The 57671-nt window shown below is 55.0% G+C and carries 46 protein-coding genes, 1 rRNA gene and 1 pseudogene; 33 read left to right on the forward strand and 15 right to left on the reverse strand.

Annotated elements, in window-relative coordinates:
- A 5S ribosomal RNA gene (rrf, locus tag OGW17_RS21620) occupies window positions 1–73 on the forward strand; the annotation flags it as partial.
- A gap of 82 nt (window positions 74–155) precedes the next feature.
- Here the strand turns inward: rrf and OGW17_RS03370 are convergent.
- A complete protein-coding gene (locus OGW17_RS03370; protein WP_049010140.1) occupies window positions 156–602 on the reverse strand; it encodes an acetyltransferase in 447 nt (148 codons plus the stop codon).
- A 156-nt stretch (window positions 603–758) separates the two neighbouring features.
- Between OGW17_RS03370 and metA the strand changes: the two genes are divergently transcribed.
- From metA to aceK, 4 genes are all read left to right on the forward strand, one after another.
- A complete protein-coding gene (gene metA, locus OGW17_RS03375) occupies window positions 759–1688 on the forward strand; it encodes a homoserine O-acetyltransferase MetA (RefSeq protein WP_012134677.1) in 930 nt (309 codons plus the stop codon).
- A gap of 268 nt (window positions 1689–1956) precedes the next feature.
- Window positions 1957–3558 (forward strand): malate synthase A, encoded by a 1602-nt coding sequence (aceB, locus tag OGW17_RS03380; protein ID WP_071257646.1) that lies wholly within the window; start codon window positions 1957–1959, stop codon window positions 3556–3558.
- A gap of 31 nt (window positions 3559–3589) precedes the next feature.
- Complete coding sequence (gene aceA / locus OGW17_RS03385; RefSeq protein ID WP_024130843.1) at window positions 3590–4894, forward strand: isocitrate lyase; 1305 nt, start codon at window positions 3590–3592, stop codon at window positions 4892–4894.
- Window positions 4895–4991: 97 nt separating this feature from the next.
- Complete coding sequence (aceK, locus tag OGW17_RS03390) at window positions 4992–6719, forward strand: bifunctional isocitrate dehydrogenase kinase/phosphatase (protein WP_071257648.1); 1728 nt, start codon at window positions 4992–4994, stop codon at window positions 6717–6719.
- Window positions 6720–6802: 83 nt separating this feature from the next.
- Here the strand turns inward: aceK and iclR are convergent, their stop codons facing one another.
- Window positions 6803–7627 carry a glyoxylate bypass operon transcriptional repressor IclR gene (iclR, locus tag OGW17_RS03395; protein ID WP_058668403.1) on the reverse strand — a complete coding sequence of 275 codons (825 nt, stop codon included), beginning with the start codon at window positions 7625–7627 and terminating at the stop codon, window positions 6803–6805.
- A gap of 197 nt (window positions 7628–7824) precedes the next feature.
- Here iclR and metH point away from each other — a divergent pair, with 197 nt between their 5' ends.
- Together metH and OGW17_RS03405 are read left to right on the forward strand one after the other, a co-directional pair.
- On the forward strand, window positions 7825–11508 hold the full coding sequence (gene metH / locus OGW17_RS03400) for a methionine synthase (protein ID WP_071257651.1): 3684 nt from the start codon (window positions 7825–7827) through the stop codon (window positions 11506–11508).
- A gap of 226 nt (window positions 11509–11734) precedes the next feature.
- Window positions 11735–13366: a Na/Pi cotransporter family protein gene (locus OGW17_RS03405; RefSeq protein WP_024130841.1), complete on the forward strand. Its 1632-nt coding sequence runs from the start codon at window positions 11735–11737 to the stop codon at window positions 13364–13366.
- 116 nt (window positions 13367–13482) lie between these two features.
- Here OGW17_RS03405 and pepE read toward each other — a convergent pair whose 3' ends face one another.
- Window positions 13483–14172 carry a dipeptidase PepE gene (gene pepE / locus OGW17_RS03410; protein ID WP_071257653.1) on the reverse strand — a complete coding sequence of 230 codons (690 nt, stop codon included), beginning with the start codon at window positions 14170–14172 and terminating at the stop codon, window positions 13483–13485.
- 227 nt (window positions 14173–14399) lie between these two features.
- Here pepE and rluF point away from each other — a divergent pair, with 227 nt between their 5' ends.
- Window positions 14400–15275 (forward strand): 23S rRNA pseudouridine(2604) synthase RluF, encoded by an 876-nt coding sequence (gene rluF, locus OGW17_RS03415; protein ID WP_012134668.1) that lies wholly within the window; start codon window positions 14400–14402, stop codon window positions 15273–15275.
- On the opposite strand, the gene OGW17_RS03420 is transcribed toward rluF, so the two are convergent.
- The 3 genes from OGW17_RS03420 to lysC all read right to left on the reverse strand — a co-directional run bounded on the left by OGW17_RS03420 (window position 15272) and on the right by lysC (window position 18067).
- Window positions 15272–15544 (reverse strand): YjbD family protein, encoded by a 273-nt coding sequence (locus OGW17_RS03420; protein ID WP_071257654.1) that lies wholly within the window; start codon window positions 15542–15544, stop codon window positions 15272–15274. The genes rluF and OGW17_RS03420 overlap by 4 nt on opposite strands.
- A 130-nt stretch (window positions 15545–15674) precedes the next feature.
- Window positions 15675–16613 (reverse strand): ketopantoate/pantoate/pantothenate transporter PanS, encoded by a 939-nt coding sequence (gene panS / locus OGW17_RS03425; RefSeq protein ID WP_047459702.1) that lies wholly within the window; start codon window positions 16611–16613, stop codon window positions 15675–15677.
- A gap of 92 nt (window positions 16614–16705) precedes the next feature.
- On the reverse strand, window positions 16706–18067 hold the full coding sequence (lysC, locus tag OGW17_RS03430; protein WP_012134664.1) for a lysine-sensitive aspartokinase 3: 1362 nt from the start codon (window positions 18065–18067) through the stop codon (window positions 16706–16708).
- A 305-nt stretch (window positions 18068–18372) separates the two neighbouring features.
- On the opposite strand from lysC, the gene pgi reads away from it, so the two are divergent.
- The 6 genes and pseudogenes from pgi to OGW17_RS03460 form a co-directional block, all read left to right on the forward strand.
- A complete protein-coding gene (gene pgi / locus OGW17_RS03435) occupies window positions 18373–20022 on the forward strand; it encodes a glucose-6-phosphate isomerase (protein WP_071257656.1) in 1650 nt (549 codons plus the stop codon).
- Window positions 20023–20480: 458 nt separating this feature from the next.
- Window positions 20481–20723: an exopolysaccharide production protein YjbE gene (gene yjbE / locus OGW17_RS03440; protein WP_012134661.1), complete on the forward strand. Its 243-nt coding sequence runs from the start codon at window positions 20481–20483 to the stop codon at window positions 20721–20723.
- A gap of 107 nt (window positions 20724–20830) precedes the next feature.
- On the forward strand, window positions 20831–21469 hold the full coding sequence (locus OGW17_RS03445; protein ID WP_071257658.1) for a YjbF family lipoprotein: 639 nt from the start codon (window positions 20831–20833) through the stop codon (window positions 21467–21469).
- Window positions 21466–22203: a capsule biosynthesis GfcC family protein gene (locus tag OGW17_RS03450; RefSeq protein ID WP_071257659.1), complete on the forward strand. Its 738-nt coding sequence runs from the start codon at window positions 21466–21468 to the stop codon at window positions 22201–22203. The genes OGW17_RS03445 and OGW17_RS03450 overlap by 4 nt, the downstream gene beginning before the upstream one ends.
- Complete coding sequence (locus OGW17_RS03455) at window positions 22203–24299, forward strand: YjbH domain-containing protein (protein WP_071257660.1); 2097 nt, start codon at window positions 22203–22205, stop codon at window positions 24297–24299. Before OGW17_RS03450 ends, OGW17_RS03455 begins: the two co-directional genes overlap by 1 nt.
- Before the next feature lie 16 nt (window positions 24300–24315).
- Window positions 24316–24414, forward strand: a pseudogene (locus OGW17_RS03460) (hypothetical protein); the annotation flags it as partial.
- Here OGW17_RS03460 and OGW17_RS03465 read toward each other — a convergent pair.
- Window positions 24397–24849 (reverse strand): acyltransferase, encoded by a 453-nt coding sequence (locus OGW17_RS03465; RefSeq protein WP_024130839.1) that lies wholly within the window; start codon window positions 24847–24849, stop codon window positions 24397–24399. The pseudogene OGW17_RS03460 and the gene OGW17_RS03465 overlap by 18 nt on opposite strands.
- Window positions 24850–24990: 141 nt before the next feature.
- On the opposite strand from OGW17_RS03465, the gene psiE reads away from it, so the two are divergent.
- Window positions 24991–25401, forward strand: a complete 411-nt coding sequence (gene psiE, locus OGW17_RS03470) for a phosphate-starvation-inducible protein PsiE (RefSeq protein ID WP_012907714.1) — start codon at window positions 24991–24993, stop codon at window positions 25399–25401.
- Window positions 25402–25506: 105 nt separating this feature from the next.
- Here the strand turns inward: psiE and malG are convergent, their stop codons facing one another.
- The 3 genes from malG to malE all read right to left on the reverse strand — a co-directional run bounded on the left by malG (window position 25507) and on the right by malE (window position 29275).
- Window positions 25507–26397, reverse strand: a complete 891-nt coding sequence (gene malG / locus OGW17_RS03475) for a maltose ABC transporter permease MalG (RefSeq protein WP_012134654.1) — start codon at window positions 26395–26397, stop codon at window positions 25507–25509.
- Between the two features lie 14 nt (window positions 26398–26411).
- Window positions 26412–27956 (reverse strand): maltose ABC transporter permease MalF, encoded by a 1545-nt coding sequence (gene malF / locus OGW17_RS03480; protein WP_071257663.1) that lies wholly within the window; start codon window positions 27954–27956, stop codon window positions 26412–26414.
- Between the two features lie 128 nt (window positions 27957–28084).
- A complete protein-coding gene (gene malE, locus OGW17_RS03485; RefSeq protein WP_024130838.1) occupies window positions 28085–29275 on the reverse strand; it encodes a maltose/maltodextrin ABC transporter substrate-binding protein MalE in 1191 nt (396 codons plus the stop codon).
- A gap of 371 nt (window positions 29276–29646) precedes the next feature.
- Here malE and malK point away from each other — a divergent pair, with 371 nt between their 5' ends.
- From malK to ubiA, 5 genes are all read left to right on the forward strand, one after another.
- The gene (gene malK, locus OGW17_RS03490) at window positions 29647–30756 is read left to right on the forward strand and encodes a maltose/maltodextrin ABC transporter ATP-binding protein MalK (RefSeq protein WP_012134650.1); all 1110 of its coding nucleotides are present in this window, start codon (window positions 29647–29649) and stop codon (window positions 30754–30756) included.
- 132 nt (window positions 30757–30888) lie between these two features.
- On the forward strand, window positions 30889–32241 hold the full coding sequence (locus OGW17_RS03495; RefSeq protein ID WP_024130837.1) for a maltoporin: 1353 nt from the start codon (window positions 30889–30891) through the stop codon (window positions 32239–32241).
- A gap of 154 nt (window positions 32242–32395) precedes the next feature.
- Window positions 32396–33337, forward strand: coding sequence for a maltose operon protein MalM (gene malM, locus OGW17_RS03500; RefSeq protein ID WP_071257666.1), 942 nt, complete (start codon window positions 32396–32398; stop codon window positions 33335–33337).
- 181 nt (window positions 33338–33518) lie between these two features.
- A complete protein-coding gene (ubiC, locus tag OGW17_RS03505; RefSeq protein WP_012134646.1) occupies window positions 33519–34016 on the forward strand; it encodes a chorismate lyase in 498 nt (165 codons plus the stop codon).
- Between the two features lie 12 nt (window positions 34017–34028).
- A complete protein-coding gene (ubiA, locus tag OGW17_RS03510; protein WP_012134645.1) occupies window positions 34029–34898 on the forward strand; it encodes a 4-hydroxybenzoate octaprenyltransferase in 870 nt (289 codons plus the stop codon).
- Window positions 34899–34990: 92 nt separating this feature from the next.
- On the opposite strand, the gene plsB is transcribed toward ubiA, so the two are convergent.
- Window positions 34991–37411, reverse strand: coding sequence for a glycerol-3-phosphate 1-O-acyltransferase PlsB (gene plsB, locus OGW17_RS03515; protein ID WP_049011993.1), 2421 nt, complete (start codon window positions 37409–37411; stop codon window positions 34991–34993).
- A 170-nt stretch (window positions 37412–37581) separates the two neighbouring features.
- On the opposite strand from plsB, the gene OGW17_RS03520 reads away from it, so the two are divergent.
- The 4 genes from OGW17_RS03520 to OGW17_RS03535 all read left to right on the forward strand — a co-directional run bounded on the left by OGW17_RS03520 (window position 37582) and on the right by OGW17_RS03535 (window position 40644).
- Entirely contained in the window at window positions 37582–37950 is a 369-nt protein-coding gene (locus OGW17_RS03520) for a diacylglycerol kinase (protein WP_012134643.1), read from the forward strand.
- Between the two features lie 123 nt (window positions 37951–38073).
- Window positions 38074–38682: a transcriptional repressor LexA gene (lexA, locus tag OGW17_RS03525; RefSeq protein ID WP_012134642.1), complete on the forward strand. Its 609-nt coding sequence runs from the start codon at window positions 38074–38076 to the stop codon at window positions 38680–38682.
- A gap of 295 nt (window positions 38683–38977) precedes the next feature.
- Window positions 38978–40297 (forward strand): MATE family efflux transporter DinF, encoded by a 1320-nt coding sequence (gene dinF / locus OGW17_RS03530; protein ID WP_071257668.1) that lies wholly within the window; start codon window positions 38978–38980, stop codon window positions 40295–40297.
- A gap of 137 nt (window positions 40298–40434) precedes the next feature.
- Window positions 40435–40644, forward strand: coding sequence for a CsbD family protein (locus OGW17_RS03535; RefSeq protein WP_024130835.1), 210 nt, complete (start codon window positions 40435–40437; stop codon window positions 40642–40644).
- Window positions 40645–40737: 93 nt separating this feature from the next.
- Here the strand turns inward: OGW17_RS03535 and zur are convergent, their stop codons facing one another.
- On the reverse strand, window positions 40738–41253 hold the full coding sequence (zur, locus tag OGW17_RS03540) for a zinc uptake transcriptional repressor Zur (RefSeq protein ID WP_012134638.1): 516 nt from the start codon (window positions 41251–41253) through the stop codon (window positions 40738–40740).
- Between the two features lie 155 nt (window positions 41254–41408).
- On the opposite strand from zur, the gene dusA reads away from it, so the two are divergent.
- Window positions 41409–42404, forward strand: coding sequence for a tRNA dihydrouridine(20/20a) synthase DusA (dusA, locus tag OGW17_RS03545; protein ID WP_047459672.1), 996 nt, complete (start codon window positions 41409–41411; stop codon window positions 42402–42404).
- 162 nt (window positions 42405–42566) lie between these two features.
- Window positions 42567–42809 (forward strand): envelope stress response protein PspG, encoded by a 243-nt coding sequence (pspG, locus tag OGW17_RS03550; protein WP_012134631.1) that lies wholly within the window; start codon window positions 42567–42569, stop codon window positions 42807–42809.
- 176 nt (window positions 42810–42985) lie between these two features.
- Here pspG and OGW17_RS03555 read toward each other — a convergent pair whose 3' ends face one another.
- Window positions 42986–43969 (reverse strand): quinone oxidoreductase, encoded by a 984-nt coding sequence (locus OGW17_RS03555; protein ID WP_012134630.1) that lies wholly within the window; start codon window positions 43967–43969, stop codon window positions 42986–42988.
- 81 nt (window positions 43970–44050) lie between these two features.
- Here OGW17_RS03555 and dnaB point away from each other — a divergent pair, with 81 nt between their 5' ends.
- The 5 genes from dnaB to OGW17_RS03580 all read left to right on the forward strand — a co-directional run bounded on the left by dnaB (window position 44051) and on the right by OGW17_RS03580 (window position 49585).
- Window positions 44051–45466 carry a replicative DNA helicase gene (gene dnaB, locus OGW17_RS03560; protein WP_012134629.1) on the forward strand — a complete coding sequence of 472 codons (1416 nt, stop codon included), beginning with the start codon at window positions 44051–44053 and terminating at the stop codon, window positions 45464–45466.
- 118 nt (window positions 45467–45584) lie between these two features.
- Entirely contained in the window at window positions 45585–46664 is a 1080-nt protein-coding gene (gene alr, locus OGW17_RS03565) for an alanine racemase (RefSeq protein ID WP_071257671.1), read from the forward strand.
- A gap of 148 nt (window positions 46665–46812) precedes the next feature.
- Window positions 46813–48006: an aromatic amino acid transaminase gene (tyrB, locus tag OGW17_RS03570; protein ID WP_071257673.1), complete on the forward strand. Its 1194-nt coding sequence runs from the start codon at window positions 46813–46815 to the stop codon at window positions 48004–48006.
- A 306-nt stretch (window positions 48007–48312) separates the two neighbouring features.
- Window positions 48313–49026 carry an acid phosphatase AphA gene (gene aphA, locus OGW17_RS03575; protein ID WP_012134616.1) on the forward strand — a complete coding sequence of 238 codons (714 nt, stop codon included), beginning with the start codon at window positions 48313–48315 and terminating at the stop codon, window positions 49024–49026.
- A gap of 202 nt (window positions 49027–49228) precedes the next feature.
- Window positions 49229–49585, forward strand: coding sequence for an MmcQ/YjbR family DNA-binding protein (locus OGW17_RS03580; protein ID WP_012134615.1), 357 nt, complete (start codon window positions 49229–49231; stop codon window positions 49583–49585).
- Between the two features lie 95 nt (window positions 49586–49680).
- Here the strand turns inward: OGW17_RS03580 and uvrA are convergent, their stop codons facing one another.
- Window positions 49681–52503 carry an excinuclease ABC subunit UvrA gene (uvrA, locus tag OGW17_RS03585; protein WP_012134614.1) on the reverse strand — a complete coding sequence of 941 codons (2823 nt, stop codon included), beginning with the start codon at window positions 52501–52503 and terminating at the stop codon, window positions 49681–49683.
- A 250-nt stretch (window positions 52504–52753) separates the two neighbouring features.
- Between uvrA and ssb1 the strand changes: the two genes are divergently transcribed.
- On the forward strand, window positions 52754–53290 hold the full coding sequence (gene ssb1 / locus OGW17_RS03590; protein WP_047459655.1) for a single-stranded DNA-binding protein SSB1: 537 nt from the start codon (window positions 52754–52756) through the stop codon (window positions 53288–53290).
- 261 nt (window positions 53291–53551) lie between these two features.
- Window positions 53552–53983, forward strand: a complete 432-nt coding sequence (locus tag OGW17_RS03595; RefSeq protein WP_012134612.1) for a universal stress protein — start codon at window positions 53552–53554, stop codon at window positions 53981–53983.
- Window positions 53984–54676: 693 nt separating this feature from the next.
- Here the strand turns inward: OGW17_RS03595 and OGW17_RS03600 are convergent.
- Entirely contained in the window at window positions 54677–57385 is a 2709-nt protein-coding gene (locus OGW17_RS03600; protein WP_071257677.1) for a cation-transporting P-type ATPase, read from the reverse strand.
- Window positions 57386–57671 lie beyond the last annotated feature (286 nt).

Raw genomic sequence — 57671 nt, forward strand, 5'->3', positions numbered from 1 at the left:
ACTCAGAAGTGAAACGCCGTAGCGCCGATGGTAGTGTGGGGTCTCCCCATGCGAGAGTAGGGAACTGCCAGGCATCAAATAAAGCAAAAGGCTCAGTCGAAAGACTGAGCCTTTTTGCGTTCATGCGCCCGGGTGCAGCCGGATGACGCTGCGCCTTATCCGGCCAACGTATGAACCAGATTCAATAACGGATACGGTCTGCCAAGATCGTCTACCTCTGAACGTCCCGTCACTTTAAATCCCATCTTTTTGTAGAACCCAACCGCTTGTTCATTCTGTTCGTTAACGTTGGTTGTTAACTCGGGGGCCAGCGTAAACGCATGCTCAACCAGCAATTTCCCTACGCCGCAGCCACGAACGTCGGGATCGACAAACAGGGCATCCATGTGCTGCCCGGTCAGCAGCATAAACGCGATGGGCTCATCCTGCTCTGTCACTGCCACCCATAACGGCGCTTCTGGTAAAAAAGAACGCACCAGCTCTTCCAGCTCGCTCCGATAGGATGCAGACAGAAAATGGTGCGTAGCATCAACAGAACGACACCAGATAGCAATCAGTTTTTCCCCTTCATCCTGCCGCGATCGGCGAATGCTAATAACCATATTATCTCCTTTTCTTTGTGCTTATATTCTATCGTAAACACCGCCGTGAAACTTTCTCACCTTCAACATGCAGGCTCGACATTAGAAGAATTTCTGGGTATCTTCAGCTATCTGGATGTCTAAACGTTTAAACGTATGTAGTGAGGTTATCAGGTTATGCCGATTCGCGTGCTGGACGAGCTACCCGCCGTCAATTTCTTACGTGAGGAAAACGTCTTTGTTATGACGACATCCCGCGCTTCTGGCCAGGAAATTCGTCCGCTGAAGGTGCTTATCCTCAACCTGATGCCGAAGAAGATCGAAACGGAAAACCAGTTCCTGCGCCTGCTGTCAAACTCACCGCTTCAGGTCGATGTTCAGCTCTTGCGGATTGATGCTCGTGAATCGCGTAATACACCAGCAGAGCATCTGAACAACTTCTACTGTAACTTCGAGGATATCTGCGATCAGAATTTCGATGGGCTGATTGTCACCGGCGCGCCTCTGGGCCTGGTGGAGTTTAATGATGTTGCGTATTGGCCGCAGATTAAGCAGGTGCTGGAGTGGGCGAAAGATCACGTCACCTCAACGCTGTTTGTCTGTTGGGCGGTACAGGCCGCGCTTAATATTCTCTATGGCATTCCGAAGCAAACCCGCACAGATAAACTTTCCGGCGTCTACGAACATCACATCCTTCATCCTCATGCTTTACTGACTCGTGGTTTTGATGATTCATTCCTTGCTCCGCACTCACGCTATGCCGACTTCCCGGCGGCGCTGATTCGGGACTATACCGACCTTGAGATCCTCGCAGAAACTGAAGATGGAGATGCCTACCTGTTTGCCAGCAAAGATAAACGAATCGCGTTTGTAACCGGTCACCCGGAGTACGATGCCCATACGCTGGCCAGTGAATATTTCCGGGATGTTGAAGCAGGTTTAAGTCCGAATGTACCGTACAACTATTTCCCGAAAAACGATCCGCAAAACAAACCTCGCGCGACCTGGCGCAGCCACGGTAATTTGCTGTTTACCAACTGGCTCAACTATTACGTCTACCAGATCACGCCATATGATCTGCGTCACATGAATCCAACGCTGGATTAATCTTCTGTAGCGCACGATCCTAAAGCGTTTCAGCATGTTGAAACAGGCACCTTCGGGTGCCTTTTTTATTTCTGAAATGCCGCTCATCTTGTAATTAAACTTTATTTTTATTGTTATCAATAAGTTAATTAATAATTAACTTAAAAATGGAAATTGTTTTTGATTTTGGAATTTAATTGAGTAGTCTTAGTTGTGCTGAACGAAAACCACACAACGATCCTTCGTTCGCATTGGGGATGTATTCGGATCAATGACGAGGAGCTGCATAATGAATCAACAGGCAACGACAACCGATGAACTGACCTTTACCAGGCCGTATGGTGAGCAGGAGAAGCAAATTCTGACCGCTGAAGCGGTAGAGTTTCTGACCGAACTGGTGACGCGTTTTACGCCAAAGCGTAACAAACTCCTCGCTGCTCGTATTCAGCAACAGCAGGATATTGATGACGGTAAGTTGCCTGATTTTATTTCGGAAACCGTTTCCATTCGTGAGGGTGACTGGAAAATTCGCGGTATTCCTGACGATTTACAGGATCGTCGCGTGGAAATCACCGGCCCGGTAGAACGTAAAATGGTGATTAACGCGCTGAATGCTAACGTGAAAGTGTTCATGGCTGACTTTGAGGATTCACTGGCGCCGGAGTGGAGCAAAGTGATTGATGGCCAGATCAACCTACGTGATGCGGTGAACGGCACCATCAGCTACACCAACGAAGCCGGGAAAATCTATCAACTCAAGCCGGACCCGGCGTTACTGATTTGTCGCGTACGCGGTTTACACCTGCCGGAAAAACATGTGACCTGGCGTGGTGAAGCCATTCCTGGCAGCCTGTTTGATTTCGCTCTCTACTTTTTCCACAACTATAAAGCGTTGCTGGCAAAAGGCAGCGGCCCGTATTTCTACCTGCCGAAAACTCAGGCCTGGCAGGAGGCCGCCTGGTGGAGCGAAGTCTTCAGCTATGCCGAAGACCGTTTTAATCTGCCGCGCGGCACCATCAAAGCCACCTTGCTGATTGAAACGCTGCCTGCCGTCTTCCAGATGGATGAGATCCTGCACGCGCTGCGTGACCATATTGTTGGTCTTAACTGCGGCCGCTGGGATTACATTTTCAGCTATATCAAAACACTGAAAAATCACCCGGATCGCGTCCTGCCGGACCGTCAGGTGGTGACGATGGATAAACCGTTCCTCAGCGCCTATTCACGGCTGTTGATCAAAACCTGCCACAAGCGCGGCGCATTTGCGATGGGCGGCATGGCGGCGTTTATCCCGAGCAAAGACGCCGAGCGCAACAATCAAGTGCTCAACAAAGTGAAAGCGGACAAAGCGCTGGAAGCCAATAACGGTCATGACGGCACCTGGATCGCGCACCCGGGGCTGGCGGACACCGCGATGACGGTCTTTAACGAGGCGCTGGGCGAAAACCAGAACCAGCTGTTTGTTACCCGTGATGAAGATGCGCCCATTACTGCCGAACAGCTGCTGGCGCCCTGCGAGGGCGATCGTACCGAAGAGGGAATGCGTGCCAATATTCGCGTGGCGGTGCAGTACATTGAAGCATGGATTTCCGGCAATGGCTGCGTACCGATTTATGGCCTGATGGAAGATGCGGCAACGGCTGAAATCTCCCGTACCTCTATCTGGCAATGGATTCATCACGAGAAAACCCTGAGCAACGGCAAACCCGTCACGAAAGCGCTATTCCGCCAGATGCTGGCCGAAGAGATGCTGGTGATCCAGGACGAGCTGGGAGAGCACCGCTTCAGCAGCGGGCGCTTTGATGAAGCCGCGCGCCTGATGGAGCAGATCACTACCTCTGATGAACTGATCGATTTCTTGACCCTGCCAGGCTACCGCCTGCTGGCTTAACTCACCACATAACAATATGGAGCATCTGCACATGAAAACCCGTACCCAACAAATCGAAGAGTTACAGAAAGAATGGACGCAACCGCGCTGGGAAGGCATCCGTCGCCCGTATAGCGCGGAGGAAGTGGTGAAATTACGCGGCTCGGTCAACCCGGAATGTACGCTGGCGCAGCTTGGCGCGGCCAAAATGTGGCGTCTGCTGCATGGCGACGCGAAAAAAGGCTACATCAACAGCCTCGGCGCACTGACCGGCGGCCAGGCGCTGCAACAGGCGAAAGCGGGCATTGAGGCGGTCTATCTGTCCGGCTGGCAGGTGGCGGCGGACGCTAACCTGGCCTCCAGCATGTACCCGGATCAATCGCTGTACCCGGCAAACTCTGTTCCGGCGGTCGTGGATCGGATCAACAACACTTTCCGTCGTGCGGATCAGATCCAGTGGGCATCCGGCATTGAGCCTGGCGATCCGCGCTTTGTCGATTACTTCCTGCCGATCGTTGCCGATGCGGAGGCCGGTTTTGGCGGCGTACTGAACGCGTTTGAACTGATGAAATCGATGATCGAAGCCGGTGCAGCGGCTGTTCACTTCGAAGATCAGCTTGCGTCGGTGAAGAAGTGCGGTCATATGGGCGGCAAAGTTCTGGTGCCGACGCAGGAAGCCATTCAGAAACTGGTGGCTGCGCGTCTGGCGGCTGACGTGATGGGCGTACCGACGTTGCTGATTGCCCGTACCGATGCGGATGCGGCAGATCTGATAACCTCCGACTGCGACGCGTACGACAGTGAATTTATTACCGGCGAACGCACCAGCGAAGGCTTCTTCCGCACACGTGCCGGTATTGAACAGGCGATCAGCCGTGGGCTGGCGTATGCGCCTTACGCAGACCTGGTGTGGTGCGAAACCTCCACGCCGGACCTTGAACTGGCGAAGCGCTTTGCCGATGCCATCCACGCGAAATACCCGGGTAAACTGCTGGCCTACAACTGCTCGCCGTCGTTTAACTGGCAGAAGAACCTGGACGATAAAACCATCGCCAGCTTCCAGCAGCAGCTGTCGGACATGGGCTACAAGTACCAGTTCATCACCCTGGCGGGCATCCACAGCATGTGGTTCAACATGTTCGACCTGGCACATTCCTATGCGCAGGGTGAAGGCATGCGCCACTATGTTGAGAAGGTTCAGCAGCCAGAATTTGCGGCGGCCAAAGACGGTTACACCTTCGTGTCCCATCAGCAGGAAGTGGGGACAGGCTACTTCGACAAAGTGACCACCATCATTCAGGGCGGCACCTCCTCAGTGACGGCATTAACGGGTTCCACTGAAGAATCGCAGTTCTGATCCATGCCGGATGGCGCTTACGCTTATCCGGCCTACCCCGAACCGTAGGCCGGATAAGGCGCTTGCTCCGCCATCCGGCAACCGATGAGGACAAACTATGTCGCGTGGCCTGGAATTACTGATTGCTCAGACCATCCTGCAAGGCTTTGACGCGCAGTATGGTCGATTTCTGGAAGTGACTTCCGGCGCGCAGCAGCGCTTTGAACAGGCCGACTGGCATGCCGTGCAGCAGGCGATGAAAAACCGTATCCACCTCTACGATCATCACGTTGGTCTGGTGGTGGAACAGTTGCGCTGCATTACTGACGGCAAAAGCACCGATGCGGCCTTTTTACTGCGTGTCAAAGAGCATTACACCCGGCTGTTGCCGGATTACCCGCGCTTCGAGATTGCGGAGAGCTTTTTTAACTCCGTCTACTGTCGGTTATTTGACCACCGCTCGCTCACTCCCGAGCGGCTTTTTATCTTTAGCTCCCAGCCTGAACGCCGGTTTCGCACGATCCCGCGCCCGCTGGCGAAAGATTTCTTCCCCGATCACGGCTGGGAACCGCTGTTGACGCGTATTCTCAGCGATCTACCGCTGCGTTTGCCCTGGCAAAACAAAAGCCGTGATATTCATTACATCATTGCTCACCTGACGGAAACGTTCGGAGCGGAGGCTTTGCACCGCAGCCATTTGCAGGTGGCGAATGAGCTGTTTTATCGCAATAAAGCCGCCTGGCTGGTGGGGAAGTTGCTGACCCCAGCCGGCACGTTGCCATTTTTGCTGCCGATTCATCACACCGATGAAGGCGAACTGTTTGTCGATACCTGCCTGACCACCACGGCTGAGGCCAGTATCGTGTTTGGTTTTGCCCGTTCCTACTTCATGGTGTACGCGCCGTTGCCTGCCGCGCTGGTTGAGTGGCTGCGTGAGATCCTGCCAGGTAAAACCACCGCCGAGCTGTACATGGCGATTGGCTGTCAGAAGCATGCGAAAACCGAGAGCTATCGCGAGTATTTACTGTATCTGGCGAACAGCGATGAGCAGTTTATTGAAGCGCCCGGTATTCGCGGCATGGTGATGCTGGTGTTTACGCTGCCGGGCTTTGACCGGGTGTTTAAGATCATCAAGGATAGGTTTGCCCCACAAAAAGAGATGTCGGCCGCCCATGTGCGCGCTTGCTATCAACTCGTTAAAGAACACGATCGCGTCGGGCGGATGGCCGATACGCAGGAGTTCGAGAACTTTGTGCTGGAGAAGCGGCGAATCGCGCCAGCGCTGATGACGCTGTTGCGCCAGGAGGCGCCGGAGAAAATCATCGACCTTGGCGATCAGATAGTGATTCGCCATCTCTACATTGAGCGTCGTATGGTGCCGCTGAATATCTGGCTGGAGCAGGTGGAGGGCCAGCAACTGCGTGACGCGATTGAAGAGTACGGCAATGCGATTCGCCAGCTTGCCGCCGCTAACATCTTCCCCGGCGACATGCTGTTTAAAAACTTTGGCGTCACCCGCCACGGGCGCGTGGTGTTCTACGATTACGATGAAATTTGCTACATGACGGAAGTGAATTTCCGCGATATTCCGCAAGCGCGCTACCCGGAAGATGAGCTGGCCAGCGAACCCTGGTACAGCGTTTCGCCAGGGGATGTTTTCCCGGAAGAGTTTCGCCACTGGCTGTGCGCTGACCCAAGAATTGGGCCGTTATTTGAGGAGATGCACGCCGACCTGTTCCGCGCCGACTACTGGCGGGCGTTACAGACGCGTATTCGCGAAGGGCACGTGGAAGATGTTTACGCCTATCGGCGCAAACAGCGGTTTTGCTTCAGATTTGCGGCTTGACGCCCGGTGGCGCTGCGCTTACCGGGCCTACACGTGACTGTAGGCTGGATAAGGCGCTTGCGCCGCCATCCGGCAAGCCTTGCTTATCTAAACCCGCCGTATGCCAGCGTGACTTCTTTCGCCGCTTTAATCACCATCGCGCCAAACTCGGTGACGCGATCGTCAGTGATGCGGGAAATCGGCCCGGAAATTGAGATCGCGGCAAACGGTTCGCGGTGCTCGTCGTAAATGCACGACGCAACACAACGCAGGCCAAGCGCGTGCTCTTCATCATCAAAGGAATAACCGCGTTTGCGCGTCTGGGCGAGGTCGTCTTTCAGATGTACCGGCGACACCAGCGTGGCGTGGGTATAGGCATGCAGCCCTTTACGGTGCAGCAGGCCAGTCACCTGCTCTTCGCTGAGTTGCGCCAGAAACGCTTTCCCGGCGCCGGAAGCGTGCATTGGCAGTTTGCCGCCGATGGGCGCAGACATGCGCATCAGCTGTGTGCACTGTACCTGGTCGATAATAATCGCCTGGTGATCGCTCTGATCCAGTACCGCCAGATTGACCGTCTCACCGGAGTCTTCCATCAGTTTGCGCAGGATAGGGTGGACAATCGCCAGCAGGTTACGGCTCTGCAAAAAACTGCTGCCGACGATAAACGCATGGGCGCCCACGGCCCAGTGGCCCAGATCTCCCACCTGCCGCACAAAGCCCTGCTGCTGCATGGTGGTCAACAAACGGTGAGTCGTGGAGTTCGGCAGGCCCGCCTGCTGCGCCAGTTCGGTCAGCGCGACGCTGCCGTTGGATTCGGCAATCCACTCCAGCAGCTTCAGGCCACGGGTCAGCGACTGAACCTGCCCGGTTGCGGGCGCAGTGGCAGCGGCGGGTTTTCTACCGCGTTTCGCGGGGACAGGGGCAACCATGGCGGACTCCTTTTCTGTATCGTGGAAATCATTTTCGTTTTATTAAAATATAATGCAAGAATTCCTGCACTGATCGGAGGAGTGAAGCTGAACATGTCTCATGTTGCCCGTTGTTCTCTTTTCCGCCTGTCGTGTTTATGCCAGTATGGTTTGTTGGCCTTTTTTCGGTCCAGGTTGAGTGTTGTCGGGAGCAAGTCGTGAGCAGCAAAGTTGAACAACTGCGTGCGCAGTTAGATGAACGTATTCTGGTTCTGGATGGTGGCATGGGGACAATGATCCAGAGCTATCGCCTGAGTGAAGAGGATTTTCGCGGCGAGCGTTTTGCTGACTGGCCCTGCGATTTGAAAGGCAACAACGACCTGCTGGTACTCAGCAAGCCGGAGGTGATTACCGCGATTCATCACGCTTACTTTGAGGCGGGTGCGGATATCATCGAAACCAACACGTTTAACTCCACAACGATTGCGATGGCGGATTACCAGATGGAATCCCTGTCGGCGGAAATCAACTTTACCGCTGCGAAACTGGCCCGCGCCTGCGCCGATGAATGGACGGCGCGCACGCCGGAAAAACCGCGCTACGTTGCGGGCGTGCTTGGCCCAACCAACCGCACCGCATCCATCTCGCCGGACGTGAACGACCCGGCGTTTCGTAATATCTCCTTCGATCAGCTGGTCGCGGCCTATCGCGAATCCACCAAAGCGCTGGTGGAAGGTGGGTCAGACCTGATTCTGATTGAAACCGTCTTTGACACGCTGAATGCGAAAGCCGCCGTTTTTGCGGTGAAAGAAGAATTTGAAGCACTGGGCGTCGAGCTGCCGATTATGATCTCCGGCACGATTACCGATGCGTCCGGGCGCACGCTCTCCGGCCAGACTACCGAAGCGTTTTATAACTCGCTGCGCCACGCCGAAGCGCTCACCTTTGGTCTTAACTGCGCGCTGGGGCCGGATGAACTGCGCCAGTATGTGCAGGAACTGGCGCGCATTGCCGAATGTTATGTCACCGCACACCCGAATGCCGGTCTGCCTAACGCCTTCGGCGAATACGATCTTGATGCTAATACGATGGCGAAGCAGATCCGCGAGTGGGCGGAGTCGGGCTTTCTCAATATTGTCGGCGGCTGCTGTGGGACGACGCCGGAACACATTGCCGCGATGAGCCGCGCGGTTGATGGTTTAGCGCCGCGTAAACTGCCCGATATTCCGGTTGCCTGTCGTCTCTCTGGCCTTGAGCCGTTGAATATTGGCGATGACAGCCTGTTTGTAAACGTGGGTGAGCGTACTAACGTTACCGGTTCCGCTAAATTTAAGCGGCTGATCAAAGAAGAGAAATACAGCGAAGCGCTGGATGTCGCCCGCCAGCAGGTGGAGAGCGGCGCGCAGATTATCGATATCAACATGGATGAGGGGATGCTCGACGCCGAAGTCGCGATGGTGCGCTTCCTCAACCTGATTGCCGGTGAGCCGGATATCGCCCGCGTACCGATCATGATCGACTCCTCAAAATGGGAGGTCATCGAAAAAGGGCTGAAATGCATTCAGGGTAAAGGCATCGTTAACTCCATTTCGATGAAAGAGGGCGTGGAAACCTTTATCCACCATGCGAAGCTGCTGCGTCGCTATGGTGCGGCGGTAGTGGTGATGGCCTTTGATGAACAAGGGCAGGCTGATACCCGCGCGCGTAAGATCGAGATTTGCCGCCGGGCGTACAACATTCTCACCAAAGAGGTGGGCTTCCCGCCGGAAGATATTATCTTTGACCCGAACATTTTTGCCGTAGCGACCGGTATCGACGAGCACAACAACTACGCGCAGGACTTTATCGGCGCCTGTGAAGATATCAAACGCGAACTGCCGCACGCGCTGATCTCCGGCGGCGTCTCTAACGTCTCCTTCTCGTTTCGCGGCAACGACCCGGTGCGCGAAGCGATTCATGCGGTGTTCCTCTACTACGCCATCCGTAACGGCATGGACATGGGGATCGTCAATGCCGGGCAACTGGCGATTTATGACGACCTGCCCGCCGAACTGCGCGACGCGGTGGAAGATGTGATCCTCAATCGCCGCGACGATAGCACCGAGCGTCTGCTGGCGCTGGCGGAAAAATACCGTGGCAGCAAAGCCGATGATTCAGCCAATGCGCAACAGGCGGAATGGCGCAGTTGGGAAGTGAAAAAACGCCTTGAGTATTCGCTGGTAAAAGGCATTACCGAGTTTATCGAACAGGATACCGAAGAAGCCCGCCAGCAGGCGACGCGTCCGATCGAGGTTATCGAAGGGCCGCTGATGGACGGTATGAACGTGGTGGGCGATCTGTTCGGCGAAGGCAAAATGTTCCTGCCGCAGGTGGTGAAATCGGCCCGCGTCATGAAGCAGGCGGTGGCGTATCTGGAACCGTTTATTGAAGCCAGCAAAGAGCAGGGCTCCAGCAACGGTAAAATGGTTATCGCCACCGTGAAGGGCGATGTGCATGACATTGGCAAAAACATTGTTGGCGTCGTTTTACAGTGCAACAACTATGAAATCATCGATCTTGGCGTTATGGTGCCGGCAGAAAAAATCCTCAAAACCGCGAAAGAAGTGAATGCGGATTTGATTGGTCTCTCCGGCCTGATTACCCCGTCGCTGGATGAAATGGTCAACGTGGCGAAGGAGATGGAACGTCAGGGCTTCACCATCCCGCTGCTGATTGGCGGCGCGACCACGTCCAAAGCGCACACGGCGGTGAAGATTGAGCAGAACTACAGCGGCCCGACGGTCTATGTCCAGAACGCCTCGCGTACCGTGGGCGTCGTGGCGGCGTTGCTGTCTGAAACCCAGCACGATGAGTTTGTCGCCCGTACCCGTAAAGAGTATGAAACCGTGCGCATCCAGCATGCGCGCAAGAAACCGCGCACGCCGCCGGTGACGCTGGCCGCCGCGCGTGATAATGACCTGGCATTTGACTGGGAAAGCTATACACCGCCTGTCGCTCATCGTCTGGGCGTGCAGGACGTTGAGGCCAGTATCGAAACGCTGCGCAACTACATCGACTGGACGCCGTTCTTTATGACCTGGTCGCTGGCCGGGAAATATCCGCGCATTCTCGAAGACGAGGTGGTGGGCGAAGAGGCGAAACGCCTGTTTAAAGACGCCAACGACATGCTGGATAAACTGAGTGCCGAGAAGACGCTCAACCCGCGTGGCGTGGTGGGGCTGTTCCCGGCAAACCGTGTGGGTGATGATATCGAAATTTATCGCGATGAGACGCGTACCCATGTGCTGGCGGTCAGCCATCATCTGCGTCAGCAAACGGAGAAGGTGGGTTTCGCCAACTATTGCCTGTCTGACTTTGTTGCGCCGAAACAGAGCGGCAAAGAGGATTACATCGGCGCCTTCGCCGTCACGGGCGGTCTGGAAGAGGATGCGCTGGCAGAGGCATTCGAGGCGCAGCATGATGATTACAACAAGATTATGGTCAAAGCGATCGCCGACCGTCTGGCGGAAGCCTTTGCGGAATACCTGCATGAGCGGGTACGTAAAGTCTACTGGGGCTATGCGGCGAATGAGAACCTCAGCAACGAGGAGCTGATCCGCGAAAACTATCAGGGGATTCGTCCGGCGCCAGGCTATCCGGCCTGCCCGGAGCACACTGAGAAGGGCACCATCTGGCAACTGCTGGACGTGGAAAAACACACCGGCATGAAGCTGACCGAATCTTACGCCATGTGGCCGGGCGCTTCCGTTTCCGGTTGGTACTTCAGCCATCCTGACAGCAAGTACTACACCGTCGCGCAAATACAGCGCGATCAGGTGGAGGATTATGCGCAGCGTAAAGGGATGACGGTCGCGGAGGTGGAGCGCTGGTTGGCCTCCAACCTGGGCTATGATGCCGACTAGTTCATAAAACTGTCATTTTTCCTTACAACAAACAGGGTGCTCATCGGGCGCCCTGTCTCTTTATTGTTTTGAAACCCTTATACTGGAAGAAGGTTCACGGGGCTGCTTGCCGGATGGCGGCGTAAACGCCTATCCGGCCTACAAATATCCCCGTAAGCCGGATAAGCGCAGCGCCATCCGGTAAAAAGGCTGAACATCATAATAATGATAAGGAGTACCTGATTCTGTGTTAACTCTGCTACACCTGCTTTCTGCTGTTGCCCTGCTGGTGTGGGGCACCCATATTGTGCGTACCGGCGTGATGCGCGTTTTCGGCGCTCGTCTGCGTACCGTTCTCAGCCGCAGTGTTGAAAAGAAACCGCTCGCCTTCTGCGCGGGTATCGGCGTTACTGCGCTGGTGCAAAGCAGTAACGCCACGACTATGCTGGTGACGTCATTTGTCGCCCAGGATCTGGTCGCCCTGACGCCTGCACTGGTGATTGTGTTGGGGGCCGACGTGGGGACCGCGCTGATGGCGCGTATCCTTACCTTTGATTTGTCATGGTTATCGCCGCTGCTGATTTTCATCGGCGTTATCTTCTTTTTGGGGCGTAAGCAGTCACGCGCCGGACAACTGGGGCGAGTGGGGATCGGTCTTGGCCTGATACTGCTGGCGCTGGAGCTGATTGTGCAGGCGGTGACGCCGATTACTCAGGCGAATGGCGTACAGGTCATCTTTGCCTCGCTGACCGGCGACATCATGCTGGATGCGCTGATTGGCGCCATGTTTGCCATCATCAGCTATTCCAGCCTGGCTGCCGTCCTGCTGACGGCCACGCTGACGGCGGCGGGCATCATATCGTTCCCGGTCGCGTTGTGCCTGGTCATCGGCGCCAACCTCGGTTCCGGCCTGCTGGCGATGCTCAACAACAGCGCAGCCAATGCCGCCGCTCGCCGCGTGGCGCTGGGCAGTCTGCTGTTTAAGCTGGTGGGCAGCCTGATTATCCTGCCGTTTGTCCATGTGCTGGCCGATACGATGGATGCGTTACCGCTGCCAAAATCCGAACTGGTTATCTACTTCCACGTTTTTTACAACCTGGCGCGGTGTCTGGTGATGATTCCGTTCGCCGAACCGATGGCGCGTTTCTGTAAACGTATTATCCGCGATGAACCGGAGCTGGATGCCCATCTGAAGCCTAAACATCTGGATGTCAGCGCGCTGGACACGCCAACGCTCGCGCTGGCCAATGCCGCCCGGGAAGCGCTACGCATTGGTGATGCGATGGAGCAGATGATGGAAGGTCTGAAAAAGGTGATGCACGGCGAGCCGCGCGAAGAAAAAGAGCTGCGCAAGCTGGCGGATGATATCAACGTGCTTTACACCGCCATCAAACTCTATCTGGCGCGGATGCCGAAAGAGGAACTGGCGGAGGAAGAGTCGCGGCGCTGGGCGGAAATCATCGAGATGTCCCTTAACCTGGAGCAGGCCTCGGATATCGTCGAACGGATGGGCAGCGAGATTGCCGACAAGTCGCTGGCGGCGCGGCGGGCGTTTTCCATTGAAGGGCTGAAAGAGCTGGATGCGCTGTATGATCAGTTACTCAGCAACCTGCAACTGGCGATGTCGGTGTTTTTCTCCGGCGATGTCACCAGCGCCCGACGTTTGCGTCGCAGCAAACATCGTTTCCGTATTCTCAATCGTCGTTATTCACATGCGCATGTGGATCGCCTGCACCAGCAGAACGTACAGAGCATCGAAACCAGTTCATTGCATCTGGGACTGCTGGGCGATATGCAACGCCTGAATTCGCTGTTTTGTTCGGTGGCTTACAGCGTGCTGGAGCAGCCGGATGAAGACGACGAGCGGGATGACTATTGATTGCTGATTGCCGGATGGCGGCGTGAAATGTCTTATCCGGCCTACGTTATAAGCACTATCCTGTAGGCCTGATAAGCGTAGCGCCATCAGGCATTTTACATTCTACATGGCGACGATCAGAAGCGATGACCGGCTTTAAGAGGAACCGCTTCTTCACCCGCGTTGAACACATACGTCGTGTTCGGGCCGCCGAGCGTCGCCAGCCCCTTACTCACCTGAATCCAGTTGCCTTCCGGCAGGCCAATCACCGTTAACTCCGGCGCGACCACCAGCAGCTCGCGAATACGCTGTTCGCGGGTTTCGCCTTTGTGGCCTTCCGGCAACGCGTTAGTGAAGTGCGGGTTAATCTGCAACGGGAACAGACCCAGCGCATCAAATCCTTGTGGGTCAACGATCGGCATATCGTTGGTGGTGCGAATAGTCGGACAGGCAAGGTTCGCGCCCGCGCTCCAGCCGATATACAACGCGCCACGCTTAACGGCAGCCACGATGGGTGCCAGCAGCCCACGTTCACGGCTCTCTTTTAGCAACTGGAAAGTGTTCCCACCGCCGACAATCACCACTTCCGCATCGGCAATCGCTGCGACCGGGTCGGCAACGCTATGAATACCGGTCACTGAAACGCCGAGCGGCGCAAGGACTGCGGCGGTTTTCGCTGTGTAATCGTCCCAGGTTTGCGTGACGCCAGCAAACGGGAGAAACACCGCTGAACGGCGGCCATGCAGTTGTTCCGCCACCAGCGGCAGCGCGTGTTCCAGCCAGGCTTTTCCCGGCAGAGTGGAGTTACTCAATAACAGCAGTTCCATGACATCTCCAGTAATCAAAAAGTAAAAACATCCGTGATGCTACCACCGCTCATCTTACCGCTTGCTGATGTGGCTCACGATGTGGTTATCGATATTCTGGAACGCGTCTCGCAGGGGGATTTCGTGATGTCATCGACTTTATGAGCAGCGGTGAGCCGCACTCCTGTCATTCGACGCTTTTTCCCTGACCGCAAGGTGCGGTATATTTCGCTTTTACAGGAGAATTTATGCTGCCCGACTCATCTGTCCGATTAAATAAATACATCAGTGAAAGCGGAATTTGCTCGCGTCGCGAGGCGGATCGCTACATTGAACAAGGGAATGTCTTCATTAATGGCAAACGCGCCACCATTGGCGATCAGGTGATGCCTGGCGACGTGGTGAAGGTGAATGGTCGGTTGATTGAGCCGCGCGAAGCGGAAGATCTGGTCTTTATCGCGCTGAACAAGCCGGTAGGGATTGTCAGTACCACGGAAGACAGCGAACGCGATAACATCGTGGATTTCGTGAACCACAGCAAACGTATTTTCCCGATTGGCCGCCTGGATAAAGACTCCCAGGGGCTTATCTTTCTTACCAATCACGGCGATCTGGTCAACAAAATCCTCCGTGCCGGTAACGATCACGAGAAAGAGTATCTGGTCACGGTTGATAAGCCAGTAACGGATGACTTTATTCGTGGTATGGGCGCAGGCGTCCCGATCCTCGGCACGGTGACCAAAAAGTGCAAGGTGAAGAAGGAAGCGCCGTTTGTTTTCCGCATTACCCTGATTCAGGGGCTGAACCGCCAGATCCGCCGCATGTGCGAGCACTTTGGCTATGAAGTGACGAAACTCGAACGCACGCGCATTATGAACGTGAGTTTATCCGGTCTGCCGCCCGGCGAGTGGCGGGATCTGACGGATGACGAACTCATCGCTCTGTTTAAGCTGATCGAAAACTCTTCATCAGAAGCCAAACCGACGTCGAAGGCGAAAGCGAAGCCGAAAACGGCGGGCATTAAGCGTCCGGTGGTGAAAATCGAAAAAACCAACGAGAAAGCGCGCCCGGCGTCAAACGGAAAACGCTTTACCTCGCCGGGGCGGAAGAAGAAAGGGCGTTAACGTCTGCCGCGCGTCGGCGTATTGGCCGACCAGGAAAACGACGCCTCAGTATCTGGTTTATAAGCCTGCTTTTTCTTCAACTGGCGGGCTTTTTTGGCCTCTGCTTCGCGCAGCGCCATTAACTTATCAATGTACTCCTTTTTCACGCTGTTGGTTTCCGCATTCGTGAGCGGACGGCCATGTGCAATGCGCGCGCGGTCGAGCAGCGTTTTCAGTTCACGCTGCTCGCGCTCGGTCATCTCTTTTTGGGTGATGTGTGGGAGTGCCATAAATGTACCCTCGGTCAGTCAGATAACCCAGTGTACGGCAAAGTGCAGAGGCTGTGTAGGCCGGATAAGGCGTTAGCCACCATCCGGCGACGTGCACGGATTGCGCCTGATGGCGCTACGCTTATCAGGTCTACACCTTCACCCTATCACGCGGCTTCTCGGCAATCGGCTTGCCTGACCAGTAACCGGCCAGCAGTGAGCCGGAGAGGTTATGCCAGACCGAGAACAGCGCGCCGGGGAGCGCGGCCAGCGGAGAGAAGTAAATTTTACCGAGCGCCGCCGCAAGGCCGGAGTTCTGCATTCCAACTTCAATCGCCAGCGTGCGGCAGGTGGACTCATCAAAGCCAAACAGGCGACCGCCCCAGTAACCGCCGAGCAGACCAATGGTGTTGTGCAGGATCACCGCCACAATCACCACAAAACCAACGGATGCGATATGCGAGGCGGAACCGGCCACCACTGCGCTGATGATCGCCAGAATGCACACCATTGAGAACGCAGGCAGATAAGGCTCCACGGTTTTTACCACGCGAGGAAACAGGTGGTGAATGACCAGCCCAAGCGCGATTGGAACCACGACGATCTGTAAAATGCTGAGCAGCATCCCCATCACATCCACCTGAATATGCGCATCCACATACAGGCGCGTCAGCAGCGGTGTCGCGACCACGCCAACCAGCGTGGAAACCGATGAGATAGTAACCGAAAGCGCCACATCCCCTTTCGCCAGATAGATCATGACGTTAGATGCCGTTCCGCTGGCGACGCTGCCCACCAGTACCATCCCGGCAGAGAGGTCCGGCGGCATGTTAAACAGTATCGCCAGTAGCCAGGCGGCGAGCGGCATCACCAGATAATGCAGGAAAATACCGGCAGCGACAGGCGCCGGGCGGGAAAGCACGCGTTTAAAGTCGTCGAGCTTAAGGTGTACGCCCATGCCGAACATAATCAGCATCAGTAGCGTAGTCACCCACGAGCCAATGGGGGTGAAGGTCGATGGCGTGTAATACGCAATAACAGAGAGCAGCAGCGCCCACAACGGGAACAGCCGGGTGATAACGGATAACATAATAAATTCCTTGCAGTATTGTCGTGTTGTTTAGTTATAAAAAAGCCGGGTTCGAGCCCGGCTATAGGTATTATTTATCGCGTGAGGAAATTTTATTCAAACAAATTATGATGAAGCTTCTGCACGACCTGCTCCGCTTCGGTGCCAGGCACCAGGAAACAGAGGTTATGGCTGGATGCGCCATAGCAAATCATGCGGATGTTGAACGGCTCCAGTACGCCGAACACCTCTTTACCGACGCCGCAGGCTTTAGACAGATCGTTGCCAATCAGCGCGACCAGCGCGAGATTTTCTTCCACTTCTACCCGGCATAGCGCGGAAAGCTCCATCAGCAAAGACTGCGTCAGCAGCGTGTCGCCCGTTGAAGTGGAACCGGTGGTATCCAGCGTCAGCGCCACGCTCACTTCCGAGGTGGTGATTAAATCTACGGAGATATTGTGCCGCGCCAGAATGCCGAACACTTCCGCCAGGAAACCACGCGAATGCAGCATATTCAGGCTGTGCAGCGTTAACAGCGTCTGTTTGCGACGCAGCGCCAGCGCGCGGAAGAGCGGTGGGTTTTGGGTTTTATTGCATACCAGCGTCCCGCCCGCTTTTGGATCTTTACTGGAGCCGACGAAAACCGGGATATCACTGCGTACGGCGGGCAGCAGCGTTGCAGGGTGCAGCACCTTCGCGCCAAAGGTCGCCATTTCCGCCGCTTCTTCAAAGGCGATTTCATCGATACGCTGCGCGGCAGGCACCACGCGCGGGTCGGTGGTGTAGATACCCGGCACATCCGTCCAGATATCGACGCGCGCCGCGTGCAGTGCTTCTGCAAGCAGCGCTGCCGTGTAGTCGCTGCCGCCGCGTCCCAGCGTCGTTGTGCGGCCTTTGCTTTCGCTGCCGATAAAGCCCTGGGTGATGACCAGACCCTCTGCCAGGCGTGGGGCAAGCTGTAGCGTGGCCAGTTCCGACAGCGCTGCGATATCCGGTTCCGCGCGGCCAAAACGATCGCTGGTGCGCATCACCTTACGCACGTCAAACCACTGCGCCTGAATATTGCGCTCGCGCAGGATCTCCACAAACAGCAGGGTGGACATCAGCTCGCCGTGACTCACCAGCTCGTCGGTCAGGGCCATTGACGTCGCCAGTGAAGCTGCTTCGGCAAGCGTGGTAATGTTTTCCAGCAGACGCTCGATCTCTTCGCGGATAACGTTCGGGTAACGCAGACGCTCCAGAATATCGAACTGAATTTTACGGATGGCGTCGAGTTTTTCGAAGCGCTCTGGCGGTTCCAGCCCTTCTGCCAGCGCTACCAGCAGATTGGTGACGCCCGCAGAGGCGGAAAGCACCACTAAGCGTGCGTTAGCATCGGAAAGCACCACGTCGGCACTACGGTTCATGGCGTCAAAATCGGCGACGCTGGTTCCGCCAAATTTGGCGACGACGAGCGGGGAAACAGCAGTTGTCATATCAACCTCGTGTCAGGGAATGAAAAAAGCGACCATGGCACAAGGGCAGAACAGAAACCGGTGCAGGCGCAAATACCGTATTTATAAATAAAATGTGTGGCTGGGACTGTCAACGCCGGGATTATGCGGATTTTTTATGCTGTCTTAGCCCTCAGTAACAGTGCTTATAACGACTATACTTTTTGCTGCTTTTTATCCGCGTTTGATTCGCGTTCGGGCTAACGGCACTAAAACAATCACACTTTTTTGTGACTGGCGTTACAATCGATCTCAGTCACAATTCTCAAATCAGAAGAGTATTGCTAATGAAAAACATCAATCCGACGCAGACTTCTGCCTGGCAGGCACTACAAAAACACTACGACGACATGAAGGACGTTACTATCGCGGATCTTTTCGCGAAAGATAGCGACCGTTTTACCCGATTTTCCGCGACGTTTGACGATTTGATGCTGGTGGATTTCTCCAAAAACCGCATCACCGAAGAGACGCTGGCGAAATTGCAGGATCTGGCGAAAGAGACCGATCTGGCCGGTGCGATTAAGTCCATGTTCTCTGGCGAAAAAATCAACCGTACCGAAGACCGTGCCGTGCTGCACGTTGCGCTGCGTAACCGTAGCAATACCCCGATTATCGTTGACGGCAAAGATGTAATGCCGGAAGTGAATGCGGTGCTGGAGAAGATGAAAGCCTTCTCTGAAGCGATTATTTCAGGTCAATGGAAAGGTTACACCGGTAAAGCGATCACTGACGTGGTCAACATCGGTATCGGTGGTTCCGACCTGGGGCCGTTCATGGTGACTGAAGCGCTGCGCCCGTACAAAAACCATCTGAATATGCACTTTGTGTCTAACGTCGATGGCACCCACATCGCCGAAGTGCTGAAGAAAGTAAACCCGGAAACCACCCTGTTCCTGGTGGCGTCTAAAACCTTCACAACGCAGGAAACTATGACCAACGCCCACAGCGCGCGCGACTGGTTCCTGAGCACCGCAAATGATGAAAAACACGTCGCGAAACACTTTGCGGCGCTTTCCACCAATGCGAAAGCGGTGGGTGAGTTTGGTATCGACATCGCCAACATGTTCGAATTCTGGGACTGGGTCGGCGGTCGTTACTCTCTGTGGTCGGCGATTGGCCTGTCTATCATCCTGTCTGTCGGCTTTGACAACTTCGTTGAACTGCTGTCCGGCGCGCATGCGATGGATAAACACTTCTCCACAACACCGGCTGAGAAAAACCTGCCGGTGCTGCTGGCGCTGATCGGTATCTGGTACAACAACTTCTTTGGCGCAGAAACCGAAGCGATTCTGCCGTACGACCAGTATATGCACCGTTTTGCGGCCTACTTCCAGCAGGGCAATATGGAGTCCAACGGCAAGTATGTTGACCGTAACGGCAATGCCGTAGACTACCAGACTGGCCCAATCATCTGGGGTGAGCCGGGCACCAACGGCCAGCACGCGTTCTACCAGCTGATTCACCAGGGGACGAAGATGGTGCCTTGCGACTTTATCGCCCCAGCGATAACCCATAACCCGTTGTCCGATCACCATCAGAAACTGCTGTCTAACTTCTTCGCTCAGACCGAAGCGCTGGCGTTCGGCAAATCCCGCGAGGTGGTTGAGCAGGAATATCGCGATCAGGGGAAAGATCCGTCTCAGCTTGAGCATGTGGTGCCGTTCAAAGTGTTCGAAGGCAACCGCCCGACGAACTCCATCCTACTGCGTGAAATTACGCCGTTTAGCCTGGGGGCGTTGATTGCGCTGTATGAGCACAAAATCTTCACTCAGGGCGCGATCCTGAACATCTTCACCTTCGATCAGTGGGGCGTTGAGCTGGGTAAACAGCTGGCTAACCGTATCCTGCCGGAACTGGGTGATGATAAAGCGATTTCCAGCCATGACAGTTCAACTAACGGTCTGATTAACCGTTATAAAGCATGGCGTGCCTGATGGCGTAACGCCCGGTGGCGCCAGGCTTACCGGGCCTACAAACGGCGCGTCCTGTAGGCCGGATAAGGCGTTCCGCCGCCATCCGGCAGAAAAGTGATATATCTGTAATTAGAGCCGATATTATTATCGGCTTTTTTATAAGATAATTCCGGTTGTCTGTGCTATTCCGCAAAAATTTATATTGAGCTTAATCCTAAAATAATGAATAACCCGTAAGTTACTCGGTGTTATTTTCAGAGTATACGGATAATAAATATTGCATTGTTTTATTTTAATGTAATGTTTTTAAAGGATATTTAATTATAATATAAGTGCCATTCCAGCCAAAAGTTTAATTATCCTAAAACCGCCTCGCTATTTAGACCTGTCGCAATCCACATGCTTTAGTTGTGTATACTCGATCCCGCCTGAATCGTTTTTCGGGTAAATCTCCATTCATTCAATGAAGGGATATTGTGATGAAAAAAGCTCTGTATGGCATTTTTGCCATATCTGCGCTTGCGGCGACTTCTGTCTGGGCCGCCCCCGTTCAGGTGGGTGAAGCAGCAGGGTCGGCGGCGACGTCGGTATCCGCGGGAAGTTCCTCCGCGACCAGCGTCAGCACCGTAAGCTCGGCGGTGGGCGTCGCTCTGGCGGCGACCGGCGGTGGCGATGGTTCTAATACCGGAACCACTACCACCACAACCACCAGTACCCAGTAACACCGGTACGTTTAATCATAACCACACTTCGGTGTGGTTATTTTAGCTTGCCTGAACCTGTGTGACTTCCTGGCCGGGGCCACCCGGCAATAATGCGGAGAAGAGTCGTGAAGCGACCTGGAATTATCATCATTTGCCTGCTGTTACAGGCTTGCTCAGCCACCACTAAAGGTCTGGGTAATTCGCTGTGGGACAGTCTGTTCGGTACGCCGGGCGTACAACTGACGGACGATGACATTCAAAACATGCCTTATGCCAGCCAGTACATGCAGCTCAATGGCGGGCCGCAGCTGTTTGTGGTGCTCGCTTTCGCAGAGAACGGGCAGCAGAAATGGGTGACGCAGGATCAGGCCACCATCGTGACCCAGCATGGCCGCCTGATTAAAACCCTGCTCGGCGGCGACAATCAGATCGGTGTGAACAATCTGGCGGCTGACCCATTGGCCAGACCGGCACAAATCGTAGATGGCGCAACGTGGACGCGCACGATGGGCTGGACGGAACATAAACAGGTGCGTTACGCCACCGCCCGCTCGGTCTTCAAATGGGATGGCACTGACAGCATTAAGGTCGGTAGCGATGTAACCGCCGTTCGCGTACTGGATGAAGAGGTTACAACCGACCAGGCGCGCTGGCATAACCGCTACTGGATCGACAGCGAAGGGCAAATCCGCCAGTCGGAACAGTATCTGGGGGCGGACTACTTCCCGGTGAAAACCACGCTCATTAAGGCGGCAAAACAATGATGAAACAGACCATTGCAGCGCTGGCCCTGAGTTTGTGCGCTTCCTCATCTTTTGCCGCAGGCACCGTGAAGGTGTTTGCCGCAGGCAGCACTGAACCGAAGACGCTCACCGGCGCGGAACATCTGATCGATCTGGTCGGGCAGCCGAGACTGGCGAACAGCTGGTGGCCTGGCGCGGTTATCAGCGAAGAGCGGGCTACCGCCACGGCGCAGCGCCAGCAGCAGGAATTATTGGGCCGCCTGGCTGCGTTTGGCGCAGAGAAAAGCGGCGATGACGCCGCCGCAATCAATACGCTGCGCCAGCAGGTGCAGATGTTAAAAGTGACCGGCAGACAGCTCGTTAACCTTGACCCGGATACCGTACGCGTCAGCGAACGGGGCAATCCGCCGTTGCAGGGCCATTACACGCTGTGGGTCGGCGGGCAGCCGACGGATATCACGCTGTTTGGATTGGTTAGCCAGCCGGGTAAACGGCCCTTCAGCCCGGGGCGGGACGTGGCCAGCTACCTTGATGAGCAAAGCCTGCTCAGCGGGGCGGATCGCAGCTATGCGTGGGTTGTCTATCCCGACGGACGCACGCAGAAAGCGCCGGTCGCTTACTGGAACAAGCGTCACGTTGAGCCGATGCCAGGCAGCATCATTTTTGTCGGTCTTACGGATTCTCTATGGAGCAACACGCCGGATGCGCTTAACGCCGACATTCTTCGTACTCTGACGCAGCGGATACCCGAATAATGAAAAAAACACATCTGCTCAGCTTACTGGCGCTGGGCATCAGCGCAGCCTGCCATGCCGAAACATATCCGGCCCCCATTGGGCCGTCACAATCTGACTTCGGCGGCGTGGGGCTGCTGCAAACGCCAACGGCGCGAATGGCGCGGGAAGGGGAGATGAGCCTGAACTATCGTGATAACGATCAGTATCGCTACTACTCCGCGTCGATACAGTTGTTCCCGTGGCTGGAAACCACGCTGCGCTATACCGACGTGCGTACCAGACAATACAGCAGCGTGGAGTCGTTTTCCGGCAACCAGACCTACAAAGACAAAGCCTTCGACCTGAAACTGCGGTTATGGGAAGAGAGCTACTGGATGCCGCAGGTGGCGGTCGGCGCAAGGGATATCGGCGGGACGGGGCTGTTCGATGCGGAATACATCGTGGCGAACAAAGCCTGGGGGCCGTTTGATTTCTCGCTCGGTCTTGGCTGGGGTTATCTGGGCACCAGCGGCAACGTGAGCAATCCGTTTTGCTCATACAGCGATAAATTCTGTCACCGCGATAACAGTTATAAACAGGCCGGTTCCGTCAACGGCAGCGATATGTTCCATGGGCCAGCGTCGCTGTTTGGCGGGGTGGAGTATCAAACGCCCTGGCAGCCGCTGCGCCTGAAACTGGAGTATGAAGGCAACAATTATCAGCAGGATTTCGCGGGTAAGCTGGAGCAGAAGAGCAAGTTTAACGTCGGCGCCATTTACCGCGTCACCGATTGGGCCGACGTTAACCTCAGCTATGAACGCGGCAACACCTTTATGTTTGGCGTGACGCTGCGGACAAACTTCAACGATTTGCGCCCATCGTATAACGATAACGCGCGACCGAAATATCAGCCTGAGCCGCAGGACGCCATCCTGCAACACTCGGTCGTCGCTAACCAGTTGACGCTGCTGAAATACAACGCCGGACTGGCGGACCCTAAAATTCAGGTGAAAGGCGATACGCTGTACGTCACCGGCGAGCAGGTGAAATACCGTGATTCGCGGGAAGGGATCGAACGCGCGAATCGGATCGTCATGAACGATCTGCCAGAAGGGGTTCGCACGATCCGCGTGACGGAAAACCGTCTCAATATGCCGCAGGTCACTACGGAAACCGATGTCGCCAGCCTGAAACGCCATCTGGAAGGCGAGCCATTAGGACACGAGACCCCACTGGCGCAAAAACGTGTGGAGCCGATCGTGCCGGAAACAACCGAGCAGGGTTGGTATATCGATAAATCGCGCTTTGATTTCCATATCGATCCGGTGTTGAACCAGTCTGTCGGCGGCCCGGAAAATTTCTATATGTACCAGCTTGGCGTGATGGGGACGGCGGATCTGTGGGTAACGGATCATCTGCTTACCACCGGCAGTCTGTTTGCCAATATCGCCAACAACTACGACAAATTTAACTACACCAACCCACCGAACGATTCGCATCTTCCGCGTGTGCGTACCCATGTGCGCGAATATGTGCAGAACGATATCTATGTGAATAACCTGCAAGCCAACTACTTCCAGTACCTTGGCAACGGTTTCTACGGCCAGGTTTACGGCGGTTATCTGGAGACCATGTACGGCGGCGCAGGGGCGGAAGTGCTGTATCGCCCGGTCGACAGCAACTGGGCGTTTGGTCTTGACGCTAACTACGTGAAACAGCGTGACTGGCGTAGCGCGCAGGATATGATGAAATTCACCGATTACAGCGTGAAAACCGGCCACTTGACCGCCTACTGGACGCCGTCGTTCGCGCAGGATGTGCTGGTGAAAGCGAGCGTCGGTCAATATCTGGCTGGCGACAAGGGCGGTACGCTGGAAATCGCGAAACGCTTTGACAGCGGCGTGGTGGTTGGCGGCTATGCCACGATCACCGATGTGTCGCCGGACGAGTACGGGGAAGGGGATTTCACCAAAGGCGTGTACGTGTCGGTGCCGTTGGATCTCTTCTCGTCCAGCCCAACCCGCAGCCGCGCAGCGATTGGCTGGACGCCGCTGACGCGTGATGGCGGTCAGCAGCTTGGCCGGAAGTTTGGTCTGTACGATATGACCAGCGACCGCAACGTGAATTTCCGCTGATCGAGCCGTTTGCCAGCCGGATGGCGCTACGCTTATCCGGCCTACAAACCGCATTCATTGTAGGCCGGATAAGGCGTTTACGCCGCCATCCGGCAATTTACAGGCGACGCAATAATTTTGCCGGGTTTCCGGCATATACGCCTTTCTCGGTGATCGATTTAGTGACCACGCTTCCCGCGCCGATCACTGTGCCGTCGCAAATGCTGACGGCCAGGATGGTCGCGCCGCTGCCGATGGAAACATTGCTGCCGATCTCAATTCGCCCCCAGTTCTGCCTGTTCGGGTCAGGCTTTCCTTCACGAAACATGTCGTTAGCGAACATTACGCCGTGGCCGATAAAGCAATCGCGTCCAATCGTGACATATTCGCAAACAAACGTATGGGACTGAATTTTTGTGTTTGCGCCAATCTGTGTATTGCCCTGTATTTCGACAAAAGGTCCGATGAAAACATTGTCGCCAAGCTGGCAGTCGTACAGGTTTGCGGGCTCATAAATCACCACATTTTCACCGCAGGTGACGTTGCGGACGGTAGCGTGTTTTAACTGCATTTTCCCTTCTCTTTGAAACATGCCGTGACAGAGATCATTCTCCGCTGACCTTTGCTGCACAAAACATAAACAAAAAATATAGATCTCCGTCACATTTTTGCGTTATACAGGAACCTTGCTACTGAGAAAGAGGGGGCTGCTATGACGTCACTATCTCGTCCACGCGTGGAGTTTATCTCCACGATCCTACAGACCGTGCTGAATCTTGGGCTGTTAAGTCTGGGCCTGATCCTGGTCGTTTTCCTCGGTAAAGAGACCTTACATCTGGCGGATGTGCTGTTCGCGCCGGAGCAAACCAGCAAATACGAGCTGGTGGAAGGGCTGGTGGTCTACTTTCTCTACTTTGAGTTTATTGCGTTGATTGTGAAGTATTTCCAGTCAGGTTTTCATTTCCCGCTACGCTACTTTGTCTATATCGGGATCACCGCGATTGTGCGGCTGATCATCGTCGATCATAAATCGCCGATGGATGTGCTGATCTACTCTGCGGCGATCCTGTTATTGGTGATCACCCTGTGGTTATGTAATTCGAAACGGCTAAAACGGGAATAAAAAATGGCGCTCCGAGGAGCGCCGAAGAACAGTCACAAGTTGGGATAATATAAGTTGAGGGTTGCAGTGGCATTGCCCGTTTCCGGGCAGGTACATCAATGAAACTTAGCCTTTCACACCGCCTGCCGTCAGGCCGTTGACCAGCCAACGCTGGGCCAGCAAGAACACCAGCGTGATCGGGATGGCGGACAACACGGCTGCGGCGGCAAAATCGCCCCACAGATAGTTTTGCGGGTTGAGGTACTGCTGCATACCTACCGCCAGGGTATAGCTGTTTACATCACGCAGTAACAGCGAGGCGACAGGAACTTCAGTGATGGCGGCAATGAACGACAGAATAAAGACCACCGCCAGAATCGGCACCGAGAGCGGCAGCAGCACCAGGCGGAAAGCCTGCCACGGCGTCGCGCCATCCAGCGCCGCCGCTTCTTCCAGCGAACCGTCGATGGTTTCGAAATAGCCTTTAATCGTCCAGACGTGCAGCGCAATTCCGCCCAGGTAAGCGAAAATCACCCCGCCGTGGGTATTCAGACCGATAAACGGAATGTACTGGCCGAGACGGTCGAACAACGCGTACAACGCCACCAGTGACAGCACCGCCGGGAACATCTGGAAAATCAGCATCCCTTTGAGCAACGTCGCTTTGCCGGGAAAGCGCATACGGGCAAACGCGTAAGCGCAGGTCGTAGAGAGCGCCACGATGCCAATGGCGGTGATCGCCGCGACTTTGATCGAGTTCCACAGCCATAACAGAACCGGGAAGGGGGGCGGCGTGACACGGCCATCAGCGTGTTCCACGCTGAAGCCCAATGCCAGCCGCCAGTGCTCCCAGGAGATGCGTTCCGGGATCAGGCTCCCGGTTGCGAAGTTGCCTTCACGCAGCGAAATGGCGACGACCATCAGCAGCGGGAACATGATTGCCGCGATAAAAATCAGCAGCCCTAAGTGCGTGATGAAGAGACGCAGCTTTTGAGATTTGGGTTGAACCATTGCCATTGTTGTTATCTCCCTTAATCAAACTTCATACGCGTGGCTTTCAGGTTCACGATGGCCAGCGCGCCGACCAGCAGGAAGATCAGCGTGGCGATCGCGGCCGCCAGACCGAAGTCCTGGCCCCCGCCGCCTTCAAAGGCGATGCGGTAGGTGTAGCTCACGAGCAGGTCGGTATAACCGGCTGGCGTAGTGGTGCCGAGGCGGTCCGGGCCGCCGTTAGTCAGAAGCTGAATCAGTACGAAGTTGTTAAAGTTAAAGGCAAAGCTGGCGATCATCAGCGGCGTCAGCGGCTTAATCAGCAGCGGGAATGTAATCTTAAAGAAGTTCTGGAACGGCCCCGCGCCGTCCATTGCCGAGGCTTCGTACAGATCGTCTGGAATCGCTTTCAGCAGGCCCATGCAGAGGATCATCATGTACGGATAGCCCAGCCAGGTGTTGACGATAATGACCATCGTGCGGGCGGTGTTCGGGTCGCTGAACCAGGCCGGTTTGAGGCCAAACAGCGCGCTCAGCATCATGTTGATCTCACCAAAGCTCTGGTTGAACAAACCTTTGAAGATCAGAATTGAGATGAACGACGGCACCGCATACGGCAGAATCAGCAGCACGCGGTAAATCGCTTTACCTTTCAGCGCTTCCCACTGTACGAGGCAGGCCAGCACCATCCCAACCGCCACGGTCAGCAGCACGGTGAGAACTGAGAACACCACGGTCCAGACGAAGATCGCGAAGAACGGTTTCTGGATGCCCTCGTCAGTAAAGACGCGGAAGAAATTGTCCCAGCCGATGGTCACGGTGTAGCCTGGGCTCAGTTTTTCGTCGCCCCAGTTGCCGTCCGCGTTGATGGCCTGATAGTAGCCAATATCGTTGTTTGGCCGATACGCCACGCCGCTCTGGTTATTTGTCAGCGTGCCGTCGCTGGCGAGGGTATAGAGCGGCTGGGTGCCGGAAAACTGGCGCAGCGAGCTCATGATGACCTTGCTTTCATCGGGCAAAACGGCGGTAAGCTGGTTCAGCGCCTGACGATTTTGGGTGATGATGCGCAGGTTGGCGCGTTCACCGGTCGGCAGCGCGTCAGCCTCTTTCAGTTGCAGTTTTTGTTCGCCGCCGAATTTAAAGGCGTCGGAGAGATAATTCTTGCCGGTTTCGCCGTCGGTGAGGGCCAGTTGCCACTCGTCACCCGCCGGATACAGGCCAAAGTTATAGGTTTTGCCCGCCTGATAAGAACGATCCATCAGCACCTGCTGGGCGCGTTCAAAGGTGAGCTGGTTGGTGCTGCTGTAGTTGGTAAAGGCGATGGCGATAGTGCAGACCAGCGGGAACAGGACAAACAGTCCCATACCGGCCATGCCCGGATAAACATAGCGCCAGGCATAGGTTTTACGATTCGCGAAAATATACAGGCCAGCAGAGCTTAAAATCAGCGTCATGATGGCAAACAGGTACTCCCCTTGTGCGTACATTAAAACTACAAGGTAACCCACCAGCAGGCCCAGCAGACCAATCGCTGACCACTTCAGCGCGTCGCTTTGCCACCAATGTTTCTTTTTAATGACATCCATGGGGATCTTCCTCTACAACTTTGAAATCCTGTAGGTCAGCGTGCCTGATGGCGCTGCGCTTCTCCGGCCTACCTGCTCTGTAGGCCGGAGAAGGCATTGATGCCGCCATCCGGCACACGACCTGAACATTACTTGGTGATACGGCCCTGCGCGTCTTTCAGCGCGGCGTCGACAGTCTGACGACCGCTGGCAGCGTTGATAACTGCCGTACGAACCGCATACCAGAAGGCTGACATCTGCGGAATGTTCGGCATGATTTCGCCTTTCTGGGCGTTATCCATCGTGGCGGCGATACGCGGATCTTTCGCTAACTGATCCTGGAAGGATTTCAGCGCAACCGCGCCCAGCGGTTTGTCCTTGTTCACGTCGTCCAGACCCTGATCGGTCAGCAGGTAGTTTTCGAGGAACTCTTTCGCCAGCTCTTTGTTCGGGCTGGCGGCGTTAATGCCCGCGCTCAGCACGCCAACGAACGGTTTAGACGGTTTGCCTTTGAATGTCGGCAGCAGTGTCACGCCGTAATTGATTTTGCTCTTGTCGATGTTTGACCACGCCCACGGACCGTTGATGGTCATCGCCGTTTCGCCTTTGTTAAAGGCGGCTTCCGCGATGGAGTAATCGGTATCGGCGTTCATGTGTTTGTTTTTGATCATATCGACCAGGAAGCCCAGACCGGCTTTCGCCCCTGCGCTGTCTACGCCGACATCTTTCACGTCATACTTACCGTTCTCAAACTTGAACGCGTAACCGCCATCGGCAGCAATCAGCGGCCAGGTGAAGTACGGTTCTTGCAGGTTGAACATCAGCGCGCTCTTACCTTTCGCCTTCAGCTCTTTATCCAGCGCCGGGATCTCTTCCCAGGTTTTCGGCGGGTTCGGAACGAGGTCTTTGTTGTAAATCAGGGACAGCGCTTCAACCGCGATCGGGTAGGCGATCAGCTTGCCGTTGTAACGCACCGCATCCCAGGTGAACGGATAGAGCTTGTCCTGGAACGCCTGGTCCGGGGTAATCTCAGCCAGCAGGCCAGACTGTGCGTAGCCGCCAAAACGGTCATGCGCCCAGAAGATGATGTCCGGGCCGTCACCGGTGGCCGCAACCTGAGGGAATTTCTCTTCCAGCTTGTCCGGGTGCTCAACGGTGACTTTAATGCCGGTGTCTTGTTCGAATTTTTTGCCCACTTCAGCGAGGCCGTTGTAGCCTTTGTCGCCGTTAATCCAGATAACCAGCTTACCTTCTTCAATCTTGGCGAGAGCCGAGGCGGAAAACATCATCGTCGTCAGTGCGGACAATGCGAGGATGCGTGCGCCAGTTTTGATTTTCATATCTCCCATCCTTTTTGGTGATGTGCTCGTGGATACACAGAGGTGGCTTAACGGTATCTAGTTTCTTTATACGACAACCTCTTTCCATCCTCCTTACCCCTACGCCCCACCCCTTCTTTATGTGATCTGTGTTGCATAAATGTGAGTAATGCGTGTTGGCGCACATAAAAACACCGCGATTTTTGCAGGTGACATCACGAAATTCCTCGGCGGGGCGCGGCCCGGGTCTCAGACGCGGCTCCCTCATCCTCCCGCCTCCTCCCCCATAAAAAAGCCGGGGGGTGGAGGATTTACGCAATCAAGGGATCACGCATAGTCAGGCCATCATGAATGTTGCTGTCGATGACAGGTTGTAACGAAGGGAGAAGGGCATGGCGAGCGTACAGCTGCGAAATGTAACGAAAGCCTGGGGTGACGTGGTGGTATCGAAAGATATCAATCTCGACATTCACGAAGGGGAATTCGTGGTGTTTGTCGGACCGTCAGGCTGCGGGAAATCGACCTTGCTGCGTATGATCGCCGGACTTGAAACCATCACCAGCGGAGATCTGTTCATTGGGGAAGCCCGTATGAACGACATCCCGCCCGCCGAACGCGGCGTGGGGATGGTTTTCCAGTCCTATGCGCTCTACCCCCACCTGTCCGTGGCAGAAAACATGTCTTTTGGTTTGAAGCTGGCGGGGGCCAAAAAAGAGGTGATGAATCAGCGTGTGAATCAGGTGGCGGAAGTGCTGCAACTGGCGCACCTGCTGGAGCGCAAGCCGAAAGCGCTCTCCGGCGGCCAGCGCCAGCGCGTGGCGATAGGCCGCACGCTGGTGGCGGAACCGCGCGTGTTCCTGCTTGATGAGCCGCTGTCTAACCTTGATGCCGCTCTGCGCGTGCAGATGCGTATCGAAATCTCCCGCCTGCATAAGCGTCTGGGCCGCACGATGATTTACGTCACCCACGATCAGGTCGAAGCGATGACGCTGGCCGACAAAATCGTGGTGCTGGATGCCGGCCGCGTGGCGCAGGTCGGTAAGCCGCTGGAGCTGTACCACTATCCGGCGGATCGCTTCGTCGCGGGCTTTATCGGTTCCCCGAAAATGAACTTCCTGCCGGTGAAAGTCACCGCGACCGCTATCGAGCAGGTGCAGGTTGAGCTGCCGAACCGCCAGAACGTCTGGCTGCCGGTAGAAAGCAACGGCGTTCAGGTCGGGGCAAATATGTCGTTAGGTATTCGTCCAGAGCATCTGCTGCCCAGCGACATCGCCGATGTCACCCTGGAAGGCGAGGTTCAGGTCGTCGAACAACTTGGTCACGAAACACAAATTCATATCCAGATCCCCGCCATTCGTCAAAACCTGGTTTACCGCCAGAACGACGTGGTGTTGGTAGAAGAGGGTGCCACATTCGCTATCGGTCTGCCGCCAGAGCGTTGCCATCTGTTCCGTGAAGATGGTTCCGCATGCCGTCGGCTGCATAAGGAGCCGGGCGTTTAAGGTCCCCATTAAAAAACAAAACGCAAAACCATTCGAGGATGCATCGAGGCGGCAAGTGAAAAAACACCGCCAACAAAGAGGCAGTCCGAAGGGGGACGCGTTTAAAGAAAAGCAATGATCTCAGGAGATAGAATAATGATTACTCTGCGCAAACTTCCTCTGGCGGTTGCCGTCGCAGCAGGCGTTATGTCTGCTCAGGCAATGGCAGTGGATTTTCATGGTTATGCTCGTTCCGGTATCGGCTGGACGGGTAGTGGCGGCGAACAACAATGTTTCCAGGCAACTGGCGCTCAAAGTAAATACCGTCTTGGTAACGAATGTGAAACCTATGCGGAATTGAAACTGGGTCAGGAAGTGTGGAAAGAAGGCGACAAGAGCTTTTATTTCGACACTAACGTGGCCTACTCCGTAGCGCAACAGAATGACTGGGAAGCAACCGATCCGGCGTTCCGTGAAGCCAACGTGCAGGGTAAAAACCTGATTGACTGGCTGCCAGGCTCCACCATCTGGGCGGGTAAGCGCTTCTATCAGCGTCATGACGTTCACATGATCGACTTCTACTACTGGGATATTTCTGGTCCTGGTGCGGGTATCGAAAACATCGACCTGGGCTTCGGTAAACTGTCTCTGGCAGCGACCCGCTCTCAGGAAGCCGGTGGTTCCTACACCTTCAGCAGCCAGGATATTTACAACTCTTCTAAAGACACCGCCAACGACGTCTTCGACGTGCGTTTAGCCGGTCTGGAAACGAACCCGGACGGCGTGCTGGAACTGGGTGTCGACTATGGTCGTGCAAACACCACTGACGATTATCGTCTGGCTGACGGCGCATCTAAAGACGGCTGGATGTTCACTGCTGAACATACCCAGAGCATGCTGAAGGGCTACAACAAGTTTGTGGTTCAGTACGCCACTGACGCGATGACCACGCAGGGTAAAGGTATTCCTCAGGGTTCTTACGGCTCGACTTTTGATATCGGCGAAGGCGACGATCAGCTCCATTATGTCGATCGTTACGTCAATAACAACGGTAAGCTGTGGCGTATTCTGGACCACGGGGCGATCTCTCTGGGCGACCGTTGGGACCTGATGTACGTCGGTATGTTCCAGAAACAGGATCTGGATAACGATCTGGGTACTGACTGGTGGACCGTGGGCGTTCGTCCGATGTTCAAATGGACGCCGATCATGAGCACCCTGCTGGAAGTCGGTTACGACAACGTCAAATCTCAGCAGACTGGCGATCGCAACAACCAGTACAAAATCACCCTGGCGCAACAATGGCAGGCTGGCGACAGCATCTGGTCCCGCCCGGCCATCCGTCTCTTCGCAACCTACGCGAAGTGGGATGAGAAATGGGGCTATATCAAAGATGGCGATAACACATTGCGTTATGCCGCATCGAATAACTCCGGCTTCAACACAACCAGCCGTGGCGACAACGATGAGTGGTCCTTCGGCGCCCAGATGGAAATCTGGTGGTAATACGTGACATAACGAGGGGGGCGCAAGTCCCCTGGTAACGAGATGCAGGCCGGATAAGGCGTAGCCGCTATCCGGCATTATCTGCACCGTTTCTCGCGGTTTAGCGCGCTATTGCCTGGCCACCGCTGAACCCGTGCTATCTGAGGTGATAACAATGAAAATGAAGAAGAGTCTCGTCGCCCTTTGTTTATCGGCGGGGTTACTGGCAAGCGCACCAGGCATTAGCCTGGCGGATGTAAACTATGTTCCGCAAAACACCAGCGCAGCGCCTGCGATTCCGACCGCCGCACTACAACAACTCACCTGGACGCCTGTCGACCAGTCCAGTACGCAGTCCACACAGCTTTCTACCGGTGGTCAGCAGCTTGACGTCGCCGGTATTACAGGCCCGGTTGCCGCGTATAGCGTACCGGCGAATATCGGTGAGCTCACGCTGACATTGAGCAGCGAAGTTAACAAACAAATCAGCGTATTTGCACCGAACGTGCTGATTCTCGACCAGAACCTGACGCCTTCAGCGTATTTCCCCAGCAGCTACTTTACCTACCAGGCCCCCGGCGTGATGAGCGCGGATCGTCTGGAAGGGGTGATGCGCCTGACGCCTGCGCTGGGCCAGCAGAAGCTGTACGTTCTGGTGTTTACCACCAATAACGATCTCCAGCAGACCACCACGCTGCTTGACCCGGCAAAAGCGTATGCGAAAGGCGTGGGTAATGCCGTCCCGGATATTCCCGATCCGATCGCGCGCCACACGACTGATGGCCTGCTGAAACTGAAAGTGAAAACCAACAGCAGCTCCAGCGTACTGGTTGGCCCGCTGTTTGGTTCTTCCGGTCCGGGACCTGTCACCGTCGGCAACACTGCGGCACCGGCGACCGCCTATACCGCACCAGCCGTTGCCGCGCCAGCGCCTGCCCCGGCGAAGAAAAGCGAGCCAATGCTGAACGACACGGAAAGCTACTTCAACAATGCGATTAAGGACGCGGTAGCGAAAGGTGACGTTGATAAAGCTCTGAAACTGCTTGATGAAGCCGAACGCCTGGGATCGACATCTGCCCGTTCCACGTTTATCAGCAGTGTAAAAGGCAAGGGGTAAGCGTCTCCCCACATTGCTGATTTTGCAACAACTGGTGCGTCTCCTGGCGCACCTTTTTTTTAGCATTCCATGCGAGTTGTTACACTTCTGTTGCGCAACCGATCACTTAATTATGTTTACGCCTCCCGTAATCTCTTTTCTGCGATACAATGCCTTTACGTTATGAAACGGAGAGTACGGCATGTCACACCCTGCGTTAACGCAACTGCGTGCGCTGCGCTATTTTAAAGAGATTCCTGCGCTGGATTCCCGGTTGCTCGACTGGTTACTTCTGGAAGATTCCATGACCAAACGTTTTGAGCAAGAAGGGAAACGGGTAAGCGTGACATTGCTTCGGGAAGCGTTTGTTGGTCCACATGAAGTGGCTGAAGAGGTGGCGCTGCTACCGGTCGAATCCCGCTACTGGTTACGTGAAATTTTGTTATGTGCAGACGGCGAACCCTGGCTTGCCGGGCGTACCGTCGTGCCTGAATCAACGTTGTGCGGCCCTGAGCTGGCCTTACAAAATCTGGGAAAAACGCCGTTAGGGCGCTACCTGTTTACATCATCAACGTTGACCCGAGATTTTATTGAGATTGGTCGTGATGCCGCACTGTGGGGGCGTCGTTCCCGCCTGCGTCTGAGCGGTAAGCCGCTGATGCTTACCGAGCTGTTTTTGCCCGCATCACCGTTGTATTAAGAGGAAAACAAAATGGAGTGGAGTCTGACGCAGAATAAGCTGTTGGCGTTTCACCGCCTGATGCGTACGGATAAGCCAATCGGCGCCTTACTGCTGCTCTGGCCGACATTATGGGCGCTGTGGGTAGCGACGCCGGGAGTGCCGCAACTGTGGATTCTGGCGGTGTTTGTCGCCGGGGTCTGGTTAATGCGCGCCGCCGGTTGCGTGGTCAACGATTATGCCGATCGTAAGTTTGATGGACATGTGAAACGCACGGCCAACCGACCGTTGCCCAGCGGGGCGGTCACGGAGAAAGAGGCGCGCACGCTGTTTGTCGTACTGGTAGCGCTCTCCTTCCTGCTGGTATTAACGCTGAATACGATGACCATTCTGCTGTCGATTGCGGCGCTGGCGCTGGCGTGGGTCTATCCCTTCATGAAGCGTTACACCCATTTGCCGCAGGTTGTGCTGGGCGCGGCGTTCGGCTGGTCTATTCCTATGGCGTTTGCGGCGGTGAGTGAGTCCGTGCCGCTGAGCTGCTGGCTGATGTTCCTGGCCAATATCCTCTGGGCGGTGGCCTACGACACGCAGTACGCGATGGTTGACCGGGACGACGATCTGAAAATCGGCATTAAATCGACGGCCATTCTGTTCGGGCGACATGACAAACTTATTATCGGGATTTTGCAGATTGCGGTGCTGGCGCTAATGGCGCTGATTGGCTGGCTGAACGGGCTGGGCTGGGGGTATTACTGGTCGGTGCTGGTGGCCGGCGCGCTGTTTGTGTATCAGCAGAAACTGATTGTCGGGCGCGAACGTGAAGCCTGTTTTAAAGCGTTTATGAACAATAACTACGTCGGCCTGGTGCTGTTTTTAGGGCTGGCGATGAGTTACGTTGGCTGAAAAAAAAGCCCGGTAGCGCTTACCGGGCCTACATAACATATTGCGCAGAACGTAGGCCGGGTAGGGCGAAGCCGCCACCCGGCTTTTTATTGTCACTCGCCCTGCGTTGCGCTCTCAATGGTCAGACGCACATCCGACGTGATCAAATCGGCCAACATCTGATACACCTTCATCGTCTGCTCAGGCTCGGCGTCTCCGGTATCGCTGATGTATTTCTCATCACGCAGAGTCAGCACCAGAGAACTGAACACTGCTTTATCGAAGAACTCCGGCGCGTTAATGCCGTGCAGAACGGAAAGACGTTGCGCGACCGTGCGGCTCTCTTTTTCCAGCGTACCACGGTTGATCGACGGATTCGCGCTCAGCAGCCAGAAGGTGATGGCATAGCGTTGCAGCGTTTCGCGCGCGCCAGCCGCCAGCAGTTGCAGCGTGCGAGAATGTGCCGGATTGATATGCAGCTCATCGTTCTGCACGGCGATCAGCCCCTGACGTTGCATCTCACTGCTCAGCGCGTCAATCACGCTGGCAAGCTCATCGTGTTCCCAGCGCAGGAACAGTTCCGCTTTCAGCATCGGATAGAGCACGTCAACATGCTGCATCAGCGCGTCACGCGAGATGTGGCGGTGCTGGGTAATGATGGCCGCCATCAGGGAAGGCAGAACCAGCATATGCGCGATGTTGTTGCGATAGTAGGTCATCAACACGGCCTGCTCGCGCGGCAGAATGATGATATCGCCGATGGTGTCTTTCTCGACCTCAAACTTGTTCATCTGCAAGGCGTGGTCGATCAGTTCACTGGCGCTCTGTGCAGGAACCGTAGAATCCGCCGCGTACGGCACGTTGCGCAGCAGACTCAGATAGCAGTCGAGCTGTTCAGTCAGCTGCTCACGGGTCAGAGAGCGCTGGCGGGAAGCCAGTAGCGCGGTGCAGCACAGGTTCATGGCGTTGGCTGCACCGGCGTTGTTAATGCGCACCATCAGATCGGCGGCAATGTTATTCACCGTCGGTGTCAGCCAGGCCGGGCGGATAGACTCGATAGGATCGATGGATTCACGCCACTCCGGCACATGCTGGTTGAGGTAAGTCATCAATGGCATCGGTTCGCCAAAGTTGACGTAGCCCTGGCCCAGATTACGCAGTTTGCTTAAACCGCGCAGCATCTGCGGCAGGCTCTCTTTCTCTTTCGTCGCGCCACGCAGCTCTTTGGCGTAAGTGCCCACTTCCATCACATGCTCATAGCCGATGTAGATCGGCACCAGCGTGATAGGACGCGTGCCGCCGCGCAACATCGCCTGAATGGTCATCGACAGCGTGCCGGTTTTCGGGTCGAGCAGACGACCGGTACGCGAGCGACCGCCTTCCACGAAATACTCAACCGAGTAACCACGGCTGAACAGCTCGCCCAGGTATTCACGGAAAACGGTGGAGTAGAGCTTGTTGCCCTTGAAGGTACGACGAATAAAGAACGCGCCCAGACGGCGGAAAATCGGACCCGCCGGCCAGAAGTTCAGGTTGATGCCCGCAGCGATATGCGGCGGCACCAGCCCCTGGTGATACAGCACGTAGGAAAGCAGCATATAGTCCATATGGCTGCGGTGGCAGGGCACATAGACAATTTCATGCCCGTCGTGCGCCAACTGGCGAACGCGCTCGGCGTTATGGACGTTAATCCCCTGATAAAGACGGTTCCAGGTAAAGCCCAGAATACGGTCGGTCAGACGGATCATCTCGTAGGAGAAGTTGGCGGCAATCTCTTCCATCAGCGCAATGGCGTTTTGCTGCGCCTTTTCATGGGAGATTTTTTTGCTGCGCGCTTCATCTTCCACGGCGCGAGCGATGGCTTTTGAAGCCAGCAGCTTGTTAAACAGATCCTGACGGGCTGGCAGACGCGGCCCGACCGCCGCCAGACGTTGACGGGCGAAGTGCATACGCGCCACGCGCGCCAGTTTCTGCGCTATTGTCTTGTCAGTGCCGTGTTCGTCAGCCATCCGACGCAAAGACACGGACGGCGAGAAACGAACAAAGCTGTCGCGTCCCAGCCAGGAGACGGCAAAGAATTTCTGCACGCCGTTCAGCATACGTAAAGGCGGGTTCTCTTCTCCTTTTTCGCGCCCCGGAGAGCGGCCAAACATCACCGATACCGGCACCATTTGCACATCCAGATCGGGATTGCTGCGGTGGAGATCGAGATAGTTGTGGAAAAGCTTAATGGACTCTTCTTTTGGCGTGTAATAGGTGAAGACACGCGGCCCGCCGTGAATAAAGACATAACGCGGCAGCAGCGTTCCGTCGATCTCCAGCGGCTCCAGCGGGTCGGGAAGATCGTGCGCCAGACACTGGGCGCGCAGCGTCAGCAGGTCTGCTTTGGAGTTGTACGGCAATACGTACATAATAGGGCGCGATGTATCAAGCCCCAACTCCGGGGCAGGATCTGCCGGAATAGACTTGCTTTTTACCAGCACGCTTAATGGTAAATTCAGTAATTTGTAGTAAATTCGTGGCCAGCCGGACATAAACGATGTAAAGCCTCTGGTTAATAATGCAAATGCGCTGCAAGGATATCAGAAAGTCTGGTGAATTTCTGGTGTATCCCGTCATACTTCGCGCTGCGTTGCCGTCGCCCGAATCATACGGGCCAACGATATAATTTCATTGACGCTAATAATGCAAAAAGGTTCTTTTAATGGCCAATAATACCACTGGATTCACCCGAATCATTAAAGCCGCAGGCTATTCCTGGAAAGGTTTTCGCGCCGCATGGGTCAACGAAGCGGCGTTTCGCCAGGAAAGCATCGCCGTGCTGGCAGGTGTGCTGATTGCCTGCTGGCTGGATGTGGATGCCATTACTCGCGTACTGCTGATTGGTTCTGTGATGCTGGTGATGATTGTTGAAATCCTTAACAGCGCCATTGAAGCTGTTGTTGACCGTATTGGCTCTGAATACCATGAACTCTCCGGTCGCGCGAAGGACATGGGGTCTGCGGCGGTGCTACTGTCTATTTTCGTCGCGCTGATGACCTGGGGTCTCCTGCTATGGTCACATTTCCGCTAAGGTTTTTTCGATAAAGATTCCATAACGGTATAAAACTCCTGTTTTCTGCGCAGTTTATGGTTCCAAAATCACCTTTAGCTGTATATACTCACAGCATAACTGTATATACACCCAGGGGGCGGAATGAAAGCGTTAACGGCCAGGCAGCAAGAGGTGTTTGATCTCATTCGGGATCACATCAGCCAGACAGGTATGCCACCAACGCGTGCGGAGATCGCGCAGCGTTTGGGGTTCCGTTCCCCAAACGCCGCTGAAGAACACCTGAAAGCGCTGGCGCGTAAAGGGGTGATTGAAATTGTTTCCGGCGCATCGCGCGGTATTCGCTTGCTTCTGGACGAAGAAGAAGGGTTGCCGCTGGTCGGTCGTGTCGCCGCCGGTGAACCGCTGCTGGCGCAGCAGCATATCGAAGGCCATTATCAGGTCGATCCTTCGCTGTTTAAACCCAATGCTGATTTTCTGCTGCGTGTTAGCGGCATGTCGATGAAAGATATTGGAATTATGGACGGCGATCTGCTGGCAGTGCATAAAACTCAGGATGTCCGTAACGGCCAGGTGGTTGTGGCGCGTATTGACGATGAAGTCACGGTAAAACGCCTGAAAAAACAGGGCAATAAAGTTGAACTCTTGCCAGAAAATAGCGAATTTAAACCGATTGTGGTTGACCTGCGTGAGCAGAGCTTCACCATCGAAGGACTGGCGGTAGGCGTTATCCGTAACGGTGAATGGCTGTAATCAGGCGCTGGCACAACGCCTGATGGCGCTGCGCTTATCAGGCCTACAAATATCCCCGTAGGCCGGATAAAGCGTTTACGCCTCCATCCGGCAAATGTGCCCATAGTACCGTAGGCCGGATAAGGCGTTTACGCCGCCATCCGGCAAATGTACCCATAGTACCGTAGGCCGGATAAGGCGTTTATGCCGCCATCCGGCAAATGTACTCGTAGAACCGTAGGCCGGATAAGGCATTTATGCCGCCATCCGGCGATTAATTGATTGGTTTATTTGACTTTTTCTCAGGCTCATCTGCATGCCTTTCTTCACATCCTCTGACAAAGCACTCTGGCGCCTCGCCTTACCCATGATTTTTTCCAATATCACCGTCCCCTTACTGGGTCTGGTGGATACGGCTGTTATTGGTCATCTCGATAGCCCCGTCTACTTGGGTGGTGTTGCCATTGGCGCAACCGCAACCAGCTTCCTTTTCATGCTGTTGCTCTTCTTACGCATGAGCACTACCGGGTTAACGGCGCAGGCCTTTGGCGCGAAAAATCCGCAAGCGCTGGCGAGAGCGTTGGTGCAACCACTCATCCTGGCGCTGAGCGCGGGGGCGCTGATTGCGCTGCTGCGCACGCCGATTATCGATCTGGCATTGCATATCGTTGGCGGCAGCGAAGCGGTGCTGGAGCAGGCAAGACGCTTTCTGGCGATCCGCTGGCTGAGCGCCCCGGCATCTCTGGCGAATCTGGTTTTGCTTGGTTGGCTGCTTGGCGTTCAGTACGCCCGTGCGCCGGTTATCCTGTTGATTGTCGGGAATATCCTGAACATCGTTCTCGACCTGTGGCTGGTTATGGGGCTGCACATGAACGTGCAGGGGGCTGCGCTGGCGACGGTCATCGCCGAATATGCCACGCTGTTAATTGGTCTGCTGATGGTACGCAAAGTCCTTCGTTTGCGCGGTGTCTCTTCCGGTATGTTGAAACAGGCCTGGCGCGGGAACTTCCGTCGTTTGCTGGCGCTTAATCGCGACATCATGCTGCGTTCGCTGCTGCTGCAACTCTGTTTTGGCGCAATCACGGTACTGGGCGCCCGTATGGGAAGCGATATCATTGCGGTGAATGCCGTTCTTATGACGTTGTTGACCTTTACTGCCTATGCGCTGGACGGCTTCGCCTATGCGGTAGAAGCCCATTCGGGTCAGGCTTATGGCGCGCGGGACGGCAGCCAGCTACTGGACGTATGGCGGGCGGCGTGTCGCCAGTCGGGAATTGTGGCGCTGCTGTTTGCGCTGGTTTATGTGCTGGCGGGTGAGTACATCATCGCACTGCTGACTTCGCTGCCGCAGATTCAGCTTCTGGCCGATCGCTATCTTATCTGGCAGGTGATTCTGCCGCTGGTGGGCGTCTGGTGCTATTTGCTGGACGGTATGTTTATCGGGGCGACGCGGGCGGCTGAAATGCGTAACAGCATGGCTGTCGCCGCAGCCGGGTTTGCGCTCACCCTACTGACGATACCGCTGCTGGGAAACCACGGACTGTGGCTTGCGCTAACCGTTTTTCTGGCGCTTCGTGGGCTTTCTCTGGCATTTATCTGGCGGCGACACTGGCGAAAAGGGACCTGGTTTGCCTGAGTCCGGTGGTTAAAAACTCTGAATTAAAAAACGAAGGCCGAATCACTGACTACAATTAATCTCACGTTCAGCAGAAAACGTAATGCGTTTGAGCGACGTTCTCCCGCTATTCACAACCGAACGATGAGGACTTGATGATGAATAAAGACGAAATCGGCGGCAACTGGAAACAGTTTAAAGGTAAAGTGAAAGAGCAATGGGGCAAACTGACCGATGACGATATGACAGTCATCGAAGGTAAGCGTGATCAACTGGTGGGTAAAGTCCAGGAACGCTATGGTTACGCAAAAGATGAGGCGGAAAAAGAAGTGAAAGAATGGGAAAACCGTAACGACTACCGCTGGTAATCAACTTCTCCTGCCCGTGAGTACAAGGACGTACTCCCCTCTGTTCAACGTACTTGCTTTGGGCGGCGTCTGCGGATTAGCCGCCCGATTTATTTAACGTGGTTTCTTCTTCACCAGAATAGAATGGTCGTGCTGGCACTCTCCGGGGTGGCGACAGGCTTCGACTTCCACACATGCCGGGCATAACCCGTGTGCTTCAATTACGTTATGGCGCAGAGCGAACCCCATTTTTGCCGCCAGCGTATGCATAATGTCTTCCACGCCTTCAGCACACTCCTCTTTTACCACACCACAACGGTCGCAGATAAACATGGCCGAGCTATGGGTCGGCTGATCGAACAGGTGACAGAGCACGTAGCTGTTGGTGGATTCGACCTTGTGAACAAAACCCTGCTCAAGCAGAAAATCGAGCGCACGATACACCGTCGGCGGTTTGGCCTGCGGCTCCGTTTCACGCAGCAGATCCAGCAGGTCATAGGCGCTGATCGCGCCTTCCTGCAGGCTCATCAGACGCAACACTTCGAGGCGCTGGGGTGTCAGCCGCACATTGCGTTGCGCACAGAGTTTTTCAGCTTGCGCTAAAAGCTCTTGCGTGGTGGTCTTTTCCATGTGGCACCTCGGATTGCGTGAAAGGTTAATCTTCTACTTTACCATGTTCTGCGTAAAACGCCGAGAAGCAGCCCTAACGATATATCGTCAGCTAATCTTTCAGTGGGCTGTGCTATAGTAGCGCCCCAAATTCACCAGATGCTTAAAATTTCGCCATGTCTACAGAATCACAGTTCGCTTTTCCTGCTCATCGTTTTTCTATCGCGCCGATGCTCGACTGGACGGACAGACATTGCCGCTACTTCCTGCGTCTGCTGTCTCGCCAGACGTTGCTCTATACCGAGATGGTAACTACCGGGGCGATCATTCATGGCAAAGGCGACTATCTGGCATACAGCGAGGAAGAGCATCCGGTGGCGTTGCAGCTTGGCGGCAGCGATCCGGCTGCGCTGGCGCAATGCGCGAAACTGGCGCAGGCGCGAGGATATGACGAAATTAACCTTAACGTAGGTTGCCCGTCTGACCGTGTACAAAACGGCATGTTTGGCGCCTGTCTGATGGGAAATGCGCAACTGGTGGCGGATTGCGTGAAGGCGATGCGGGATGTAGTGTCGATCCCGGTAACGGTCAAAACCCGTATCGGTATTGACGATCAGGATAGCTACGAATTTCTCTGTGACTTCATCAATACGGTCGCCGGTAAAGGCGAATGCGAGATGTTTATTATCCACGCGCGCAAGGCCTGGCTCTCCGGGCTCAGTCCGAAGGAAAACCGCGAGATCCCGCCGCTGGATTATCCGCGCGTTTACCAGTTAAAGCGTGACTTCCCGCATCTGACCATGTCCATCAACGGCGGTATTACGTCGCTGGAAGAGGCGAAAGCGCATCTGGAGCATATGGATGGTGTGATGATCGGGCGCGAAGCCTATCAAAACCCGGGCATTCTGGCCTCCGTTGACCGTGAGATCTTTGGCGCGACCACGGCGGATGCCGATCCTGTGGCTGTCGTTCGCGCCATGTATCCGTACATTGAGCGTGAACTGAGCCAGGGGACATACCTCGGGCATATTACCCGTCATATGCTGGGGCTGTTTCAGGGGATTCCTGGCGCGCGGCAGTGGCGCCGTTATCTGAGTGAAAATGCCCATAAAGCAGGCGCCGACATTGATGTGCTGGAACATGCGCTGAAACGGGTGGCGGATAAGCGTTAAGTTCTCACTAAAAGTTAGTCAATTTCACCACGCCCTGCGCACAGTCGCGGGGCGTTTTGTTTGCAAATCAATAGATTAATTTTGGCATGTTTCTTGTAATGGTCTGAATATGTCGGCCCGCAAAGCGCTACGCCACCGGGCATTCCATATTCAGGGGGAATCATGCTGGAACTACTTTTTGTGATGGGCTTTTTTATCATGCTGATGGCCACCGGCGTGTCATTGTTGGGAATTCTGGCCGCGCTGATGGTGGCGACCGCCGTGATGTTCCTGGGCGGGATGTTTGCGTTGGTGATCAAACTGCTGCCGTGGTTGCTGTTGGCTGTTGCCGTGGTGTGGGTCATCAAAGCGGTAAAAACGCCAAAAATCCCACAGTATCAGCGCAATAACCGTCGGTTTTACTAAGGTATTGTGCAGAGGATCACAACCTGTAACTTTCTTCTTAGAAGCAAATAGGAATTGATTATCAAATCTGTCACTATTGCGCGGCTAATGAATTCATCGAGCTGTACCCTACATACAGCCGAACTAAAAAAGAAAGGGCTTCCCATGTGGAAGCCCTAATTCTTTTCCCTGTCATACTACGGAATGAGCAGACTCGATCCCTGCGTTGCCCGGCTTTCCAGCACCTCATGCGCGCGCTGCGCATCTTTCAACGCGTATTTCTGATTCTCCGCGACCTCGACTTTTATCACGCCGCTGGCAATCAGTGAAAACAGCTCGTTGCTGGCTTCGGTCAATTCATCGCGACTGGTGATATAACCCTGAAGAGAAGGGCGAGTGACGTACAGCGAGCCTTTTTGGTTCAGGATGCCTAAGTTAACGCCGGTCACAGGGCCGGAAGCGTTACCAAAACTCACCATCAGCCCCCGGCGTTGCAGGCAATCCAGCGACGCTTCCCAGGTATCTTTCCCGACTGAATCGTAAACCACCCGTACTTTTTTGCCGCCGGTAATCTCTTTCACCCGTTCAGCGATATTTTCTTCACGATAATTAATCACTTTCCATGCGCCAGCCTGTAAGGCAATTTGCGCTTTCTGCGCGCTGCCTACCGTGCCGATAAGTTTCGCGCCCAGCGCTTTAGCCCACTGGCAGGCGATAAGGCCCACGCCCCCGGCGGCGGCATGGAACAAAAACGGTTCGTCGGGTTTAACCTCATAGGTTTTGCGCAGCAGATAAAAGACCGTTAATCCTTTCAGAAAAGAGGCGGCAGCCTGCTCGAAAGAGATCGCTTTAGGGAGAATGGCGGCCTTATCGGCGGGAACATTGTGTACCGAACTGTAAGCCCCGAGCGCAGACTGGGCATAAACGACGCGGTCGCCCGCTTTAATATGTTTAACGTTGCTGCCGACTTTACTCACCACGCCCGCCGCTTCGGTGCCCAACCCGCTGGGCAGGGATGGCGGTGGATAGAGCCCACTGCGAATATAGGTATCAATGTAGTTGATGCCAATCGCTTTATTTTCGACCTGGATTTCGTTTTCCGCCGGGTCTACAGGGGTAAAGTCCACTGCTTTCAGGACGTCAGGGCCACCGTGCTTGTGAAATTCAATTCGTGTTGCCATGCTTCCTCCAGAACGTATCGTAAGGGTCCACTTATATGGTAAAGTTTCGACCCATTCTTTATCTCGGTAACTCCATTCACTATGGCAGGAAATAAACCCTTCAACAAACAACAGACTGATGCGCGTGACCGTGATTTGCAGGTTGACGGGCTGAAAGTACCGCCGCACTCGATTGAAGCGGAACAGTCGGTGTTGGGCGGTTTAATGCTGGATAACGAACGCTGGGACGATGTTGCCGAACGCGTAGTGGCGGATGACTTTTATACCCGGCCGCACCGGCATATTTTTACCGAAATGCACCGTTTGCAGGAGATGGGGAAACCCATTGACCTGATCACGCTGGCGGAGTCGCTGGAAATTCAGGGGCAACTGGACAGCGTTGGCGGTTTTGCTTACCTGGCGGAGTTATCCAAAAATACGCCAAGTGCGGCGAACATCAGCGCTTATGCGGATATTGTCCGCGAACGTGCCGTTGTTCGCGATATGATTTCCGTCGCCCATGAAATTGCCGATGCGGGTTACGATCCGCAGGGGCGCAACAGCGACGAGCTGCTGGATCTCGCGGAATCTCGCGTTTTCCAGATTGCGGAAAACCGCGCCAATAAAGACGAAGGCCCGAAAAGCATCGATCAAATCCTCGATGCGACCGTGGCGCGCATTGAAACCCTTTTCCAGCAGCCGCATGACGGTGTGACAGGGGTCGATACCGGTTATCAGGACTTAAACAAAAAAACCGCCGGTTTGCAGCGCTCGGATCTGATCATCGTAGCGGCGCGTCCGTCGATGGGTAAAACGACATTTGCGATGAACCTCTGCGAAAACGCCGCGATGTTGCAGGAGAAACCGGTACTGATCTTCAGTCTGGAGATGCCCGGCGAACAGATTATGATGCGTATGCTGGCGTCGCTGTCGCGCGTGGACCAGACGCGCATTCGTACGGGTCAACTGGATGACGAAGACTGGGCGCGTATTTCCGGTACGATGGGCATCCTGCTGGAGAAGCGCAATATGTATATTGACGATTCATCCGGCCTGACGCCGACGGAAGTTCGTTCGCGCGCCCGTCGTATCTACCGTGAACATGGCGGGTTAAGCCTGATCATGATCGACTACCTGCAACTGATGCGCGTACCGTCGCTCTCCGATAACCGTACGCTGGAAATCGCGGAAATCTCCCGCTCGCTGAAAGCGCTGGCAAAAGAGCTACAGGTGCCGGTGGTGGCGCTGTCGCAGCTTAACCGCTCTCTGGAACAACGCGCTGATAAACGCCCGGTCAACTCGGATCTGCGTGAATCCGGCTCCATCGAGCAGGATGCCGACTTGATCATGTTTATCTATCGTGACGAGGTTTATCACGAAAACAGCGACTTAAAAGGCATCGCAGAAATTATTATTGGTAAACAACGTAACGGCCCAATCGGTACGGTACGTCTGACGTTTAACGGGCAATGGTCGCGTTTCGATAACTATGCGGGACCGCAATACGACGACGAGTAAATCTCCTTCATCATTCACGCCGCAGATGCGTTGACTGCGCCCGCTTACCCCTTCGGGGACAGCGCGTTTTGTCCTGCAACGCGAATGATTTTGGCGATTCTTTTTATAAGGAATTCAAATGCAAGCGGCAACTGTAGTCATTAACCGCCGCGCTCTGCGACACAATCTGCAACGTCTGCGTGAACTGGCGCCTGCCAGCAAGCTGGTTGCGGTCGTGAAAGCGAACGCTTACGGACACGGTCTTCTGGAGACCGCGCGAACGCTCCCTGATGCCGACGCTTTCGGCGTCGCCCGCCTTGAAGAAGCCCTGCGCCTGCGGACGGGCGGGATCACGCAGCCCATTCTGTTGCTGGAAGGTTTTTTTGAAGCCACCGATCTGCCAGTCATCTCTGCACAGCATCTGCATACCGCCGTGCATAACGAAGAACAGCTTGCCGCGCTGGAAGCCGCCGGGCTGGATGAACCGGTAACGGTGTGGATGAAACTGGATACGGGAATGCATCGTCTGGGCGTGCGTCCTGAAAAAGCCGAAGCGTTTTATCAACGGCTTACGCAGTGTAAAAACGTGCGCCAGCCGGTAAATATCGTCAGCCATTTCGCCCGCGCCGATGAGCCAGAATGCGGTGCGACCGAGCAGCAACTCGATATTTTTAATACCTTCTGCGAAGGTAAACCGGGGCAACGTTCCATCGCCGCTTCCGGCGGCATCCTGCTGTGGCCACAGTCTCATTTTGACTGGGCGCGACCGGGCATCATCCTCTACGGCGTCTCGCCGCTGGAAAATCAGTCCACTGGCGAAGATTTTGGCTGTCAGCCGGTCATGTCGCTAATCTCCAGCCTCATTGCCGTTCGCGAGCATAAAGCGGGCGAACCGGTGGGCTACGGCGGCACATGGATCAGCGAGCGCGATACGTGTCTGGGCGTGGTTGCTATGGGCTATGGCGATGGTTATCCGCGTGCGGCGCCATCCGGTACGCCGGTGCTGGTTAACGGTCGGGAAGTGACGATTGTCGGTCGCGTGGCGATGGACATGATCTGCGTCGATTTAGGCCCTCAGGCGCAGGACAAAGCAGGCGATCCGGTCATTTTGTGGGGTGAAGGTCTGCCCGTTGAGCGCATTGCGGAAATGACAAAAGTGAGTGCTTACGAACTTATCACGCGCCTGACATCAAGGGTTGCGATGAAGTATATCGATTAAATACGTGCCGGGTGGCGTATTGATCCCAGGCCGGATAAGGCGGATACCCCGCCATCCGGCGATATTCACATCAACATCCTCTCGATCTTCTCTCGCTTCCGGTTTATTGTGTTTTAACCCCCTGCCTGTAAACCTGGAGAACCACAGCGTGTTTCAAAAAGTTGACGCCTACGCTGGCGACCCGATTCTTTCGCTTATGGAGCGTTTCAAAGAGGATTCGCGTAGCGACAAAGTGAATCTCAGCATCGGTCTGTATTACAACGAAGAGGGCATCATTCCTCAGCTTAAAGCCGTTGCCGAAGCGGAAGCCCGGATTAATGCACAGCCGCACGGCGCGTCGCTGTACCTGCCAATGGAAGGTCTCAATACCTATCGCCATACCATTGCGCCGTTGCTGTTTGGCGCCGATCATCCGGTTCTTCAGCAGCAACGCGTGGCGACAATTCAGACGCTGGGCGGTTCCGGCGCGCTGAAGGTAGGGGCGGATTTCCTGAAGCGTTATTTTCCTGAATCCGCCGTGTGGGTCAGTGACCCGACCTGGGAAAACCACATCGCAATTTTTGAAGGCGCTGGTTTCGAAGTAAGTACTTACCCCTGGTATGACAACGCCACTAACGGCGTACGTTTCAACGACTTGCTGGCGACCCTCAACACCTTGCCTGCCCGCAGCATTGTGCTGCTGCATCCGTGCTGCCATAACCCGACCGGTGCTGATTTAACCCATTCGCAGTGGGATGCGGTTATTGAGATCCTGAAAGCGCGCGAGTTGATTCCGTTCCTCGACATTGCCTATCAGGGATTTGGCGCCGGTATGGAAGATGATGCCTACGCGATTCGCGCCATTGCCAGCGCCGGATTGCCCGCGCTGGTCAGTAACTCTTTCTCGAAGATCTTCTCGCTGTATGGCGAACGTGTGGGCGGGCTTTCGGTGGTCTGTGAAGACGCTGAGGCCGCAGGCCGCGTGTTGGGTCAGCTCAAAGCCACCGTGCGCCGTAACTACTCCAGCCCGCCGAATTTTGGCGCGCAGGTGGTTGCCGCCGTACTGAACGATGAGGCGCTAAAAGCCAGCTGGCTGGCGGAAGTGGAAGCAATGCGTACGCGTATCCTGGCGATGCGTCAGGAACTGGTGAATGTCCTGAACGCCGAGATACCGGGCCGTAACTTTGATTATCTGCTGCAACAGCGCGGCATGTTCAGCTATACCGGCCTGAGCGCTGCACAGGTGGACCGTCTGCGTGATGAGTTCGGCGTCTACCTGATCGCCAGCGGACGCATGTGCGTGGCGGGTCTGAATTCCGGCAATGTCCAGCGCGTGGCGAAGGCGTTTGCTGCGGTGATGTAAGTGATTGTGTTGCCGGATGGCGGCGTTGCCTTATCCGCCTACAAAGCAGCCCGTAGGCCCGGTAAGCGGTAGCGCCACCGGGCGACCTGCCGGATGGCGGCGTTGCCTTATCCGGCCTACAAAGCAACTCGTAGGCCCGGTAAGCGGTAGCGCTGCCCCCTCCATTCATATGTGATCATCCTCTTTTTCTGTAACAAAACCGCAGAAAATTCTTCCTTTCACCTGCCGCTGGGGTTATGGTCAGAGAGTTTTTTGACCAGTCAATATAATTAAAAATCATAACTAACTGACTATTTAGGGAAAAATATGCGCAAGATAACCCTGGCCTTGAGCGCCTTTTGTTTACTTTTCACGTTAAATAATTCAGCAATCGCCCTGGCGTCCTCGCCGTCGCCGCTAAATCCTGGCACCAACGTTGCGAAACTCGCCGAGCAGTCTCCCATCCACTGGGTTTCTGTCGCGCAGATCGAAAATAGCCTGGCGGGTCGTCCTCCCATTGCTGTCGGGTTTGATATTGATGACACCGTGCTGTTTTCCAGCCCTGGCTTCTGGCGCGGCAAAAAAGTCTATTCGCCAGAAAGCGAGGATTATCTGAAAAATCCGGCATTCTGGGAGAAGATGAACAACGGCTGGGATGAGTTCAGCATTCCGAAAGAGGTGGCGCGTCTGCTTATTGATATGCACGTCCGGCGTGGCGACAGCATCTTTTTTGTCACGGGGCGGAGCCAGACGAAAACCGAAACCGTCTCGAAAACGCTGGCTGATGATTTCCACATTCCCGCAGCCAATATGAATCCTGTGATTTTTGCAGGCGACAAGCCGGGCCAGAACACCAAAACGCAGTGGCTACAGGAGAAAAATATCCGCATCTTCTACGGCGACTCCGACAATGACATTACGGCAGCCCGTGACGCGGGCATTCGTGGCATCCGCATCCTGCGCGCCTCCAACTCTACCTATAAACCGTTGCCGCAGGCCGGCGCGTTTGGGGAAGAGGTGATTGTGAACTCGGAATATTAAAACCGGCGGAACCTTTTGCCCCAGGACTGATAAAACGCATTAGCGTCGCCATCCGGCCTACAGTGGCATCATCCGGCAAGATTCTCAATCGCTGTTTTTTTGAACAAAATTGAGCTGCTGGCTTTTACCTTTGGCGGACTTGCTGCAAACTGAGTAAGAGACGTTCTCAGTGGGGCAATATGCTTAAAAGGGGAATAAGAAGATGACCAATTCGGAGTTACTGCAATATTGCATGGCAAAAACAGGCGCGGAACAGAGCGTTCACAGTGACTGGAAAGCCACACAAATCAAGGTTGAAGATGTGCTTTTTGCCATGGTGAAAGAGGTGGAAAATCGCCCGGCGGTATCTTTGAAAACCAGCCCTGAACTGGCGGAGTTGCTGCGCCAGCAACACAGCGATGTGCGACCAAGCCGACATCTTAATAAAGCGCACTGGAGCACCGTCTACCTGGACGGTTCGCTACCGGATTCGCAAATCTATTATCTGGTGGATGCCTCTTATCAACTGGCGGTAAGTACCCTGCCGGAGGACAAGCGTAAGCTGTTGGTGCAGCCGTGAGCCGTTTTGCCGGATGTGGCGCAAGCGCCTTATCGAGCCTACAAACTATTACGCATATTCTGTAGGCCCGATAAGCGCAGCGCCATCGGGCATTATTACAGCATTGGCTTGAGGAAACGGGCAGTATGTGACGCTTCACACTCTGCGACCGTCTCCGGCGTCCCGGAAACAAGAATTTCGCCGCCGCCGCTGCCGCCTTCCGGGCCGAGATCGACAATCCAGTCCGCCGTCTTAATGACGTCCAGGTTGTGCTCAATCACCACAATGGTGTTGCCCTGATCGCGCAACTGGTGCAGCACGTCCAGCAGTTGCTGAATATCGGCAAAATGCAGACCGGTGGTCGGTTCATCCAGAATGTACAGCGTCTGCCCGGTGCCGCGTTTCGACAATTCACGCGCCAGCTTCACGCGCTGTGCTTCACCGCCGGAGAGCGTGGTGGCGGACTGACCGAGACGGATGTAGGTCAGACCCACGTCCATCAACGTTTGCAGCTTACGCGCCAGCGCCGGAACGGCGTCAAAAAATTCGCGCGCTTCTTCGATGGTCATATCCAGCACTTCGTGGATAGTCTTGCCCTTGTACTTAATCTCCAGCGTTTCGCGGTTATAGCGCTTGCCCTTGCACTGGTCGCACGGTACGTAAATATCCGGCAGGAAGTGCATTTCAACCTTGATGACGCCGTCGCCCTGACAGGCTTCGCAGCGCCCGCCGCGCACGTTAAAGCTGAAACGTCCCGGCGTATAGCCGCGTGAGCGTGATTCCGGCACGCCAGCGAACAGCTCACGTACGGGCGTAAACACGCCGGTATACGTTGCCGGGTTAGAGCGCGGCGTACGGCCAATCGGACTCTGGTCGATGTCGATGACTTTGTCGAAATGCTCCAGCCCCTGAATATCACGATACGGCGCAGGTTCCGCAATGGTCGCCCCGTTTAACTGGCGCTGGGCAATCGGGAACAGCGTGTCGTTGATAAGCGTGGACTTACCCGACCCGGATACGCCGGTAATACAGGTAAACAGGCCAACCGGCAGCGTCAGGGTGACGTCTTTCAGGTTGTTGCCGCGCGCGCCGGTCAGCTTCAGCACTTTCTCCGGGTTCGCGGGAACGCGCTGTTTCGGCACTTCAATCTTGCGTTTGCCGCTCATGTACTGGCCGGTGAGGGATTCCGGCACCGCCATAATCGCCTCCAGCGGCCCTTCGGCCACGACCTGACCGCCGTGTACGCCAGCGCCGGGGCCGATATCGATCACATGGTCGGCGGCGCGGATGGCGTCTTCGTCATGCTCCACCACAATCACGGTATTGCCGAGATTACGCAGGTGAATCAGCGTTCCCAGCAAACGTTCGTTATCGCGCTGATGGAGACCGATAGACGGTTCATCCAGCACATACATCACGCCTACCAGCCCCGCGCCAATCTGGCTGGCCAGACGGATACGCTGGGCTTCGCCGCCGGACAAGGTCTCTGCCGAGCGGGACAGCGTCAGGTAGTTGAGGCCGACGTTTACCAGGAACTTGAGGCGGTCGCCAATCTCCTTGAGGATCTTCTCCGCAATCTTTGCTCGCTGGCCTGCGAGCTTGAGATTGTTGAAGAAGTCCATCGCATGGCCGATGCTCATGTCGGAGATCGCAGGCAGCGGAGTATTCTCGACGAAGACATGACGTGCTTCACGGCGCAGACGCGTGCCTTCACAACTGGCGCACGGACGGTTGCTGATGAATTTAGCTAACTCTTCACGTACCGCGCTGGACTCCGTCTCTTTGTAACGGCGCTCCATGTTGTGCAGCACGCCTTCGAACGGATGGCGACGCACGGAGGTGTCGCCACGATCGTTGATGTATTTGAACTCGATGCTCTCTTTGCCGGAACCGTACAGAACGACTTTATGCACATTCTGACTCAGACTTCCCCACGGCGCTTCCACGTCGAACTTATAGTGTTCCGCCAGCGATTTCAGCATCTGGAAGTAATAGAAGTTACGGCGATCCCAGCCGCGAATCGCGCCGCCAGCCAGAGAAAGTTCCGGGTTCTGGATCACGCGATCGGGATCGAAATATTGCTGTACGCCGAGGCCGTCGCAGGTCGGGCAGGCTCCCGCCGGGTTGTTGAACGAGAACAGACGCGGTTCCAGCTCGCGCATACTGTAGCCGCAAATTGGGCAGGCGAAGTTGGCGGAAAAGAGCAGCTCTTCCGCTTTCGTATCGTCCATATCCGCGACGATCGCGGTGCCACCGGAGAGTTCCAGCGCGGTTTCAAAAGATTCCGCCAGGCGCTGGGACAGATCACTACGGACTTTGAAACGATCGATCACGACCTCAATGGTGTGTTTCTTTTGCAGCTCCAGCTTCGGCGGATCGGAGAGATCGCAGACCTCGCCATCAATACGGGCGCGGATGTAGCCCTGGCTGGCCAGGTTTTCCAGCGTTTTGGCGTGCTCGCCTTTGCGCTCTTTAATAATGGGCGCCAGCAGCATCAGGCGTTTACCTTCTGGCTGAGACAGCACGTTATCCACCATCTGGCTGACGGTTTGCGCCGCCAGCGGGACGTCATGATCCGGGCAGCGCGGTTCACCCACGCGGGCGAACAGCAGACGCAGATAGTCATGTATTTCGGTAATTGTACCTACCGTAGAGCGCGGGTTATGGGATGTCGATTTCTGCTCAATTGAGATAGCGGGCGACAGCCCCTCAATATGGTCGACATCTGGTTTTTCCATCAAAGACAGAAACTGACGCGCATACGCGGAAAGGGATTCAACGTAGCGACGCTGCCCTTCGGCATACAAGGTGTCAAAAGCGAGCGAGGATTTGCCAGAACCCGAAAGCCCGGTGACGACAATCAGTTTGTCGCGCGGGATGACGAGGTTGATGTTTTTGAGATTATGGGTGCGGGCGCCCCGAACTTCGATCTTATCCATTCACCTTTCCCGGATTAAAACGCTTTTTCCCGGCCGCATGGCGCTACCGGCGATCACAAACGGTTAATTATGACACAACTCAACCTGAATGGATATACAGTATTGGAATGCAAAACACAGGCTACTGTGTAACAATGTCCGCCCAAGGTTGTTTACTGGAATCAGCCTCGCATCGTAGTAAAAACGCTATTGGTAATGCTACAATCGCGCGTTTACACTTATTCAGAAACGTTTTTCAGGAGACTCGATCATGGCCAGCAGAGGCGTAAACAAGGTGATTCTCGTCGGTAATCTGGGCCAGGACCCGGAAGTACGCTACATGCCAAATGGTGGCGCAGTTGCCAACATTACGCTGGCTACTTCCGAATCCTGGCGTGATAAGCAGACCGGTGAGATGAAAGAGCAGACGGAATGGCACCGCGTTGTGCTGTTCGGCAAACTGGCGGAAGTGGCCAGCGAATATCTGCGTAAAGGTTCTCAGGTTTACATTGAAGGTCAGCTGCGTACCCGTAAATGGACCGATCAGTCCGGTCAGGACAAATACACCACTGAAGTGGTGGTCAACGTTGGCGGCACCATGCAGATGCTGGGTGGCCGTCAGGGCGGTGGCGCTCCGGCTGGCGGCAATATGGGCGGCGGTCAGCAGCAGGGTGGTTGGGGTCAGCCTCAGCAACCGCAGGGTGGCAACCAGTTCAGCGGCGGCGCGCAGTCCCGTCCGCAGCAACAATCCGCTCCGGCACCGTCTAACGAACCGCCAATGGATTTCGACGACGACATCCCGTTCTGATGAATTTAAAAAGCTCCCTTCACGGGAGCTTTTTTTTTGGCTGAAATAGCGTGCAATTAAATAGCAGGCTTGTCAGTTTTGTCACCGGATGTAAATATATCTACAGACTTTATGGGTTATTTCCTTTCTTGCTTATGATCAAAAAAGACAGGGTATTATTGATTATTATTCCCCCGTTATTTTGGTCAAATGAATGCTGAATCTTGCCAGGTCTTTTCAGGGATATGTGATTGGCCTGTCAGCTAACTTAAGGAAATCATCATGAATAAAGTCATTTTAATGCCCGTTGATATTCTGGCGATGGATCTTTCTGACAAAGCCATTGCCTACGCTGATCATATGGTGGACAAAGAAAACGGCGTGATCCATCTGCTGCATGTGTTCCCTAAGCTGGGTACCTCCCCAATGCGTGGTTTTGCCTCGGATATCAGAAAATACGAGGAATACATGACGAATGACGCGCAAGAAAAAATGCTTAACCTTGCGAGAAAATTCAAAACGCCGTTGGAGAATATTCGTTTTGAAGTCCGTCATGGCAATATTCGTGATGAAGTAAATAACGCGGTAGAAGCGCATAACGCCGAGATGATTATCATCGGTTCGCGCAAGCCGGGTATTGCAACGCATTTGCTCGGTTCGGCTGCGGCGAATATTTTGCGATACGCGAAAATTCCGGTGATGGTCATTCGTTAATCTGCCTGCCCGGTGGCGCTTTGCTTACCGGGCCGACAAAATCCCTCTCCCGTAGGCCGGATAAGGCGTTTGCGCCGCCATCCGGCGCTATGCCCGGTGGCACTTCGCTTTCCGGGCCTACAAAACCTCTCTCCCGTAGGCCGGATAAGGCGTTTGTGCCGCCATCCGGCGCTATGCCCGGTGGCGCTTTGCTTACCGGGCCTACAAAACCTCTCTCCCGTAGGCCGGATAAGGCGCTTGCGCCGCCATCCGGCGCCATGCCGGTGGCGCTTCGCTTACCGGGCCTACAAAATTCACTCCCGTAGGCCGGATAAGGCGTTTGCGCCGCCATCCGGTGCCATGCCCGGTGGCGCTTCACTTACCGGGCCTACAAAACCTCTCTCCCGTAGGCCGGATAAGGTGCTTGTGCCGCCATCCGGTGCCATGCCCGGTGGCGCTTCGCTTACCGGGCCGACAAAACCTCTCTCCCGTAGGCCGGATAAGGCGCTTGCGCCGCCATCCGGTGCCATGCCCGGTGGCGCTTCGCTTACCGGGCCGACAAAACCTCTCTCCCGTAGGCCGGATAAGGCGCTTGCGCCGCCATCCGGCGTTATGCCGGTGGCGCTTTGCTTACCGGGCCTACAAAACTTCTCTCCTATCGGCAAAAAAAAGCCTCCGCTACGGGAGGCTTTTTGCTTCGCGGTGAACCGCTGGCTATTTCCGGCGGAATTTACGGGTGAGCGGTTTCTCTATCTCCACAATGCAGAACAGCACTGCGCCGATAGCGAAGGTTATGCCCCAGTAACGCAGCGGCAGCGCTTCTGTGCCAAACAGCATCTGCATGAAAGGCATATAGATAATCGCCAACTGTAACAGCAACAGAATGCCACTGACCATCCAGATGCCTTTATTCATCAGCAGCCCGCGTCCCAGCGAGAAACCATCCGAAACCCGACAGTTGAGCATATATACCCACTGTGCGGTGACCAGCGTCTGCAACAGCACGGTACGGATAAACTCCGGGCTGTGGCCGCGAGGCTGCAACCAGGCTTCCAGCGCAAAGGCGCAGGCCGCAATTAACGTTCCGACAAAACCGACGCGCCAGATAGCAAAGGCATCCATGACGTTCTCATTACTCTGGCGTGGCGGGCGTCGCATGATGTTGCGCTCACCGGCTTCAAATGCCAGCCCGAACGACAGCGTGGCGGAGGTCGCCATGTTCATCCACAGAATCAGTACCGGCGTGAGCGGAATCAGGTTCCCAGCCAACAGAGCAATGATGATCAGCAGACCCTGTGCCAGGTTGGTGGGCATGATGAACAGAATCGTTTTCTTCAGGTTGTCGTAAACGCGACGCCCCTCCTGCACGGCGCTGGCGATGGTGGCGAAGTTATCGTCCGTCAGTACCATGTCCGCGGCTTCTTTTGTCACTTCCGTGCCTTTGATGCCCATCGCGATGCCGACGTCCGCCTGCTTCAACGCGGGGGCGTCGTTGACTCCGTCGCCGGTCATACCGACAATCTCGCCTTTGTTTTGCAGCGCCTTCACCAGACGCAGTTTATGTTCGGGGCTGGTGCGGGCAAAGATGTCGTAGGTGACAGCGGCTTCAGCTAATGCCGCATCGTCCATCTGCTCCAGTTCGTAACCCGTTACCGCGTGGGTGCTGTTATGAATCCCCAGCATGCCGCCGATACTCATGGCCGTTTGCGGGTGATCGCCGGTGATCATCTTCACGCGAATCCCCGCCTGCTGGCAGGCCTGGATTGCGTCAATGGCTTCTGGACGCGGCGGGTCCATCATGCCTGCGATGCCCAGGAAGATCAGGCCGTCATTCAGGCACTCATGGGTGAGAGAGGCGGCTTCTGCACGCCCTGGCTTCCAGGCTGCCGCAACCATGCGCAGACCTTCTTTCGCATAGCGCGCGATCTCCGCTTCCCAGTGATTTTGCGTAAAGGCTTCAGTACCGGTAGCAGTTTGCTGTAGCTGGCACAGTTTAAACAACACATCTGGCGCGCCGGTCACCAGTACGCGCTCTTCATTTCCAATGCGATGGTGCGTCGCCATGTATTTGTACTGCGAATCGAACGGGATTTTGCTGCGCAGTTCAGTTTCAATGGCGGGAAGGCGCGCTTTTGCCGCCAGCACTTTTAAGGCTCCTTCCGTTGGCCCGCCGGTGATGCCCCAGTGGCCGTTTTCGTCCTGAATCAATTGGCTGTCATTACACAGGTCGATAGTGCGAAGGTAGTTCTCCAGCAGGCTGCCGGGCAGGATCTCTACCGCAGCGTCGCTCTCCTCAGTATGGATCTCGCCCATTGGCTCATAGCTGTTGCCCTGAACGCGGTAATTTTTGTCCGCCGTAATAATGGCTTTTACCGTCATCTCATTCATGGTCAGGGTGCCCGTTTTATCGGAACAGATCACGGACATCGCACCCAGCGTCTCGACCGTCGGCAGCTTGCGGATAATGGCGCGTTTGCGGGCCATCGTCTGTACGCCGAGCGACAGAATAATCGAGATGATCGCGGGTAGCCCTTCCGGTACGGCCGCGACGGCAAGGCTAATCAGAGAAAGCAGCAGTTCGCCCATCGGCATATCGCGCAGCAGCAGGCTGAACACAAATAGTCCTGCCATCATGGCGACGATAATGGCGAAAATGGCTTTGCCGAGTTTATCCATCTGAACCAGCAGCGGGGTACGGTGCTTCTCAATGCCCGTCATCATCTGGTTGATGTGGCCGAGTTCAGTCTCTTCCCCGGTAGCGATAACCACGCCCAGTCCGGCGCCTGCGCTGATGGTGGTGCCGGAGAACAGCAGATTTTTACGATCGCCTAGCGGCAGTTCGCCGGTAAGGGTGTCGGCTGTTTTATCGACAACGGTGGACTCGCCCGTCAGGATGGCCTCTTCAACCCGCAGGTTATGGGCTTCCATAACGCGAAGATCTGCCGGGATGCGATCGCCTGCGCGCAGCACGACGATATCGCCCACCACCAGTTCGGTTGTGGGGACGGTTTCATGTTGACCGTTGCGGATAGCGACCGCTGAGTTCGACAGCATATTGCGGATGCTTTTCAGCGACTTTTCCGCGTTATTTTCCTGAATGTGGCCAATCAGCGCGTTGATAATGGCAACACCCAAAATGACGGCCGTATCCACCCAATGACCCATGACCGCAGTCAGCACCGCCGCAGCGATCAGGACATAAATCAGAACATCGTGGAAATGCGCCAGGAAACGTAACCATGCAGGTTTGCCTGTTTTTTCTGGCAGCGCGTTAGGCCCATGCTGCGCGAGGCGCGCGCTGGCTTCATTTTGCGTCAGCCCGGAAGGCTGACTCTGCTTTTTTTCAAGTACCTCGTTAACAGATTGCTGGTACGGTTTTTTTTCAACGCATGGCGCAGAATGGAGACGATTTTTATTCGGCATTCTGGTCAATTTAAAATTCCTCGAAGTATAAAATGCATAATGTTTTGAATCGCGCTTATACTATTAAAATAAAGAGTCTGAATTATTGACATTAATCAATGGCGTTTCGTTAAAGATTATTTTATCTTGATGGTTAGATAACGCTTGTAGCGTATATTTTCAGTGTTTTGATGGAAGTGTAAATTTAGTAAAGGAGGTAATTATGTTAGGAATATATAGCGGTAGGCGATTGATGTTACTGGTTATTTTTGCAATCATCATCGCGGTAATTAGCGGGATTTCAACC

It is taken from the genome of Citrobacter sp. CK181 (genome assembly GCF_030333595.1).
GTDB classification, from domain to species: Bacteria; Pseudomonadota; Gammaproteobacteria; order Enterobacterales; family Enterobacteriaceae; genus Citrobacter_B; species Citrobacter_B koseri.

Coding starts and splice junctions, on each gene's coding strand:
- OGW17_RS03370 (WP_049010140.1), bottom strand. CDS start 602: ATGGTTATTAGCATTCGCCGATCGCGGCAGGATGAAGGGGAAAAACTG.
- metA (WP_012134677.1), top strand. CDS start 759: ATGCCGATTCGCGTGCTGGACGAGCTACCCGCCGTCAATTTCTTACGT.
- aceB (WP_071257646.1), top strand. CDS start 1,957: ATGAATCAACAGGCAACGACAACCGATGAACTGACCTTTACCAGGCCG.
- aceA (WP_024130843.1), top strand. CDS start 3,590: ATGAAAACCCGTACCCAACAAATCGAAGAGTTACAGAAAGAATGGACG.
- aceK (WP_071257648.1), top strand. CDS start 4,992: ATGTCGCGTGGCCTGGAATTACTGATTGCTCAGACCATCCTGCAAGGC.
- iclR (WP_058668403.1), bottom strand. CDS start 7,627: ATGGTTGCCCCTGTCCCCGCGAAACGCGGTAGAAAACCCGCCGCTGCC.
- pepE (WP_071257653.1), bottom strand. CDS start 14,172: ATGGAACTGCTGTTATTGAGTAACTCCACTCTGCCGGGAAAAGCCTGG.
- rluF (WP_012134668.1), top strand. CDS start 14,400: ATGCTGCCCGACTCATCTGTCCGATTAAATAAATACATCAGTGAAAGC.
- OGW17_RS03420 (WP_071257654.1), bottom strand. CDS start 15,544: ATGGCACTCCCACACATCACCCAAAAAGAGATGACCGAGCGCGAGCAG.
- panS (WP_047459702.1), bottom strand. CDS start 16,613: ATGTTATCCGTTATCACCCGGCTGTTCCCGTTGTGGGCGCTGCTGCTC.
- lysC (WP_012134664.1), bottom strand. CDS start 18,067: ATGACAACTGCTGTTTCCCCGCTCGTCGTCGCCAAATTTGGCGGAACC.
- pgi (WP_071257656.1), top strand. CDS start 18,373: ATGAAAAACATCAATCCGACGCAGACTTCTGCCTGGCAGGCACTACAA.
- yjbE (WP_012134661.1), top strand. CDS start 20,481: ATGAAAAAAGCTCTGTATGGCATTTTTGCCATATCTGCGCTTGCGGCG.
- OGW17_RS03450 (WP_071257659.1), top strand. CDS start 21,466: ATGATGAAACAGACCATTGCAGCGCTGGCCCTGAGTTTGTGCGCTTCC.
- OGW17_RS03455 (WP_071257660.1), top strand. CDS start 22,203: ATGAAAAAAACACATCTGCTCAGCTTACTGGCGCTGGGCATCAGCGCA.
- OGW17_RS03465 (WP_024130839.1), bottom strand. CDS start 24,849: ATGCAGTTAAAACACGCTACCGTCCGCAACGTCACCTGCGGTGAAAAT.
- psiE (WP_012907714.1), top strand. CDS start 24,991: ATGACGTCACTATCTCGTCCACGCGTGGAGTTTATCTCCACGATCCTA.
- malG (WP_012134654.1), bottom strand. CDS start 26,397: ATGGCAATGGTTCAACCCAAATCTCAAAAGCTGCGTCTCTTCATCACG.
- malF (WP_071257663.1), bottom strand. CDS start 27,956: ATGGATGTCATTAAAAAGAAACATTGGTGGCAAAGCGACGCGCTGAAG.
- malE (WP_024130838.1), bottom strand. CDS start 29,275: ATGAAAATCAAAACTGGCGCACGCATCCTCGCATTGTCCGCACTGACG.
- malK (WP_012134650.1), top strand. CDS start 29,647: ATGGCGAGCGTACAGCTGCGAAATGTAACGAAAGCCTGGGGTGACGTG.
- malM (WP_071257666.1), top strand. CDS start 32,396: ATGAAAATGAAGAAGAGTCTCGTCGCCCTTTGTTTATCGGCGGGGTTA.
- ubiC (WP_012134646.1), top strand. CDS start 33,519: ATGTCACACCCTGCGTTAACGCAACTGCGTGCGCTGCGCTATTTTAAA.
- ubiA (WP_012134645.1), top strand. CDS start 34,029: ATGGAGTGGAGTCTGACGCAGAATAAGCTGTTGGCGTTTCACCGCCTG.
- plsB (WP_049011993.1), bottom strand. CDS start 37,411: ATGTCCGGCTGGCCACGAATTTACTACAAATTACTGAATTTACCATTA.
- OGW17_RS03520 (WP_012134643.1), top strand. CDS start 37,582: ATGGCCAATAATACCACTGGATTCACCCGAATCATTAAAGCCGCAGGC.
- lexA (WP_012134642.1), top strand. CDS start 38,074: ATGAAAGCGTTAACGGCCAGGCAGCAAGAGGTGTTTGATCTCATTCGG.
- dinF (WP_071257668.1), top strand. CDS start 38,978: ATGCCTTTCTTCACATCCTCTGACAAAGCACTCTGGCGCCTCGCCTTA.
- OGW17_RS03535 (WP_024130835.1), top strand. CDS start 40,435: ATGAATAAAGACGAAATCGGCGGCAACTGGAAACAGTTTAAAGGTAAA.
- zur (WP_012134638.1), bottom strand. CDS start 41,253: ATGGAAAAGACCACCACGCAAGAGCTTTTAGCGCAAGCTGAAAAACTC.
- dusA (WP_047459672.1), top strand. CDS start 41,409: ATGTCTACAGAATCACAGTTCGCTTTTCCTGCTCATCGTTTTTCTATC.
- pspG (WP_012134631.1), top strand. CDS start 42,567: ATGCTGGAACTACTTTTTGTGATGGGCTTTTTTATCATGCTGATGGCC.
- OGW17_RS03555 (WP_012134630.1), bottom strand. CDS start 43,969: ATGGCAACACGAATTGAATTTCACAAGCACGGTGGCCCTGACGTCCTG.
- dnaB (WP_012134629.1), top strand. CDS start 44,051: ATGGCAGGAAATAAACCCTTCAACAAACAACAGACTGATGCGCGTGAC.
- alr (WP_071257671.1), top strand. CDS start 45,585: ATGCAAGCGGCAACTGTAGTCATTAACCGCCGCGCTCTGCGACACAAT.
- aphA (WP_012134616.1), top strand. CDS start 48,313: ATGCGCAAGATAACCCTGGCCTTGAGCGCCTTTTGTTTACTTTTCACG.
- OGW17_RS03580 (WP_012134615.1), top strand. CDS start 49,229: ATGACCAATTCGGAGTTACTGCAATATTGCATGGCAAAAACAGGCGCG.
- uvrA (WP_012134614.1), bottom strand. CDS start 52,503: ATGGATAAGATCGAAGTTCGGGGCGCCCGCACCCATAATCTCAAAAAC.
- ssb1 (WP_047459655.1), top strand. CDS start 52,754: ATGGCCAGCAGAGGCGTAAACAAGGTGATTCTCGTCGGTAATCTGGGC.
- OGW17_RS03595 (WP_012134612.1), top strand. CDS start 53,552: ATGAATAAAGTCATTTTAATGCCCGTTGATATTCTGGCGATGGATCTT.
- OGW17_RS03600 (WP_071257677.1), bottom strand. CDS start 57,385: ATGCCGAATAAAAATCGTCTCCATTCTGCGCCATGCGTTGAAAAAAAA.